The sequence below is a fragment of the Brevibacillus jepli genome (assembly GCF_047229145.1).
Classification (GTDB): Bacteria; Bacillota; Bacilli; order Brevibacillales; family Brevibacillaceae; genus Brevibacillus.
On record NZ_JBFEFW010000032.1, the window covers coordinates 1 to 56354 of the forward strand.

Here is a 56354-nt window from a genome sequence, read left to right on the forward strand (position 1 = left end):
GAGTGTGATCAAGGCAATGAAGGAGAGGAAGATTTTGTTGCGTAAGCTCATTTAAAGCTTCTCCCCGATAAATACGTAGCCTGTCCCCCATTGTGTTTTAATGAATTGCCGCTCTGTTTCCAGCTTTTCACGGAGGTTTTTGATATGGACGGTCACTGTATTGAGTGAGCCATAGCCATATCCCCAGACACGGTCATAAATTTGCTCTCGCGTAAAGACGATACCCGCATTTTCTGCGAGGAACGTGAGTAGTTGAAATTCTTTGGTAGAGAGCTCGATCTTTTGATTGCATACATAAACGGAATACGTTTCTTTATGAATTTCCAAGTCCTTGAATTTCAAAACGGTAATTGGAGAAGTGGCCGTTTCCTTTTCTGGCTGCTCTTCGGTATGCTTGCGAATGCGCTCGTAGCGACGAAGGTGGGCGCGAATACGAGCGAGCAGCTCTTCCGTATCAAAAGGCTTCGTGATGTAATCGTCTGCGCCAATTTCGAAGCCAACTACCTTATCTACAGCTTTTCCTTTTGCACTGAGAAACAGTATAGGCAAATCCCACTCACGGCGAATCTGCGAACAGAGCTCGTAGCCACTCATGTTGGGCATCATTATATCCAAAAGGATCAGGTTGGGTCGCTCTCCTTGACTGAGCAGTGCAAGTGCATCTTCGCCGCTCTCCGCTGAAGAGACGGTAAAGCCTTCATTCTCCAAAATGTCTTCTAGCAGTTCAATAATCTCCAGATTGTCATCGACAATTAAAATGTGATCTTTCACCGGAACAACCCCCAGTTACTTCTATTAATAAGGAAACACCATTCAAAGAATGTTCTTGTCTATCATAACATGGTTTGACCGAATCAGGGGAAGAAACCCCGTAAGTTATTAGGTTTCACTAATAAGTGAGGGTACCTCTTTAGACCAGGTACTAAACTTCGTCAGAAAAAGCCAGAGACGCTATGTCCCTGGCTTTTATTATTTTGCCGAACGACTATTTTTTAGCTGGTTTTTCCGGCAACGATGCAGCTTGCACCGCTTTTTCTTTTTTCGGAGTCTCTGCTTTTGCTAGAACAGGTACGCTGAGACGCTTGGCGCCTACATAACGCTTGCTCCAGTAGTATGGATCGTTCAACTTGGTGTTGACGACTCCACGACCAGATTCCGAGTGCACGAATGTGCCGTCTCCAATGTAGATACCCACGTGTGAAATGCTGCGACCGTTCGTATTGAAGAACACGAGATCGCCTGGCTGCAAATCTTTCTTGGCTACCTCTGTACCTAATTCGTACTGGGAAGCAGAATTGTGAGGTAGGTCTACACCTAACGCATCAAATACGTAGCGCGTGAAACCGGAGCAGTCAAAGCCCTTTTTGGACGTGCCGGAAGATTTGTAAGGGGTACCGTACAAGCCGCTGACTACTTCATTAAGAGATTTCTCCTCAGCAGCATGTGCAGCGCCTGCCCCCATAGCAAGCAATCCAGCCATAAATAAAGATAAAACCACCTTGCGCAAAAGAAACTGCTCCCTTCGTGAGCCTACGAGGTTAGCTGAAGGGTTCGGTCGAAAGGACGCCCTAGGCTGCTGTAAGTAGCAACCATTCACCCCAAAAACGTGGTTCCCCCGTTTCCGCCAAGCGGAATTCGGCTATTTTTCGATGTTTTTTTACACGCACTCTTACGAAGATTCTACGTCAGTCCCTTTTTTCCTTCTTTTTCATCTGTCAGTTCACATATTCGTCACAAAAATACCGTCAAATGCTGTAACGTTTTCGTTCGACAGTGCAAGTCCCCTTTCGACGCTAGCTTGTGCAGCCTTGCGGGACAGCTCGTCCGATTAGGGCAGGAAATTGTCTCCGTCCAAGGACGGAGGGAAAAACCAACCGCACGCCCGTTATGGGAAGCCTATGCCGAGGGCTACAATAAGGGCATAACGTTCCACAAGCACCACATGCAAAAACGAATGGAGGTAAGCGAGTAATGAGCGAACGGTCTGGCAAAGTTCTACTCGGGCTGGTTCTGCTGCTAGTCGGTGGGTTGGTTCTCCTGGATCTGGTGGGTATCGATATCGGAGACTTGATCGGGTTCATCATTCCCGGTGTGATCATGATATACGGTGCCAAAAAGATACTGGGACAAACCGGTTCACGCTTTTGGGGAGTCCTGGTCTTCCTATTCGGGCTCCTGATGTTGATTGGCAAGCTTGACCTGCTGTTTCACGCGCTTCTGGCCATTGGGGTGATTTATCTGGGATATCGCTTACTGCGTCCCAGCCATCAACCCAAACAAGCGCCACCTGTTTGGGAGCGTGAATGGGCCCAAAAAGTATTAAAGGAAGATACGCTGGACGCTTGGGAGAAAAACGTAAGAAGACGCCCACAATAACGCTGTGTCGCAAGAGTCTTTTGGATGAACAATATGATGTGATATGATGAGGAGGAAATAATAATGAGTATCTTTAAACGTTTGCGTGATCTGACAGTAGCTTCGGTGAATGATGCATTGGATTCGATGGAAGACCCAGTAGTAATGCTGAATCAATATATGCGTGACATGGAAGTAGAAATCGGACAAGTAGAAGTAGCCGTTGCCCGCCAGGTAGCACTGGAAAAGAAATTCCGTCAGCAATTGGATGAGGCGAACGCATTGATTGAAAAACGCGATCGTCAAGTTAAGCTGGCATTAACTGAAGGTGAAGACGAGCTGGCTCGTCGAGCACTCGCTGACAAGAAGCAGTACGAGGGTCGTGCAGCGGAATATGAAGCTCTCTACCTGTCTGCATCAGAGGCAGCTACGCAAATGCGTGAAAAGCTGGCTGAACTGAAGGAAGAGTTCTATAAAATGCGTGCGAAAAAGTTCACACTGATGGCACGTGCACAAGTGGCTCGTACACAAAAGCAAGTCAATCATGCAGTTGTCGGTATCGGTAATCAGTCTGCAGGCCGTGGCTTCGCTCGCATGGAAGAAAAAGTACTGCGCATGGAAGCTGAAGCGCAAATGAGCGGACAATGGAGCCAAACAAACCGCGCTTGGGAGAGTGCTTTGTCTGATCTGGAAAAGGACGATCTCGATGCAGAGCTTGCTAGCATTAAAGCATCCATTCAAGAGGTAAAAACACCAGTGGCGAAACCAGTACAATCCTAATTCGACAGGAACTGGGGGACTGGGTGTAGAATAGATTGTGTCAATTCGGCAGCCTGTTACCATCAGGCTGCTTTTCCCCTAGGAGGTACGATTCTGTTGGACTTCTTGGTCTTTTTGCGAAGGTTTATCGCTGAGCCTGGACGCGTCGGTAGTATCATCCCTAGCTCGCGTTTTTTATGTGAGCGTATGTTGAAAAGCGTCGATTGGGCTTCAACCGATGTGATCCTGGAGCTGGGACCTGGTACAGGGGCATTTACCCAAACGATTTATCAGAGCTTGCGTCCCAATACACATTACGTGCTTGTGGAACGAGATTCCCATTTTCGCTCTATGCTTCAATCACGTTTTCCCGATCTGCTTATCAGAGAGGAAGCGACTCAACTTAGGACTTACTTGGAGGAGTTGAACCTTGGGAATGCAGATGTCATTATTTCAGGTCTGCCATTCGCCAATTTCCCACCAGAGCTACGGGCAGCTATTCTGGAAGAAGTTCAGTCTGTACTGAAGCCAGGCGGCCTTTTTATTACATTCCAATATTCGCTACAACTCCAAGCTGAGTTGCAGGATCGTTTTCCCTGGGTGGAGACCGACTTTACCCTGCTGAACATTCCGCCTGCATTCATCTATACATGTCGCAATGGTCAAAATGAAAACGATCGGCATGGGGCGTGAGAGAGGAGACTTTTGTGAAACTGTCCCGTTTGCACAAAATGTTGGCTGGTATCCTGATTATTTTCACGGGTATTGGTCTTTTGTTAGACAGTGTGGGTATGATATCGTTCGGTCTGTTTGATTTGTGGCCGATGGTGCTTATTTATTTCGGTCTCCGTTTGTGGGGACAGAAAAAACGCATTGGCGGAGGGATTCTATTTTCCCTGGGAACCATCATTGCAATGGACATGTGGTTTGGCATCGGGGTTGATGATTTGTTCCAGATAGCAGTGCCAATCGTGTTTATTTATTTCGGCTTTCAGTTGATTCGTGGGAAGAACAGCACACGAAATCACCGTGTGAATCCACCGCCATTTGACGATATGGTAACGCCATCGGATATGGTGACGCCATCGGTTGCTGAGCCGATTGTGACGAGTGATCCGAAGTTTACGAGTGATGGGAAGGTTTCAGTTAGGTCCCGTCACTGGACGGACAGCTGGAACAAATGGAAGCATTTTGGTGGGAAAGCTCCTCATCACGAAGGAATGTCTTCTTCACATGACGACATGTTGCCAAAAGATTCCCGCAGCTCACTCATTGGAGACTATCATTTGACCTCGGGCCGTTTTGAACTGAATCACTTGCATGTTTGGCATGGAATCGGGGATGTTGTCATCGATCTTTCCCGGGCAATGCTGATGCGGGACGAGGCAATTCTTGTCGTAGAGGGCTGGGTAGGCGATGTGACAATATACGTGCCTGTAGACCTTCCCGTATCGGTTACGGCAGGGCTGAGCATTGGTGACCTGGAGGTGCTAAGCCACCGACAGGGGGGGATTAATCGTAGCGTAAAGATTCGTTCTGATCACTATGATAAAGCATTGCAAAAAGTAAACTTGCATATCTCGCTGCTTGTCGGCGATATAAAAGTCAAGTACATCTAGGAGGTACTGGCGAATGCGTCGACAGCGATTGGCAAGTATTCAGTGGCATTATGTGCGCTATGGCGTGTTATTGGCCGTCAGTGCAGTAACTGTCGCGTTTATTTGTTTCTTTTGGCTATACTTTTTATGGAGAGATCACCCCGGTATTCATCGGTGGTACAACAAGATGATTAGCGACCGCCAATTCGTTTGGTGGCTGGAAGAATATATGGGCATTAATCTGCCTAACGAGCCAGAGGGCTTGATTCAGCTGGCCGCTTTTGTAGTTTCTTTGCCGGCCGGTGTCTTAGTTGCATTAATCATTTCCTATATACTCGGCAACTTGTTGAAAAAGCGTCTCAACGTGCTTTGGGAAGCGGCGATGAAGCTAGGACGCGGGATGCTTTCGTATCGGGTTGCCGATTTGGGTGTCGATGAGATCGGCGAATTAGGCTGGCAGATTAATCGCTTGGCTTCGCAATGGGAAGAGCAAGTAGTATCTTTGCAACGGCTATCGAACCACAATGCGGCTTTGGCCGAACAATTAAAGCATGCGGCTGTAACAGAAGAGCGACAGAGACTGGCAAGAGAACTGCATGATGCCGTCAGTCAGCAATTATTTGCGATTGCGATGACGACCGCGGCGATGAAGCGGCTCGTCGAAAAAAATCCGCAACGTGCAGCACAACAGATTGAATTGGTCGAAGAAATGGCAGCAGCTGCACAAGCCGAGATGAGGGCATTGTTATTGCACCTTCGTCCAGCTACGTTACAAAACAAATCGTTGAAGGAAGCAATTCTGGAACTTTTAGATGAGCTGACGCGTAAAAATAGCATGCAGCTGACTTGGGAGATCGAAGACGTCGAAGGATTGCCGAGTGGAATCGAGGATCATTTGTTCCGCATTTTACAGGAGTCCTTGTCTAATACATTGCGTCATGCAAGAGCTACGCTGATTACAGTGAAGCTGTTTACGCTCCAGGAGCAGGTTCGCCTGCGGGTATCGGATGACGGCGTTGGTTTTGATCCGGATGGGGAAAAGTTAACGTCCTACGGCTTGCGCAGTATGAAAGAGCGCGTGACAGAGGTCGGAGGCTCCATGGAGATTTATTCGGCGATCGGGAAGGGGACGCAAATCGAGGTGCGTATTCCTCTGATGTCACAGACGGAACGGGAAGGGTGAGGGCTGAGTGATTCGGGTACTACTGGTTGATGATCACGAAATGGTTCGAATGGGGCTGGCTGCTTATTTGTCGACTGAGGATGATATTGAAGTCGTAGCAGAAGCAGGCAGTGGAGAAGAAGGGGTTCGCATGACGCAGGAGCTGCGCCCGGATGTCGTTCTGATGGATTTAGTTATGGAGGGCATCGGTGGTGTAGAAGCGACTCGCCGCATTCGTGACACTTGTCCATCCAGTAAGGTTATTGTCCTGACCAGCTTTATTGATGACGAAAAGGTATATCCAGTTATTGAAGCGGGGGCATTCAGCTACCTGTTGAAGACATCGCGTGCGGCCGAGATTGCAAAGGCAATCCGCTCTGCTGCAGCGGGAGAGCCTGTCTTGGAATCGAGAGTGGCAGGAAAAATCATGGCCCGTTTCCGTCACGGTCAAGAGTCTCACCCTCACGAGCAACTGACACCACGCGAGTTGGAGGTTTTGAAGCTGATCGGTCAGGGCAAGTCCAACCAGGAGATTGCGGATGAGCTGATCATTGGTATCAAAACGGTCAAGACGCATGTCAGCAACATTCTTGCCAAACTGAACGTTGAGGATCGCACGCAGGCGGCCATTTACGTGCATACGCATAGCTTGGGATAATGATAGGGGTTCACTTATAGATAGACGCGCCAAAAGCTCCTTGGTAAACTAGGGGCTCTTTCGCGTGTTTTTTTCGCGGATGTGGTAAAGATAGTAAGTAACTAATATCGTGTGAAAAACAGAGAGTTCAAAAAGTCGTCTTTTCATCACCAAGATAGTGACGAGAACCTGCTAACTTCGTGATCAAAAGACGACCTTTTGAATACCTTTAACGAAAGGAGGGACGGGCTATGAGGCACAAACCTCAAACACGCTCAAAAGTGCTTTCGGCTGACAATGGCGTAGATCTTATAGGCGATGTTCACGGCTGCTACGACGAGTTTATTGAATTACTCCAACGCTTGGGGTATCAGCAAAGTAAAGACGGTACGTATCGCCATCCCCAAGGCCGAAAGCTCCTTTCCCTCGGTGATATCACAAGTCGTGGACCTTACTCAATCAAGATGCTGCAATTTTTTCACCATCACGTCACGTTAGGCTTGGCAGAGATGGTAGATAGCAATCACGGGTGGAAGGTAGCCCGCTGGTTGGATGGCAGGCCTGTGACATTGGCTCACGGGGATGAAAAGGTAGAAGAGGAGCTCCGGCTTTATCAGCAAGAATATGGGCCGAAAAAGGCATCCTTGCTACGGGAGCAGAGCCGCAGATTGCTGTTTTCTTCTCCTTCACACATGATCATCAAACGGAATGAAAAAATAGTAGCGGTCGCCGTTCACGCGGGGATTCGAGATGATTACATAGGGATGGATTCACCTGCGGTCTATACGTTTTGCCGATATGGCGATGTCGCAGGGACGGGACCGGATGGGCGTCCGATTCGAAAAGAGTGGGCAAAAGAGCGAAAGGTTACTTCGCCCATTATCGTTTGGGGACATGAGCCGCATCCAGAACCCAAACGAAAAAATGGCACCATCAACATCGACCAAGGATGTGTGTTCGGCGGAATGCTAACCGCCTATCGCTATCCAGAGGACGAATTGGTGAGTGTGCCAGCAAAAAGAAACTATTCGGGTTTAACGGACACGCCGCTGACCCGCTTTAAGGCAGACGATTAAGCAAAAGACGCTACATTTTCAGCTTATCGAATAAGCGCTTCAGGATGACGGCCTGTGCCCAGAGTGGCAGAGGTTTGTCAGGTTGATTGCGCCATGCTTCGTCCGTTAATAAACCTTGATCATACAACCAGTTGATGGCGTCCTGTTTCCAATCAGGCGTGTTTCCTCCGCCGTTTCCAGGAGAGGTTGTGGGAGCAAGCGTTGGTGCAGCGGTAGGCTTTGGAGTTGAAGTAGGGGGAAGAGTAGGCGTAGTTGGAGGTTGGTAAGGAAGTTTAGCGTACGTGCAAAATGCCCGAACTACGGCTTCCGCGAGATCCCGCCAATCCTGCTGTAGTTTATTTGCATCCAAAGTATTGTCGGCAAAGCCATATTCGACGATCACCGTCTCTACGCTACCAGTCTCCCGGTGCATGAAGTAGTAATCGAGACGCGGATTATCAGGCAGTGTCCGCGTAAAAATTCGTCGATTCGGCATTCCTTGCGCTGCCAGGCCATCCTGGATCAAGCTGGGAAAGGTTGGGGCGCCATAGATGGAATAGATGACTTCCGAGCCTCGACCGCCACCTGAGTTAATATGGTTCGAGATGCAGTAGCGAGCGCCGCTGTTTCGAACCAGAGCCGTCCGGGCATCACTGGTAAGAGTCGCATCGGTAGTTCGAGTTATCGCGACAGGAATATTTAGAGCCAAGAAACGATTATATTGGTACAACGATATTTGTAGATTCATATTTTTCTCGGTAAACTGCGCGTTGTTTCCTCCGCCTGGATCGCTGCCACCGTGCCCAGCGTCCAGAATGACAATTGGAGCCATTTTGTTTCACCTCTTGCTCTTAGAATATGCTTGGAACAAAGATAATGTTGAGGGCAGTGTTCTCATTTTCCAAGTTTTCTAATCACAATTTACAGATAGCCCAACTATGGTACAATAAAAAAAGAGTTCATAATTACGTATAGAGGAAGGTAATGTATTGATGGCTTGGTACAACTGGGTAATTCCAATTGTTACATTGTTAATCGGTCTCGCTGGTGGATTTTATGGAGGGACTTATTTACTGAAAAAACAAATGTCCAACATGCAAATGGACGACAAGCAGCTGCAAGCCATGGCCCGTTCAATGGGAATGAATCTTAACCAAAAGCAGCTCAAACAGATGAGCCGTACGATGAAAAACATGAAAATGCCAAATAAATTCGGAAAGTAGCGTGAAAGGGAGTGTCGTGATGGGGCCTACCCGGCTGCGCTACACGATGATCGGTTTTATTGTCGGTGTATTTATCGTGTATTTGAAAGACCTGCCGCTTGCAGAGGGAACTCGGTTTGCGGCACCTTTTTACGGAGCGGGTATTGGACTGCTCATTGACGGCATTATTTTACGCGTGAAACAACGAAAAGGAAAGCAATAGTAGGGGAAGAGCCTGGCGAGTTGATGCCAGGCTTTTTTCTGTTTTACTCAGCAAAATACTGGACGATAAAATCACAAAATTTGCGAGCGGCCAAGGAGAGGTATCTTTTTTCATGCCGGATCATTTGAAAATGACGTTGGCAGATCGGGTGCTTGATCGGAAGCATGACAAGATCAGGATCTTCTTCTCTATTGATACAGCCATAGAGGGCAATGCCTAGACCAGCACGGACCAGTTTTTTGATAGAGCCTGGATCATCTACACGACAAGCGAATTTGGGGGTAATCCCTGCTTTTTGAAAGAACTGATCGTACAGCATTTGGATGGGAAAGTCCTCTCGGTAGCCGATAAATGACTCATCAGCCAGCTCGCTTAGTCGAATACTCGTTTGCGTGGCTAAGCGATGCGTACGAGGGACAGCTACATGAATGTCCTCTTTCAGTACGGGTGTGATCAAAAAATTCGCCTGCTTGATCGGCAAATGTGTGAAGCAAATATCCACTTCACCAGACTCCATGAGGGTTGCCATTTCTTCTATGGTCGCTTGGGTGATCTGAAAATGAACATCGGGATGAAGCGCGAGAAACTTACCTAACGGTTCTGATAAAAGATCCAAGGTCGATGTCGCCAGATGTATCCCGCCATGCTCCAGACCTGCCAGATCGGACACGACCCTTTGACCTTCGTCCAGCAGATTGAGTGCTTTTTCTACACGCTCCAAATACGCCTTCCCAAATGTATTCAGCCGAATGCGTCCCCGCTCGCGATCAAATAACGGAACCCCGACATCGTCCTCCAGCCGGGAAATGGTCTTACTGAGAGCCGGTTGGGCGATCCGCAGCTCTTGGGCGGCCTTCGTCATATGCTGCCACTTGGCGACTGTTCGGAAATAGTGCAGCTGCAACAATTCCATTCGATTCAACTCCATATACTCAGGTATATCAACTGTATATAATAAGATATATTTTCGTTTATTTTAAAATCATTATAAACTACAACAAGCAAGGCAAACAATCACCTTCCCGGGAAGAAATCGGTGATAACGAGAGGTGTCTTTCATACATGCAAACTCAAGCACAGCAACAATCTGCTGACAAAGTTCTTCGCATACTCGTGTTTACTCTAATGATTACGGTGATGAGTGCTACGATGTTTAATATCGTTTTGCCGCAAATCAGGGCAGATTTTGATTTATCCTTTAGCCAAGTAAGCTGGGTGACATCCGCTTTTTTGTTAATCTATGCCGTTGGAACCGTGATGTACGGAAAGCTAGCCGATTCTTACAAACTCAAAAATCTGCTTACGTTCGGACTGATTCTGTTTGCAATCGGCTCCCTTATCGGGTTTTTTGCTCACAATTATGCCATGGTGCTCTTGGGGAGAATTGTGCAGGCTGCAGGAGCTGCTGTTATTCCGGCTACCTCTTCAATCATACCGGTGCGTTATTTTCCACAGGAGAGAAGGGGGCGAGCTCTAGGGATATCGATGACCGGGCTGGCAATCGGCAGTGCATTAGGTCCCGTGCTTTCCTCCCTGTTGGTCAGTCTGCTCGACTGGAGATGGCTGTTCTGTATGCCGCTGTTCACTCTGTTCGCCTTGCCTTATTTCCGTAAGTATTTGGAGGAGGAGGAGAGAGCATCCGTCAAAATGGACTGGATCGGCGGTGGGCTGCTTGCAGTAACGATTGCGCTGCTTCTGCTTGCTATTTCGAATCAGAGCTTGCTGCTCGCACTGGGGTGCATCATCTCATTCCTTTTGTTCTTGGTGAGAATTCGTACGACGAGCGAACCGTTCATTCGCCCTGGCTTATTCCGGAGAAACGCTATTCGCTTGGACTGGTCATTGCCTTTTTGATGATCGGGAGTGGCTATTCGTTCGCTTTCCTTAGTCCGCAGTTGTTGGCCAATGTGAATCATCTGGCACCGGGGCTAATTGGCTTTGTCATGGTACCGGGAGCCATTGTGACCGCAATCTTGGGGAAAAAAGCCGGGATTCTAGCAGACAAGAAAGGGAATTCATATTTATTCTACACAGCGTCCGTGCTTCTTTTGAGCAGCTTCGCCCTTTTCTCGTCCTTTGCGGGAGTGTCTCCATTTCTCATTGCTATCTTTCTGATATTTGGCAATGTCGGGCTATCGTTTATGATGATTTCGATGTCAAACGCAATCTCGCAGACGCTGCCAAAAGAACAGATCGGTGTTGGTATGGGAATGCTGGCGATGCTGAACTTTATTGCAGGAGCACTAGCTGCTACCTTGTACGGCAAAACGATTGATGAAGGAGCTGCTATGAGCTGGAATCTGCTCAATAGTTATCCAGGCGCGTCCGTCTATAGCAATATTTACTCTGCTTTAGTGATCGTAATTCTGTGTCTCGCCTGCCTTTATTACAAGCAGTTCGGCCGCAGCTCGGTGAGAGGGTTGAATTAAATATTGACAACCGGATATAAACCGAATAAAATTTCAAACAATAACAAAAATAACGCGAAGAACGGGAACAGTAAGTGGTCTGATCTGTTTAGAGAGCTGCGGGATGGTGCAACGCAGTCAGAGAAGCCAGTGAAGCTCGCCCGGGAGCGGCAGGACTGAACAAGATGTAGCGCTGCATCAAGCAGTAAGTTCTGACGGTTAACCTCCGTGATCGGGTTGTGCTGATCGACTGGGATCAGTACGTGAGGTGGACTTCCGGTGAACAGCTGGGGTCAACGAGAGTGGTACCGCGATAGACATGGTCTGTCGTCTCTTCGATAGAGACGGCAGGCCTTTTTGTTTTGAACACGAGAAACTACAAACTACATACAACAAACGCGAAGAACGGGAGCTAGTAAAGCGAATTTCTTGTCCAGAGAGCTGCGGGTAGGTGCGACGCAGTCAAGAAATGCTTGAATCTCACCCGGGAGCGGCAAGGTTGAAAAACGACACAGTAGACCTTGACGGATCGTCCCACGTCATCGGGACAGCGAGGTGGGTTCCCTTTTTCAAAAGAGGAGTCAACGAGAGTGGTACCGCGGCAGCCAAAGGCCTGTCGTCTCTTGTAAAGGAGACGGTGGGCTTTTTTTATTGGAGAAAACAATTAAAAATTGAGGAGGCAATACCCATGACAAAAAGAATCCATATTTTTGATACGACACTGCGTGACGGAGAACAAGCACCAGGAGCATCTCTTTCTCCCGAGCAAAAAATCGTCATCGCGAAGCAATTGGCAGACCTCGGCGTGGATGTCATTGAGCCAGGCTTCCCAATCTCCAGCCCTGGAGACTTCATGGCAGTGCAGCGCATTTCACAAGAGGTGCACGGTGTGGAGATCTGTGGCTTTGCTCGTGCAGTGAAGGAAGACATCGACGCTGCCGTTCGAGCTACACAAGCAGCAGAGCGTCGCAGACTGCATATGTTCCTGTCATCCTCCAACATTCATCTGGACTTCCAGCTGCGCAAGTCGAGAGAGCAGGTGATTAAAATCGCCCGCGAGATGATTGCGTACGGCAAACAGTTTGTAGACCGGATTGAATTTTCTCCGATGGATGCGACGCGTACAGGCGATGAGTTCCTTTTTGAGATGATCGAGGCGGCAATTGAAGAAGGGGCGACAATTATCAACATCCCGGATACGGTCGGATATGCGCTACCGGAAGAGTACGGGGCCATGTTCACTCGCGTCATGAAAAACGTTCGTGGCAGTGACAAGGTAGAGTTTAGTGCACATTGCCATAATGACCTGGGGCTGGCAGTTGCAAACAGTCTTGCAGCGATTCGTGCTGGGGTTACGCAAGTGGAGGTCACAGTCAACGGTGTCGGTGAGCGTGCAGGCAATTGCTCCTTGGAAGAGCTGGTGATGGCAATTGAGACGCGCAAAGAAGCGCTGGATGCCGAGACAGGAATCAGACCGGAGCACATTTACACCACTTCGCAAAAGGTGAGCCGTGCCATGAGCTTCCCGATTGCATTCAACAAACCGATCGTTGGTCGCAATGCCTTTCAGCATGAAGCGGGTATCCATCAGGATGGCTTGTTGAAAGAGCGCAGTACGTACGAAATCATGGACCCAGAGAGTCTGGGCGTGCCGCGCAACATGATCATTCTCGGAAAACACTCCGGACGCCATGCTATCAAGCACCGGGTAAATGAGTTCGGGGTACAGCTGACCGATGAGCAGATGGAGACATTGTACGTCGAATTTAAAGAGCTGGCTGACAAGCAAAAGGTCGTACAGGATCATCAGCTGCTTGAGCTGGTGGGACATACCGTGAATGCGGTACTGGAGCCGTTCACCCTCGTAAATGCTCAGGTACTCACGGGTACTTCCGGACATCGCATGGCTTCCTGCACGATTACGAACAATGTGACGGGTGAAGAACAAGCATACTCTGGCACCGGAGAAGGACCTGTGGAGGCATTGGTGGCTGGCATCAAGCAGGCATTGCCGTTCGACGTGGAGTTTACGGACATGGAGCTGTATTCGTTGTCGTCAGGAGAGCATGCGACAGGAGAAGCGATCGTGACGGTTAGCGCCAACGGCAGTCATTTCAAAGGTGTTGCCGAGCATCGTGATGTACTGATGGCGGTCGCGCAGGCGTTTATGGCGGCGAGCAATCAGGCGGTGCGTGATCATCAGGCCAAAGCTGTAACCGCCGGAGCTAACTAAGAGCCAAACATAAAAAGTCAGCCTGTAGATGTTTGCAGGCTGACTCTTTATGTACTTATGGCTGTAGTGGAGAGAAGAATATTTCCAGACTAGGCTCAGTGCTCCGTCCCTCTGGGAGATTGGACTGCCCGCTCCGAAGGGATTAGCGGGGAAACGCAAAAGTGGTAGCCGCTACGTAGCATGGGCACGGTTGCGTTTCTGTTGCCCGCTAATCCCTTCTCCGCTGGGTAGGACTCCACAAGTCGCTACGTCTGGAAATATTCTTCTCTAGCGTAACTGATTACGTTCTTCAATCTTTTAAGGCTTTGAAAACACCGTGAGGATTAAAGGCTTGTAGAGGAAACAGGAGAAAAAAGCGAAGATCTTTGGGACGCCGACCGAGACGCAATGAAAAAAAGAGAAACAAGCCTTTAGCGTCCACCTCTGAGACACCTACTGAATGGACGACTTTGGACGCGGGTTTCGCTTTTTTTCATGGAGTCGGGCAGTCAATCCCCCAGGGGGTGGCCCAAGAAGCTGAGCGTTTTCTCCTGTTTCCTCCCCACCACAACAGCAACGTAATCAACCTGTAAAAATCAATTCATAAACCATCTTCACAATTAAGGTGATAGATACGACCAAGAACAACGGGCGGACATAGCGCACCCCGGTTTTAATGGCCATTTTGGCACCGAGATTTGCGCCCAACAGCATCGCGATCCCCATGATGAGACCAGTCATAAAGACGACCTTGCCCTCCATTGTGAAAACAAAAAGCGCAGAGATGTTACTGGCCAGATTCAATATTCGGCCATTTCCCGCCGCAATCACAAAATCATAGCCAAACAAAAGCACCATCAGAAAAACAAAGAACGAACCGGTCCCAGGCCCGAAAAATCCATCGTAAAATCCGATCAAAAAGGTAAATGGAATCCCGATGCCGAGGGTGAATTTGGTCAGACCCTTGTAGTTGGAATCTTGACCGAATCGTTTGTTAAAAAGGGTGTAAACAAAAATGAGTGCCATCATAATAACGACCAGAATCTTCAAGAACTCCTGGGGAACGAACAAAACCGTTTTCGCTCCGAAATAGGCGCCGATCAATGAGACGGGAAATAAAATCAGCATGAGCTTCTTGTCAAATTTACCGCTCTTGATAAAGGTGTAGGAGCTGGTGGCAGATGAAATGGTACCAGCCAATTTATTGGTGCCAAGAGCAAGGTACGGAGGCATCCCTAGACCGAGCAGGGCGGGGAGGGAGATGAGTCCGCCTCCACCGACGGTACTGTCGATGAATGCTGCAACAAATCCAAAGACGGCGAGAAGTACGATCGTTGATAAGTCCATTTCCACTAGTAATCACCTGATTTTCTTCGTTTGTAATAATCCAAGTCTAGCACTCTCCGTTTTGTTTGCAAGATGGAAATCTTTGAAATAATACATAGATTAATATACTTTGCATACCGATTTGTTGCAAAAGTGGCTGCCTTGAAGTATAATGAAGGCGTAAGCTTGACCTACATAATTTGAGGAGGAATGTTAAAATGGCACATCAACTTCCTGCATTGCCTTATGCACACAACGCTCTGGAACCACATATCGACGCACAAACCATGGAGATCCATCACGGACGCCACCATGCTACGTATGTTAATAACCTGAACGCAGCTCTGGAAGCACACGCTGACCTACAAGGTAAAAGCATTGAAGAGCTCATCAGCAATCTGGATGCTCTGCCTGAGTCCATCCGCACTGCTGTTCGCAACAACGGTGGAGGACATGCTAACCACACACTGTTCTGGGAAATCATGAGCCCGAATGGCGGCGGCGCACCAACTGGCGAACTGGCTGACGCAATCAACGCGGCTTTCGGAAGCTTTGACAACTTCAAAGCAGAATTCGCAAAAGCAGCTACTACTCGCTTTGGCTCCGGCTGGGCTTGGCTGACTGCAGAAGGCGGTAAAGTAGCGATCAGCTCTACTCCTAACCAAGACAGCCCGATCATGGAAGGTAAAACACCTATCCTCGGTCTGGACGTTTGGGAGCATGCTTACTACCTGAACTACCAAAACAAACGCCCTGACTACATCGGTGCGTTCTGGAACGTTGTAAACTGGGATGAAGTTAGCAAGCGTTTCGCAGCAGCGAAGTAATTGCACTTTTCCTTTCAAAGGCTTGTCGTTCTTATGGAGCGGCAAGCCTTTTTTGTTCAGAAGAAAGAAGCGGCATCGATTCAGTATACACTTGTAACCGGGATGAATATGAGATATGATACTTACTAAAAGTAACTGAGTTTAAAAAGTATAGAGGAGAGTGTGCTGCAAATGATGCCGTCTTTTTTCATCGCACATGGTGCCCCGTTGCTTGCCATAGAAAACAATGATTATACAGAAGCACTGAACCAATTGCCTAAGCTGCTCCCGCGAAAGCCGCGAGCGATTGTCATGTTTTCGGCCCACTGGGAAGCTTTTGAGCAAATGGTGGGAACGATGGATACCTTCCCGACGATTCACGATTTTGGCGGATTCCCCCAGGAGCTGTACGAGATTGAGTATCCAGCAAAAGGAGAGCGAGAAATTGCGGAGGAAACAGTCCGACTTCTTCAGGAAGCGGGTGTGCCAGTTGCTCTCAACACGACACGCGGACTTGATCATGGACATTGGGTCATCCTGCGCCATATGTATCCGGCTGCAGATATTCCTGTTGTTGCCTTATCGGTCAATCCGAACCTGACAGTGACTGAGCAATATCAGATCGGCAAAGCACTCAGTCCGCTCCGTGAAAAGGACGTTCTGATCCTCGGCAGTGGCGGAACCGTCCATAATTTTTCCTATATGAACCTGAGAGAGTCCGACAGTGCTGCTTTTGAGTGGGCCGTACAATTCGAAGACTGGCTGCAATCAACATTGACTGACTGGAATGTCGAGGATCTCGCCAACTATCGCGAGCTTGCTCCACATGCAGAAAAAGCTGTTCCTGCGTATGGAACCGAGCATTTTGTTCCGCTTGTGTACGTCATGGGAGCTGCCGACGATGAACGTACAGCGAAGCGCCTGCATATGAGCATCCGCTATGGCAGTCTCAGTCACACCATTTGGCAGTTTGGTGAGATGAAATAATGACAGTGCACATGGAGGATGTTTATCGGGAGTATAAATCATTACTGTTTTCCCTTGCGTACCGGATGACTGGCTCGGTAACGGAAGCGGAAGACATTGTTCAGGATACGTTTCTTGCGTTGGCAGGTACCGACTTCCAAGACATTCACCATGTAAAAAGCTATCTGTGCAAAGCTGTGACCAATCGCTGTTTGGATTTATTAAAATCAGCCCGTTGGAAGCGGGAGCAGTATGTAGGCGAATGGTTGCCGGAGCCGATCGTAGACGCTTCGGCAACGAATGATCCGTTGCACACTGTGATTGCCGAAGAATCGGTCTCGTATGGCTTGCTTGTTTTGCTCGAGAATTTGTCTCCGCCGGAGAGGGCTGTCTATGTACTGCGTACGGCTCTCGACTACGAATACAGTGAGATTGCTGCGATGCTGGAAAAGACGGAAGCGGGTTGTCGCAAGCTGCTTAGCCGCGCCGGACAAAAGCTGAAAGAAGCAGGGTATCAGGGGGAAGCTCCTCAGTCGAATCGTTCCACACGCTTGGTAGAGCAACTGATACATGCGATCTCTCAGTCAGATGCAAGGGCTTTGATAGGGTTGTTAACTAACGATTCCGTACTTGTTAGTGATGGGGGTGGAAAAGTCAGAGCTGCGATTCGTCCGATTTTCACGAACGAACGTATTGCTGCATTCTGGATGGGAGTATGGCCGAGGTGGGCTTCGCGTGCTACGATACAGATTCGCTCGATAAATGGTCAGGATGGAATTGCCGTCTTTTCCGAAGGCGAGCTGAAAATGATCATCCAGATCACGATGAATGAGGAAGAAGACCGCATCAAGCAAATGTACATGATGGTCAATCCAGAAAAGTTAGCGCATCTGCAAAAATAAGATGGATTCTTTGTCACAAGAACAAAACTTCACTCGTCTTTGAGGTTGAAAGCCAAATTCGAGTGGAGAGGAAAGATGAATCATGAAAGCTAGATTGAATCATCATCAAGTAAATCCCGAAGCGTATCAAACCATGCTCAAGCTGGAAAAATTCGTGAATGAAAGTGGCTTGGACAAAAAACTGATTGAGCTGATCAAAATTCGTGCTTCGCAAATCAACGGCTGCGCGTTTTGCTTGGATATGCATACACAGGATGCTCGCAAGCTTGGCGAGACAGAGCAACGTATTTATTTGCTCAGCGTTTGGAGAGAATCCGCGGTTTACACAGACGCAGAGCGGGCTGTCCTTGCCCTCACTGAGGCTGTCACTGTCATTACGGCTAACGGTGTTTCCGAAGAGCTCTACCAGCAGGTACGCGAGCATTTTGACGAGAACCAGTATGTCGCATTGATTATGGCGATCAATACCATCAACAGCTGGAACCGACTCGCGATTTCGGCAGGAATGAGCGCTCCGTACTCTCTGTAAGGAATAGGCTCGCCCAACAAAAAGACACGCCCTTTGACAAACGGAGCGTGTCTTTTTTCTGCTTTTGGCTTCTATACATCCATCTCGACTTTTCTGCCGGGATAGAACTGCTTCTCTTCGGAAAGTGGATTGCCTTTGGCGGTCAGCACAGTAGGCGTAATCCTGAAAATGGCGGTTGTACTGCCCATCGAAGAACGATACTTGATGACATGCTGCAAAGGCAGCGGCTCAGAATAGTAGCCGGGCACGTATTTGTCGATCATGGATTGCATCGCATCGCGCATCTCCTCAGGGTCAGCCACTCGCTCAATGGTCCCGGATAAAAACACGCTCATGTACGCTGTATCGATATGGGCAGGCACTGGAGAGGCGATTGTGCCGTACTCCTCGCACACACTGAAACATACGCGATTATTGCCATTGATCATCTCGATTTTTCTGCCAGAATCGGCGCCGTGAAAATAAATACAGCCATTCCACCAAGAAAAATTCAAAGGCAGGATGTACGGCTCGATTTCATTGGACAAGCCGAGATGGCCGACCTTTGCCACTTGCAAAAATTGGTCAATTTGCGCCTGATCGGTAATCGTACGCTTGGAATAACGAATTGGTATCATGTCGAGTCCCCCAGTCTGACTGTTTGCGGTTGAACAAAACGATCTTTGTTATTCTGATCGTAGTTGGTATTTGACTAGGTGAAAAGGTGCAATTTTCGCAAAAATGAACGGGTCAGATAGCAACAAAAATAACCGCCCTCTACTGACAGGGGCGGCAGTCTGATTGATTATGAGCGATTGGAATCCAATTTTTTGGTGAGCTGTTCTTCTCCTCGATGAATCCAGCCGACAAAGGAATCGCGGATAGTCAGATCAAAGTCGAGGTAGACCACGGCGACGAACATATAGTGACTTTTCCCTTGAAAACGGGAGCGGTAGCGCAGATCAATCCATTTAACCTCATAGCCAAAGGAGCGTTCCTTTGTTTCCACATGCACATGATGGGTAAAGGCGAGGAAGGATTGGACTTTGTAACTTTTTTTGGCTGCTGCAATCCGTTCATTTTCCGGTTTGATGGAGAAGGTGTCCAGGATGACGACGTCCCCCGAAATGACTTCACCTACATACCAATGCTGCTCTGTCTTGGCGACGAAGGTCCAATACGTCCACGAAAGAGTAGGGATGATGGTGTAAGTCCCAGCCTTGCCGATCCGCTTGCGAACCAGCTCGGTCGTTCGTTTTTGCGCCTGACAACGCCAGTAGTAGTATCCGGCGATGATCACGTATATCCACAGAAAGACGTGTCCAGGATGCGCGCCTGCCGCCCATAGCATAAAACCAAGAAGATGAGCGACGAAAATAAATGGATCAAAAATGAAAATGGCGTTGAGTGCCACCCATTTATCACGAAACGGGTAAAGGCCCTTAGTGCCATAGGAATTGAACAAGTCAACGAATACGTGTAAGCAAACGGCCAGGAATATCCAGCCGAGCAAATGCAGCCAATGGGGCTGTGGCATCATGGCCTGGATGAGAACGAAAATGGCTCCAGTCCATAAAAACAAAGCGGGAACCGAGTGAGAAACGCCTCGGTGGTTGCGTATATAGGCAGCGGTACCACGAAGGCGGACAAAACCATCCAAATCAGGCGCCTGCGAGCCAATGACCGTACCAATCATGACGGCCACTGCAAGTGACGGAGTAGAAGCTACAACAGGATCAAGGTAGGCGAGCCCGGCCAATCCAAAGCCCATGGCAAAATGTGTGGCTGTATCCATGGAATCGTTGTCTTCCTCCCTTCCACTTTTATTATTAATTATAGCGTTTGCCTAAGGTTATTTCCCGCCCCTTCTGAAAATATTTGTGAGCTTGTTCGCACTCCAGGGGAAGGGTATGATGAAAACGTTGAATCGTAAAAGGAGGAACATGTCGCATGCTAACGGTTTTCATTGAATACAAGCTGGATTCTGAAAAACGGAGTCACGCTCTGCGATTGCTCACCTCGATGGCTGAGCGAATGGAAGCGATGGGTGCACGTCAGTACCGCTCAATGGAGGGCTTGGATCAGCCTGGTCTGTTTGTCGAAGCATTTGATGTCGAGACCGTTCAGGAATATGAGCAAATCAAGGCTTACCGCTTGGCAGACGAAGACTTTTGCGACTGTATTTCCGGCGGAGCTGCGAAACTGCATGTGTGGGCGTTTCGTCCTGCTGAACTGGGATGAAAAGGAGAAGAATAAAGAGAAATGGCAAGAAAAAAAGAAAGCTTGAAATATACACTGCCTGAACAATTTCATGTGTTTGGCTTTGCCCAGGATTTGCTGGCCTGGTACGACTCTCAAAAGCGTGATTTGCCTTGGCGGATCAACAAAGACCCGTATCGAATATGGGTGTCGGAGATCATGCTTCAGCAAACGCGAGTAGAGACCGTTAAACCTTATTATGCGAATTTCATGGAAAAATTTCCGACAGTGGGTGATTTAGCGAAAGCGCCCGAGGAAGATGTCTTAAAAGCGTGGGAAGGACTCGGTTATTACTCCCGTGCCCGCAATCTTCAAGCCGCAGCTCGTGAGGTAACGGTTCGCTATGGAGGAGTTGTGCCGGATACTCCAGAGGAGATCGCTACACTAAAAGGTGTCGGTCCATATACAGCAGGTGCCATTCTTAGTATTGCTTATGAAAAGACAGAGCCAGCTGTAGATGGAAATGTCATGCGTGTCTTTTCCCGGCTGCTGTATTTGACTGACGACATCGCCAAGCCTGCTACAAGAATCAAAATCGAGCATCTCGTACGTCAGGTCATTCCTGCAGGAAGAGCGGGTGATTTCAACCAGGCTTTAATGGAGCTGGGAGCGATGGTCTGTGTCCCACGCACTCCGCAATGCTTGACCTGTCCGGTGTTTGATTACTGTATGGCGCGTCAGGAGGGAGTGGCCGAAGAGCTGCCAGTCAAGGGAAAAGCCAAACCGCCACGTCCTGTTGATTTGCAAGTAGGCATTATCATTCGCGATGGCAAAGTGTTGATCAACAAGCGGCCAGATCAAGGACTTCTCGCCGGCATGTGGGAATTCCCTACCGTTGAGACTGAACAGGAAAGAAATACCGCCAAGCAGGAGGCACTTGCCATCGGTTTGCGCGAACGATTCGGAATCGATGTAGAAGTCGTGCAGCCGCTAGGGACTGTTCAGCATGTTTTCTCACATTTACAGTGGAACATGCAAATATGGTCCTGTGACTGGATCGAAGGAGACGAGCTCCCTGCTCATGCAAGATACGCAGCTTGGGAGGAATTAGATGCATACACCATCCCGATGGCGCACCAAAAAATTCGCGAGCTGTTGGGACAAAAATAACGATTAGGCAAAGCTGTCGAGCATTTCTCGGCAGCTTTTATTATTTCATCAGACCGATGTGACGCAAGCCGTGAGATATCCCGCCATCATCGACATGTCGCGTGACGTAATTGGCATGCGGCAACAACGCTTCATGTGCATTGCCCATTGCGATCCCCATCCCGACGTAAGAGAGCATTTCTTTGTCATTCAGACCGTCTCCAAATGCAACTGCCTTGCTTGGCGCAAGCCCGATATGGGAGAGGAGAGCTTCAATACCGAGCGCTTTTGAACCGCCTTTCGCAAAAACATCCATACAATACTCATGCCAGCGTATAAACGAGAGAGCGGGAATCTCTTCTTTGTATTGTTGTTCGTGTGCATCTGGTGTAAACAACAGCGCTTGATAAATCTTTTCAGACTGGGCGAAATCCGCATTGTGATCGGGGGAATCAAGCTTCAATTGCTGAAAGGTCCAATCCAAAAAAGGATGCTGCTTATGGGTAGAAAAGCCTGCCGTACTGCCTTGAAACACGATCGGATGGTCGTGCTGGGCCGCAATTTGCTGCAATTGTTCGAGTGTTTTTGTCGGGATAGGGCGGTCATAAATGGTTTTTCCTTGATAGACGACATATGCGCCATTGCAACTGACATACGAGTCGATGCCGCACTGCTGGGCAAGCTCGTCAAAATAATAATTGGCTCTGCCTGTTGCTAAGACGACCTCGATCTTGTTTCTTTGCAGCTCTTGAATGGCTTCGAGTGTATCCGATGGTATGATTTTCTCTTCGTTGACGAGTGTTCCATCAATGTCTAAAAAGACGATTTGATACTCCATGATTTCACTCCCCACTTTTCTCTTTTGCATTCATTATAAAGCTTCGAGAGGGGGGAAGAGCAGTGAAAAGTAAAAAGATCATGCCCCCGCAGACATGATCTTTCTTGTTCACCTGTTTCTTTTTATCGAATCAAAAACTCTGGAAATTGTGTCACGATTTGATGCTTTTGCTCTTCCATGCGTTTCAGCGCTTGCTGTTGCATGTATTTCGCTTCGATTTGCTTCGGTGTCAATTTCCGTTTCTCAATAATGATTGTGAAGAAAATCATTGGAATGTACATGAGTGTATCCCTCCCATCCCGTTAGTTTGGTGCAGTCAGCTGCCATCTATCGATTTGACTCCTGTAAACCTCATCATCTGACGCCGTTGTTTGTTTTTCATAGTAAATTCCTCCTGTAGCCAAGTAGTAGTTTCTCGTCATTAAATGCGACTCACAAATTGTGCTGCTTGAAAAGCGTGTGCTTCAGCTCGTTCTTCGAGATAGCGACAGCGAGCAGATTCCGCGAAAAGTTTCTCCGCTTGTTCCTTATTGCGTTCAATCTTGACTGTGAAAAGCAAGAAGTTCAGTACCATTACCAATCACCCCCTTTCAAGGTGGAAAATGTTAATTGTTGAGAAAGAAAAAGACCACGGGCGAAAGCCTGCGGTCTTCTGGCAAAAAAACGGACATGCCGTTTTAAAGGGCATAGAAAGACCACAAGCAACAACGCCTGTGGTCGGTATTAGACGAAATGGAAATGTTGAAGATACGAATGCTACTACAATTCGTCGACCCAGGAGGCGCTGCTATATTCAGTTGGTACAACCATAAGACGATCATTAAGTACAAGATTCGGGTTCATTGCAATCATCATCATGGTGCTGCCTCCTTTCGTTTCGTAGTAGTGTGTGGAACGTACTCTTAGAATATGGCATTTTTTTCTGGTTGTAAAGCAATTTTTTACCTATTTTCTGAAAAAAGTATATTCTGAATATAATAAAAAATAATAAATAATAAACGTTTGTGCAGTTTCGATAACAAATAAAGGTTTACTCTCAAGCATATAGCGGGTATTAATATAGGACAACTACGACACGCAGAAAGGGGATGCTTGCGAATGAAAACACCCAGACTCACTGTGAAGTCCAAGCTAATCGCTACATTTTCCACGATATTAGTGATCCCGATGCTTTTGCTTGGGTTGCTCTCGTATCAGAGTGCCAAGTCCGAGCTGTCAGATGAGCTGCTAATTACTGCTTCTGAAAATGTTCGCTTGGTAGACGAGCTTTTGAATCACACATTGCTGGAGCAATCAAGGAATGTGGAATGGATCGCTGCTGATATTGTACGCAAAGATATCACGGAAGAGACCAGGCTGGAAACAAAAAAGCAATTACAGCGCTTTCTCACTATGAACCCGGAAATCAGTGAAGCGTATATCGGTGCGGAGGATGGCGCAATGCTGACCGCGAGTGATTCCAAGCTTCCGGACGGATATGACCCACGAAAAAGGGATTGGTACATAGCAGCCATGAAGCAGCCTGGGAAGAATATCATTGTGGACCCGTACATTGATGCCATTACCGGCAAAATTGTGGTTGGGATGGCAATGGCATTGCCTGATATGTCCGGAGTTTTTGGGATTGATATTCAACTGACAACGTTGGACGCAACGGTCAAGCAAGCGAAGATCGGTACCCAAGGATATATGGTCATTATCGATAAAAATCGCAAAATGCTGGTTAATCCGAATGGAGAATCGGGCGTTGAAGTTAAAGAGCCATGGGCAGATGTCGTATATGCAGAAGAATCAGGACGTTTACAGTTTAATCACGGAGGAAATCCCGTCCAAGCAGTGTTTACTACAAATGAAAATACGGGCTGGAAGCTGGTAGGTGTGATGTATGAGAGTGAGGCAGCGGAAGCAGCGAGTCCGATTTTTTATACGATGCTTGTCATCATGATTGGTGCGCTGGTGGTAGCTGGCGGAGTCATTTACCTGATTTTGCGCTCCTTACTCCGACCTTTGCGACTGTTGACAGAAGCAGCCGAAAAAATGAGCCAAGGTGACGTGACACAGCGAGTAGATGTGCGAAGTGACGATGAGTTGGGTACGTTGGGCAAAGCCTTCAACCATATGGCGGAATCTCTTCGTTCCTTGCTCTATTCTGTCAATGATTCCGTCCAGCAGCTGGCTTCATCGGCAGAACAGCTCTCAGCCAGTGCGGATCAGACGAGTAAAGCGACAGAACAGATCGCAGAGACCATACAAGAAATGGCGGAGGGAACAGAGCAGCAGGTCTCCCACGCGCAGGAGGGTGCCGCAGCGGTCGAACAAATGTCAGCAAGAATCGATCAGATCGCGGAGTATACGCAAAATGTATTCACCGCAGCACAGCAATCGTCGGGCTTGGCATCGACAGGAAACAATTCCATCCGATCCGCCGTCCAGCAAATGAACGCATCCAGCGAGTCGATTCTTAGTTTGGCAGAAGTAGTGGACAATCTGGATGCCCGCTCTCAAGAGATCGGAAACATTGTCGATGTGATTACGGCGATCGCCAACCAAACCAATTTACTTGCACTAAACGCAGCTATCGAAGCGGCCCGAGCAGGGGAATATGGTCGCGGCTTTGCGGTGGTGGCTGATGAAGTGCGAAAGCTGGCAGAGCAATCCGCAAGCTCAGCGCAGCAAATTAGTCAGCTGATTACTTCGATTCAAGCAGAGACAGCCAATGCTGTACTTGTCATGGACAAGAGCAAGCGAGAAGTAACAGAAGGCATAGAAAAAGTGAATGAAGCTGGACAGTCCTTCGAACAAATTCAAGCAGCCGTAGATGATGTTGCCGAAAAAATCGGCAAGGTATCTGATGCGACTCATGATTTTTCCACAAGGGCACAGCAAGTAGTAGAAATCATTAGCCATATTTCCGAAGTGACACAGCAAGCGGCCGATGGAACACAGAGTGTATCCGCAGCAGCAGAAGAACAGCTGGCCTCCATGGAAGAGATCGCCTCTTCAGCCGTTTCTCTCGAACAGCTAGCAGAGGAATTGCAAAACCAGATCGGCAAATTCCGTATGTAAAAAGAAGCCCGGCGCCGTGCATGAAGACACGAGCAGCCGGGTTTTTCCATTTAATCGTAAATAGGTGTCGAGGAATGATCCCATCCCCCGCTGTCTCCATTCACAGGCCCACGGGATTCAAGCTCGTGAATGACTTTGACGTGAAGGGAGGCTCCTTCTGTACTGAGGTAAGCAGCCAGCTGTGAAAAAGCGTGATGATAATAGAGCAGCTCATTCATTTCCCAATCGTCCAGTGGCACCATGGTTAATTCGGATAATTCCCGACCTATGTACACCCTGCCATTCCTCCTTTGTGATGGTGGTTTCCCCGATACCGCGAGTTTAGTATGGCTATAGATAAGGGGAACGAGTCATCCATAGATTTTTTCCTCAGGTAGAAAAAGCGCAAGGGGAGTTGTATAATGAATAAGTGATTTTTACTTATTAGTACCTGCTATTAATAGTTGGTCAGGTTGGGAGGTAATCATTTTATGAATACAACGAAAAAAGTAGCGCTGGTTACTGGCGGAACGCGAGGGATCGGAAAAGCGATTGCGCTTCAATTGGCGGAACAGGGCTATGACCTGGTGCTGAACTATTTGCGTAACCGTACAGCGGCAAGAGAAGCGGCAGCAGAACTGGAAGCAAAGGGTGCTCGTGTCCATCTGATCAAAGCCAATGTAGGCGATGTAGCAAAAATCAAAGATTTGTTCGCAGAAATTGACCAGGAATTCGGTCGTCTGGACGTGTTTGTAAACAATGCAGCATCTGGTGTATTGCGTCCATTGATGGAGCTGGAAGAAAGCCATTGGGACTGGACTATGGAAATTAACAGCAAAGCGCTGTTGTTCTGTGCGCAAGAAGCGGCAAAACTAATGATCAAAGGTGGCAACGGCGGAAAAATCGTGAGCCTGTCCAGCCTTGGATCGATTCGTGTTCTGGACAACTATACAGCTGTTGGCGTGTCGAAGGCAGCAGTAGAAGCCATTACACGTTATTTGGCAGTAGAGCTCGCACCGCATAATATTGTGGTTAACGCAGTTTCTGGCGGAGCAGTTGATACGGACGCCCTCAAGCATTTCCCGAATCGTGAAGAATTGCTCGGCAGCTCCGCAGAGCGTACGCCAGCAGGACGTATCGTGGAGCCGGAAGATTTGGCTAACGCTGTGATGTTCCTGATCTCCGACAAAGCGTCAATGGTTCGTGGACAAACGCTGATTGTAGACGGCGGTATTTCTCTTTTGACATAATCATTTCATGTAAATGGAGTATGGAGTTGGAGACTTTGTGGTGCTGCGACACAAGACAAAGTTGTCCATGTGTTGTACAATAGAGGAAGAAGGTTACGAAGGAGGCAACACATGCTGATTCGTCCGTTTCGACTCGGTGACTATTCGGCTATCACACGTATTTGGCAGGAGACGGGGTTGGACCAATCGGACAAGGAGTCATTGAACGATTTGGCCCAGCATTTGGCTTGGGACAGCGATCTGGTAATGGTTGCGGAAAAAGAAGGTAGTGTCGTTGGCGTCGTGGTTGGTACGATCGACGGAGCGCGTGCCTATTTTTACCGATTGGCTGTACTTCCAGAGATGCAAGGCTCAGGTATTGGTCGCGAACTCGTTGAAGCTATTGAAAAGCGCTTCAAGCAACGAGGTGTCAATAACGTCTTGATCATGGTTAATCAATCAAATCCGGAAGTCCTTCCGTTTTACCTTTCACTTGGCTATGAAGTACAAAAATATGTTACACTTTCCAAAAAGCTCTCTTCTTAAAGGAGGCTTGTCCCCATTCAAATAGAGAAGAGAAGAAAGGGGAGAGTCATGTCACCAACTCCGGGCTCCAATATCCGCATAGAAAGTTATAAACATGACCATTCGTTGCACCGCATATGGGACAAATCTACGTTGATTCATACCAGTGATGCGGTGGTGATTGGGGGAAATGATCGGGTCAAGGTGACAGAAGCAGACGGGCGGGAATGGCGTACGCGAGAACCGGCCATTTGTACATTTGGTAGAGGCCAGTGGTTCAATACCATTGCCATGATTCGTGATGACGGTATTTATTATTATTGCAACATTGGTTCGCCCTTTAGCATGAAGGGACAATTGCTAAGCTACATAGACTATGATCTCGACGTAAAAGTGTTTCCCGATATGACGTACTCCATTCTCGACGAAGAGGAGTTTCTGTTGCATAGCAAACAGATGAACTACCCACCGTTTGTTGTAGAGAGAGTGCAGACAGCATTGCGAGAGGTGCTGGATTGGGTAAGTGCACGCCGTGGGCCTTTTCAAAACGGCTTCGTCCAACGTTGGTACGAGCGTTATCTTTTAGTGAGAGATGATGAGGAATAATCCCTTTCCCGAATGACCGGGGGAGGGATTTCCTTGTTTGCAAAGGAGGTATGATGCTTGAGCATACGCCGTTACTTGGCATATGTTTTGCCCTATTGGAAACAAATCCTGGGCACCATATTCATTGGCATTATAAAATTTGCGATTCCACTCGCTCTGCCGCTTCTCATCAAATACGTCATTGATGATCTGCTGCCGAGCCCGATTCCTCAAGAGGAAAAGCTCACACAGCTATTTTGGCTGATGCTCGGAGCCTTTTTGTTATTTACAGTCGTTCGCGCTCCTGTGGAATACATCCGGCAATACTATGCACAGTGGGTATCCAGTCGCATCCTGTTTGACATTCGCAATCAATTGTTTTCTCATTTGCAGCGACTGTCGATGCGTTACTACAACAATACCAAGACGGGTGAGGTCATTTCCCGCGTCATTAACGACGTGGAATCAACCAAAAGCTTCGTAGAAACAGGATTGATGAATCTTTGGCTGGACCTGATTACGATCATCCTGACGCTGGGGATCATGCTCTACATGGATGTGGAGCTGACGATTGTGTCGATTGTTGTTTTCCCGTTGTACAGTATTTCCGTCAAATTTTTCTACAAGCGCTTGCGTCAATTGACCAAGGATCGTTCTGCGGCATTGGCGCGTTTGCAAGGATATTTGTACGAACGTGTGAATGGAATGTCGCTTATCCGCAGCTTTGCCTTGGAGAAGCAGGAGAGCAAAGAGTTCGCTAAGGAGAACAATCAGTTTTTGGATAAAGCGCTGGCGCAAACTCGCTGGAATGCGCGAACCTTCGCGGTAGTCAATACGATTACCGATATTGCACCGCTTTTGGTTATTGCCTACGCAGGCTACCAAGTGATTGGCGGGAGTATGACCGTTGGGACACTGGTTGCATTTTACGTGTATTTGGAACGCCTGTACACGCCGCTGCGGCGATTGGTTAATTCCAGTACGGTCCTTACCCAGGCAATTGCCTCGATGGACCGCATGTTTGAATTTATCGATGAAGCGTACGACATCGTTGACAAGCCAAACGCAGGAGAGCTGCCTGTAGACCCTGTAACCAAACGAATTCGCGGGGAAATCCGTTTTGAGAACGTATCCTTCCGCTATCGGGAGGAAGGCCCTCTCGTATTGAACAATGTGAATCTCTGCATCTCTTCTGGAGAAACGGTTGCGATTGTCGGGATGTCAGGCGGAGGAAAATCTTCGCTGATCAGCTTGCTACCCCGTTTTTGGGACGTAACAGAAGGGAAAATTACGATTGATGGCATCGATATCCGCGATGTGAAACAACAAAATTTGCGTCATCACATCGGGATGGTTCAACAAGATAATATTTTGTTTAGTGAATCGGCAAAAGTGAATATTTTAATGGGCAATCCTGACGCAGATAACAATGCTGTGCAAGAAGCTGCGAAGGCGGCAAATGCCCATGACTTTATTGCCGAATTGCCAAATGGATACGATACGGAGCTGGGAGAGCGCGGCGTAAAGCTCTCAGGAGGGCAAAAGCAGCGAATTGCAATTGCGCGTGTTTTCCTGCGTGATCCGGGTATTCTGATTCTGGATGAGGCGACGTCTGCACTCGACCTGGAGTCCGAGCACACCATTCAGGAATCGTTGTCCAGATTGACAAAAGGAAGAACCACTCTCATCGTGGCGCATCGACTGTCGACGATTACGCATGCAGACAAAATCATCGTGATGAAAGAGGGTCAGATCGTCGAAGAAGGGACGCATGAACAATTACTGGAGAGCAGGGGTGTATACTATGGCCTGTGGAGTGTGCAAGATTTAGGGAATGCATCTGATCCGCAACCGGATTGAGTGGATGGAACTGGAGGAAATCCGATGGAGATATGGCGTCGTAACTTATATGTGCTTTGCGGATCATTGTTCTTCGTCATGGTGGCGATGAGTATGATCATGCCTTTTTTACCGCTTTACATTCAGCAGGATTTCGGAATTGAAGACCCTCATGAGGTCACGGCTTGGGCGGGAATTATATTTGGGGCCAACTTTTTGACGGCTGGCCTTGTCTCGCCCATCTGGGGCAACCTGGCGGATAAGCACGGGCGCAAGATCATGATTTTGCGCTCGGGATTTTTCATGTCCATTACCATGGCGCTGACCGGTTTTGCCGGGAGTCTGTGGCAGCTTTTGGCTCTTCGTCTGCTCAATGGACTCGTAGGCGGAATCATTCCCGCCAGTACCGCATTAGTAGCGTCATCTGTACCAAAAGAACGAATTGGCTGGGCAACGGGGTTGCTACAGTCTTTTATTACGGCCGGAACCATTATGGGACCGCTATTTGGCGGCGTTCTCGCGGAGAAGATCGGCTTTCGGATGATTTTCGTTATTACCGGTTGCGTATTATTACTGGCTACCTTGGTCATTACGTTTATGGTGAAAGAGAATTTTGTTCCACCTGAAAAAAAGGAACGGTCGAGTCTACGGGAAGATTTTCAGATGATCTTCTCTTCCAAAGAACTCCCGGCGCTCTTTTTTGTAACCGTAATGATCCAGTTTGCGCTGTTCAGCATTATCCCAGTGCTGCCGATCTACATTTCACAATTAGTTGGATCAGAAGGGGCAAGGGTAGCGCTGTGGGCAGGTATAGTCCAGGCATGCATGGGGGTAGCAAATGTTTTTGCCTCACCGCAGCTGGGGCGTCTAGGAGATCGGTTCGGTTCGCAAAAGGTGCTGCTGTTCTCGCTATTGGCTGCTGCCATCATCTTTATTCCACAAGGGCTAGTGCATACGGTATGGCAATTGGTCGCGCTCCGGTTCTTGTTAGGCTTGTCGCTGGGAGGCTTGCTTCCATCTGTCAATGCTTTGCTGCGACGAGCGACACCGGTCCATATGGTCAGCCGAGTATATGGTTATAACAACAGCTTCGTCAGTATCGGCAGCATGCTCGGCCCGATGATTGGCGGCTTTTTGGCAGGCTATGTGAGCATTAGCGGCGTGTTTTACATGACGAGTGCTTTCCTGTTTATTAACGCAGGCTGGGTGTACTACAGCTTTTTCCGAAACAAATCTGTACAAGAGACAGATGCTGGAATAGAATAAAAGGTAATTTTCGCGAAAAGAGGTGCACCTCCATTGTGATGGCGAGTCGGTGTGAATAACTTCATATTCCATCAGGACGTATAGGCTGGTCCTGAACCGACAGGAGGGTGTGCATCGTGTGGCATCGACGCTTTATTTGCCTCTGGGCGGGTCAGACATTGGCCAACCTTGGGGATGTATTTTATATTGTCGCGTTTATTTCGATCATCTACGCTGCAACTGGCTCCGTCATGTACACGGCGTTTATACCGGTTGTCATCGTAGCTTCGCAGTCTGTGAGTAGCTTGTTGGCTCCACTGGTTTTTCAGCGATTGTCGTTGACGGGCATGCTCGTGCTGTCGCAAGGCTTGAAGACGATACTTTTGGCTGCAGCCTCATTAGCTGTCAGCAGCGGTGTAGGAGAGCAGGGAGAGTGGATCTGGCTATTGTTCGGATTGGGGTCAACCATCGCCTTTATGGATGGCTGGGCAAACCCTGCGCGCAATGCCATGGTGCCGCAGTTGGTCGGACGAGAAGACCTCATGCGAGCGAATGGTTTGCTTGCCACCTCGGATCAAACCGTTCATTTTGCTGGCTGGGCCGCAGGGGGATTACTCGTTTCTTGGCTGGGAGCAGGTGTTGTTCTGTGGGGAACGGTTGGTGCCTATGTTGTGGCAACGATCGCGATGACAGGCATTGCACCGGCAAGCGAAAAGCTGCGTGAAGAACAGTCAGCTAAGGCGACAACAAACTGGCTCACTGGATGGAAAACAATTCGCGATGTACCTGTACTGCGACTGCTGGTCACGATGGATGTCTTGATCGGCTTGTCCGGGGGAGTGTGGATCGCTGCGATTATGCTGCCGTTTGTCATCGATGTACTTGGACAGGGCGAAGAATGGTGGGGCTACATCAATGCCGGTTACATGCTTGGAGCCATTGCAGGTGGGACGCTGCTATTGATGTATGCGGAGCGGATGCGTCGCCATTTATTTCGCTGGATCATTTGCGGTACGATTGGCGTCGGATTCTTTACCTTTTGTTTTGGCAGCAGTACGAACGCTCTTGTAGCACTGTTGTTTTCCTTTGCACTGGGCCCGTTTTTGGAAATGGTGCATGTAAGCAAGCAGACGCTTTTGCAGCAAGAGACTGAAGAATCAGCATTACCTTATGTCATGTCAGCAAAGGGGACGATTGATTTACTCGTCTTTGGCGCTTCTGCCTTGGTGATGGGGGTTATCGCTGAATGGCAGGGAGTCCGGGCTGTTTATTATGTATCTGCTGGATTGTTACTTATCGCTTTCCTTTTTGCGTTGCGCTTGCAAAAAAAGCAGACGGAACATGCTGGTGGGGTTTCTGTAAATTAAATCACGAACAGGCTGTCTTATCCGTAGACTTTTCTACTGGTAAGGCAGCCTTTTTTGATTGGAGGTGGTGGTCCGACAGTTAAAGACTCATACCAGCATCCGGTTGCGAGAGAAGACGATCCAACCGATTTACGACCAAAGGCATGACGAGAGAGGCTTCGATGCAGTCGCGGATGATTACGATCCAGTGACAGAAGCGGTGCTCGCCCATGATTTTCTGATTTTCTCTACGCCGATCTATTGGTACGGCATGTCGGGGCATATGAAAAACTATGTGGATCGCTGGTCGCAGAGCTTGCGTGACAAGCGTTATTCCTTCAAAGAATCTCTCGGGCAAAAGCAGGCATACGTCATTACGACTGGCGGAGACCAGCCCAGATTGAAGGGGCTGCCACTAATCCAGCAGTTTCAGTATGTTTTTTCTTTTGTCGGAATGCCATTTGCGGGCTATATGATCGGGGAAGGTAACAAACCCGGTGATGTATTGTCAGATCAACGGGCAGTAGAAGAAGCAAAGATTTTTAATGTGTGGCTGAAGGCCAAACAATAGCGTATGAGGGGAGGCTATCAAAGTTCGGTTATGGTACCGGAATGGAACAGACTTTTTCGAACGCCTTGTGCATCATAGGTATAATGCGTATAGACCAGCATCCTATTAAAATCAGCAACTTGGCTGACCGTGTAGACTTCTTCCAACCAATACATAAAGTATACGCAAGGAGCTATCTCAATGTAGTTGAATGTATAGTAACCATTAAATCCTTTATGCGGTCCAGCAATTCCTTCATCATGCCGATGAGTAGCGTCAAAGAAATGAATGATAAATACATTGCCATCTTCATAATCATAGCGAAAGGTCTTACCAGCGTATACAGGGAGTCGATGACTGTATTGTACATATCGAAAATTTGGATGCATAGCATACTCCTCCTTTTGTAAGCAATATATGTCATGCATAGGTGATTGCTCTGCGTGGAATTCAAAAAACAGCGGCCAGTCTAAGACGTTCTTTTCAGGTCTTAGCTAGCCGCTGTTTCATTTATGTAGGGTCAGTCTAAACTAGAAGCCTATTTTCCACCGAGGTGACGCAGGATCGCCATCAAATCGAGCTCCTCATTCATTTAATAAAAGCTCTGTTAGTAATTTGTCAAATTTGTTTTAAACACCCCAAAGGTTGTCCATATAGTCGGTGCGTTTTGTGCTTCTTCTTGTAGCCCAGCTACCTATGTGTTATTGGACATTTCCAAAAACAGGGTAAAAAGCACTAGGTTGAAAATGAAAAAAGGACTTTCTGCTTATTTATGGTAATGGAAACAACTACTACCATTAATTCATCTATCAAAAATGGTCTATTTTGGTATAGGAGATAGAACATTGGATATATCTGCGGAGGGAGTAGTCTAGGTGAGTAATCGGGTTTTAACCTATGGAAATATTCAAGTGACACCTTACAAATTCACGCATTTGCAATCACTAAAAGTGGTTAAAAAGATGAACGAACACGCGAAGGTAACAATCACGGGCATTATTCCAGATGAGCTGAAAGACAGCTATGTGAATCTAACAAATGAACAAACGCATATCAAAATAGCGTTGACGGACGAGAAGGGGCAGCCGAAGCCATGGTTTCAAGGCATCGTGACGAATGTAAACATCCAATCTGTCAGGGGCATTTATTACCTAACAGTGAAGGCTGTTTCACATAGCTACTTATTGGATGTCAAACCGAGAAAACGCTCATTCCAAAATCCAGTGATGACTTATGCGGCACTAGTCAAAATGGTGCTGTCCGCATATGGGAAAGCCGATTTTATTGATTCGGTCACGAACGGCAAGGCGATCAATACGTTTGTGATGCAATATGAAGAAACCGACTGGCAATTTCTCAAGCGGATGGCTTCGCGATTCTATACGGGCTTGGTGCCTGCAACGGCTTTTGATCTACCCAAATTTTATTTCGGTCTGCCCAAAGGGAAGGACAAAGGCAAGCTAGAGGTCGCGCATTATACGGTACAAAAGAGGGTGGGGGAATATCAGAGCGCTGCGGAAAACCGAGTGCCAGGAATTGATGATCAAGATTTTACGGTATATGAAGTGGAAAGCCCGCAGATCCTCGAAGTCGGTGATGAAGTGAGCTTCAAGTCCAAGAAGCTTGTCGTCGGAGAAGCCGTCACTGAAATGAAGGAAGGAATACTGACGCATACCTACAAGCTCTTTCCACATAAGGGACTCTCGCGCAAGAAAATGTATAACAATGCGATCATCGGTGCCTCTATCCAAGGGCGCGTTCTTCAGATTCAAAAAGATAATATCAGAGCCAAGCTAGACATGGATGATCAACAGGATGAGAGTACCGCTTACTGGTTCCCTTATTCGACGATCTATACGTCCGAGAACAATACAGGTTGGTATGTCATGCCGGAAATAGGCGACCAGATACGAATCTACTTCCCGAGCAAAAAGGAAGAGGACGGTATTGCCATCAGCTCGGTGCTCCGAGATAACCCAGATGCCAAATCTCCGGCTCCTCAAAAGTCCTCCGCTCCAAGTAGTTCAAGACCGAGCGCGGGCGCGGGTCCCGATCGGATGAAAGATCCGGCTGTGAAGACCTTCCGCACGAAATACGGCAAGGAGATCATGCTGGCGCCAGATAAGATCGTGATATCAGCAGGCGGTATGTCTATCACAATCAGCGATGATACCGGAATCGAGATCGTGAGTGATAAAAATGTGAGCATTAGTGCTAGTCAAGAGGCGTATCTGAGCGGGCAAACGCTACGCGTCAAAGCCGATAAGATCGAGCTGATTGGAAAAGGAAACACCATTTCATTAAATGAAAAGATCGAGATCAAGGGATCAGAGATAAAAATGAACTAATGGGAGGAACACACGGTCATGATGAAAGAAGAAGCACTCCAGCATCTGCACGACCAGGTGTTTTTGCCTGCTTTGGCAGAACGGGTAGCGGCAGTCGAGCTATTTTTCCATCAACATCAAGCCCAGCTCGTCGATGAGTTTGTGGAGTCGTTTCGACAGATCGCAAGTCGGATCAAAGTCATGCAGGATCGTGAGGAGCTAGCACCTGTTGGATTTATTCATTACTCCATGCTGAGGACATCTATTCTGGAGGGTACTTATACCTACCTCATCGAGGCTTATACAGATCAGTGGTATTGGGAGCCTGTCGAATGCTATGCCAGATACGACGCCAATTGGGCTTTTCAAGAGATTTCATCGTTGATTCGTCTTCTAGATGAGCAGCGTAAAAAGTACATCGGTGTTCTACACACAGCGGATGTAGAGCATATGGTATGGAAGCGTTTGGATTGTTTTAGTCAAATGGTGACGGATCTGATCCGGATAGCGATCCAAGAAGCCATAAAACTCCCAGAGTATTCGGAGATAAGTAAGGCGAAATGTTTGCGCATCAGAGTCGGGGAGTTTAAAGACTTTAGCGAAGATGTGTATATCGATGAGGGTTCCACACGAGATCAAATCAAGGGGGTGGGATGACATGAGAGATTACTACCAACTCATGGATGACAGTCGAATCGCTCAAAAGGTGAAACCGCAGGGTCTACGAAAGGAAGACAGCTTCGCACAGCTCCCGCCTGTCTCGATTTTAGATGTCGCTGAACATAGCTTCAATGAGTACACAGACTGGCTGGAAAAGCCTGTGCCTATGATGTCACAACAGATGAAGTCGATTATCGAGAAATACAATCCGAGAATTCAGTGGAAATGTGTCCATTTGATAGACAAGCGATCTGGCTCACAAAATGTGTACTGGGTCATGCAAATACCTACCTTGAATTGTCTTTCACAGGATAGCGAGTTTTATCTAAATGGAACCGTAAAGAGACTTGTGTTAGACCACGAAAAGGTCAAGGCGCATCATTTTTTTGCCATTGAAGGAATTTTGGAGCCGTATATCGTGGTGAGTCTCGATGCAGCAGAAAGCTTACTGCGTAGAAGCTATACGGGCTTCGTTTTGCAAAAAGTAGAGCAGGCGTAACGGAGGGAGTCATGACCGTCTACTGGGATGAGAAGATCTTGGATGTCTGGAATGACATCCAGAAACGACGTGAAATCAAGGAAGTAGAAGAGAAGATGGCACAAATGTCACCTGAAGAATGGCTGGCAGGAGTGCAGCTTGGTGTCATTGAGTACGAAGGGCAAACGATTTATTGTGAAGAGAAGCTATTTTTCGACGAGCAGATGGCGATTCATCTCCCAACGTCTATGTGGCTGATTCCTAGAGGGATCGAATCAAAAGGAAATACAACTCACCAGCATGATCAGATGACTTACAAAAATGAAAAAGGCACAGTCATGTTTGGTCTGACACATATGACGCACCTCATACAGATGTGCGATGTAGAGCAATTTTTGAGTAAAATGACGATTCAGTTGAAAAAAAAGCAAGCGGGCTTGCAAGTCGTACATAACGAAGTGATTGAGCTCAGTGAAGTGAAGGTGGCGAGTAGCGAATTCGTCATACCGCTAAAGGACGGGAAGTATTATCAAATCTTGTTTGTTACTGCACTAGAGGAGAGATTGCTGCTCGGTAGCTTCCATTTCGCAGCTGACGAAGTGATTGTATGGCAGCCATTAGCTAGAGCCTTGATTCGAACGATGCGACTGGTATGAGTGATTGCAACGTTATGTAACGAAAGGGGAGTAGGGAGATGCTTTTGCCTTTGCTTCAACTTCTGGCTCCGAAGGCACACGGTGAGTATTCCTATGTTGTACGTGGGGCAACCGTAAAATGCAGTGAGGGAACAGACACCAGCTTTTTAAATTTGCCGCAATGCCACGGAGTATACGCGCGTGGTAAACCGGTCATGAATATTGCCGATAACGTTGTCGGTGCCAATATTGGATGTTTTGGTATTTGCAGGGACACAGGAACCGTATGTACACCAATGATAGCTAACAAGTGGACGGATGGAAAGCACGATGTACTCGTAGAAAACGAGCCAGCATTACTCAGTAAGTCGGAGCTGATTTGTACTGTCAAAGGGATTATTACGATTGAAAAGGATGGGCAGGATTGAGTGTTATTTTCATGCGGGTGTCTTGGTGTAAACCATGATTGTTTCTTTTGAAGGAGAGGAGTTTATGCAGGGAACTGATGGAGTCATGACCTACCAGGATATACAGATTGTCTGGTCCTATGGAACGATCCGACTTGATCAGTTGGAATTTGTCCATCAAACTGGCGAACACGCAAAATTACGCTTTACAGGTATTGTTCCCGAAGAAAAAGAAGATGAGATTATAAATAGAGCGGGCAGCCATGACGTAATTGAGCTGTGTCAGAAGGTAGGAAAGCAGAAGAAGTCGATATTTATCGGACGACTCCATCATGTGGAGATCAAGGTTGTCCGTGATGTCCACTATTTGACGGTGGAAGCTGTATCGCATACCTATGCCATGGATATGAGCGTGAAGATGTGTTCTTTTCAAGACGAGAGCCGAATGTACTCAAGTATTGTAGATGAGCTTGTGTCGAAGTATCCTGGTGGAGATATGATCGATAACGCCTTTGATGATCTCAAACAGGGCAAATACATCATGCAGTACGAAGAGACGGACTGGGTGTTTTTAAAACGAATTGCCTCTCACGTAGGGGCTGTCCTCGTACCAGATGTGAGTGCGAATAAGGTGCGCTTCTGGGTCGGTCTACCAGAGGGAAGAAAGCAGATCAAGCTGAAAGACAGGCCATACGAGGTTAACCAGTCCATCGCACCATATAGAACCTACACGTTTGAACACGACGATATTTTAGAGCTTGGGGATGAAGTGTTGCGAGAGGGGCAGACCTTCGCTATTACCAAGCGAATAGCAAGCATGGCAGATGGTCTATTCAGATGGACGTATGTTTGCGCAGCTCGCAAAAGTGTGAAACAAAAGAAGATCTATAACAAAGCCATCATCGGTGCCGCTATCGACGGAAAGATCATTCAAATCGGACGAAACCAAGTCAAAATCCATCTTTCTATCGATAAAACGCAAGATAAGAGCAAGGCACAGTGGTTCCCGTATGGGGCGGAAGGTAACCAAATCCTATACCTCATGCCGGAGATCGGCTCTAAAGTAAAATTGTATTTCCCAGGTGCCGATGAGGACGATGCGATGGTCATCAACTCCGTCCGTCATGCGCCACAGGGAAGCTTTGTCGAGAAGAACGATAAGCGAATGGTGGACCCGGGAGTCAAATCGTTTGGCATCCCACAAGGAAAAGAATTCACCATGGGAGACACCGAACTGAGGATGACCGCCAAAGAAGGTGCGTTGGAAATCTCGATGAGTAGCCTCTGGGGTGTGAGCCTGAACAGTACCACGAATGTAAACATTCAAGCGTCAGGAGAGCTGAATGTAAATGGTGCTGCTGTCTACATGGTGGGTTCGGAAGGGATGTACCTCGATACAGCTACGGATACGATCGCATTAGTAGAAGAGAACGACACGAGTAGCGATCAGATTCTTCTGGATGCGGAGAAGAGTCAAACGTTTAAACCGATATTAAGTCCATTTGAACAAGATTTGCAGACGTTAGGCGAGGCTGTAACGATAGCTAAACGGCTCATCGAACATGAAGTAGCGGAAGTCAAAGGGGGGTTTGAAGTTATTGGTGATAGCCTTTCAAACCTATGGAACACAGGGGTAGATGCTGTTGATGTACTGTATACAGGCGGTCAACTGTTATTCGCTGACGAAGGTGAGAAGGTTACGAGCATCAGGGGGAATGAAGTTAGCTCGCTAACTGAAGACAACAATCTGGCTAGAGGAACAGCAGAACTCGCGGGTGATGCATCAGATTACGCTAGCGCTGTATACCACGGCGAGAAGTCGATTGCGGATATCGGGTCAGATCTATGGACAGCCGGTGGAAAAGCCGTAGATGGGTTCACGGATAACTACTTAGCTCCAATTGGGACGAATCTCGTACACAAGTTTGAGGATGCGGTTGGAGGACCACAAGCTAAGCTGAAACGAACGTTAGATGAGAGCTATCAAAGGGGTCGAGTCGCAGGACAGGTGACGACGATTGCTGGAGAGGTAGCCGTGAATGTGTTTACAGCAGGAGTTGGTGGAGCTGCGATAAAAGTATCGACGATGACGGCGAAGCTAGCACCAGATGGGGATCGTACGCCAGATGGTAACGGCAGCGATGGAAGCGACGGAAATGGTATTCCTTTCTTCGGGTTTTTTGATTCTATTAAAAAAGATATGGAAACGCTGGATGGAAAGTTCAAAACGAAGGCGAAGACTGTTGAAGAATCGTTGAAAGAAATGCATGATATGATTAATAGTCTTTTAGCTAGAATGAAAGATATGTCGGGTAAAAGGCCATTCCTTCGTCAGGAAGCGAATACGGGTACGTGGTTCATATCGTGGGAACGAGTGGACGGTGGTGGCGGGGACAGCAATAATAACAATAATAATGATGATAACAATAATAACCGAGATGCTGAGAGGACGGGAAATGTTAATCTAACAGAACCTTCTCTACCTAAAGGTGGGAAACCTAAAGGAAACTATACAAAAGGTGACTCACACGGTATTAAGAAAGAGAGCGAAACAGCCGATCTAATGGCAGATCAAGGATATGACATTGAAATGCTGGATGAAGTAAGCGGTGGTAATGGATACGGAATAAAAGAGTCGTCAAATCCAGATTTCGTTATTGAAGGTAAAGTATTTGACTGTTATGCACCAACAATAGAAACAAATGTTGATAACATTCTTAGAAACATAACAAAAAAGACTAAAACACAAGCAGAAAGAATAGTTCTTAATGTAGATCAGTTCCCCTCTGAAAAAGTGACCGAAATTATTCAAGGGATTTTAAGAAAAGCTAATCCAAATGGTGATTTAAAGAACTTAAAAGAACTATTTATTGTGAAAGACGGGGAAATTACACGGGGATTTGGGGGATAGAAATGAATGGACTATGAATTGTTTTTACGATCTAATTTAGGTAATAATTCATTAGGAGAGATGATAGAAAGATTTACCACCGAGTTTGCGAACAAGAAGGCGTCTTTTAGCTGTAAAGATGATGAAATAGTCATTGGGTCTGAGTTATTTTCATTGGCTCTTGAAATTGAAGATATTTCTGATATCGTTTTTGTTAGAAATCATTATAACTTAGATGTTAATGTATGCATCAGAATTCAATTGTTTGGTAATACGTTTTATCAAGGATTAGAGCTTTTGTTTAAAATTATGGGAAGGCTTATAAGACATATTGATGGAAATCTATTATTTCTAGAAGATGGTTCAGCTCAGTTGCTTAGACTTGAGAATGGTCAGCTAATTGTCAATAACGCTTTAGATCAGTATCAGACAAAATATTTAACTACAAGTTTACTTAGTTTACTTGACTGTCCTTACATTGAAAAAGAATTGTCAAACTAAGATGTAAATATGAATCAATCCGTGTGGCTGGGTCTGCCAAGAATTTTGTGTAAGCTCATATACAACCCCAACAACAAGATCGTACAATACAACCAACAATGCCACAATGCGAGCTAGCCGCCCGTGTTGTGGTCTTTTTCATTCGCTGATATAAATGGTGGCGGCTGTTCAATAAGCCCCTACCCAGTGCGAGGCCACTGAAAAAGGTTAGTGGGCAACACGATATTGCAGATTTGGAAAACGCTGTAAATCAATTGAAAGCAGTTGATGCTGCAGGTGGGGACTATGATGATATTGTTGAAATACTAGAAGATCTAGGAAAACTAGCTGCTTCAAGAAGATGAGAGTTATTGGGGGGATAAAAAATGGAAAATACTCAAATTGCAAAAGAAATTAGAGCTGCAATAAAAATTGTTCAACTAGATACGTTAAGAAACTTACTTGAGAAAAATTCAGAAATGTTAGAATGGATGACACCCTTTGGTACATGGTTGCATGTAGCATCAGCTCACGGGCATTTAGAAATAGTAGAATATCTTATTAATGCTGGGATAGATATTAATGCACAGGGTGGAACTTTTTCTACAAATTCCCTTGAAAGAGCAGCTGCAAAAGGACATTTAGATATTGCACAATATCTTATTAACCATAATGTTGAGATTGATACTAGTGAACCAGAGAGAAATCCTCTGTTTGCTGCAATATATGGTGGGCATTTTGAGATTGTTAGATTGTTAGTTGAGAATAATATAGACATATCTATAAAGTATTCTGGTGAAAACATGAAAGATATGGATGCTTATGCATTCGCCATTGAGAGAGGAGAAACAGGGATTGCAAAATATTTAAAGCAAAAACTGGATGATCAAGATACAGTACACAAACCATAGTAAGAGTCTGTTAATATTTTTGTGTAGGTCCATTTACAATCCCAACAACAAGATCCTATACAACCAACAAACCAAACACTAAACAATTCAAACACTTGATAAACTTCCAAAAGCTCATTCCAACTTGTTTTATGAGTAGGAATGAGCTTTTTTTTGCATGCCCAAAATCAAGGGAGGAAAAGGAAAATGGCAAAACGTGAACAGGTAGTTGCAGAAGAGTTAAGAACCAGCAACTAGCACAGGAAGCAGATAAAGAAGTGAGGTCTATGCCCAGGCTCGCGCAGCATACGAACAGCTTATGGATGAAATTCGTGGTTACTGTCAGCAAGCAAGGGAATTACGAAAAGAAGTTCCAACGGCATTTACCGCCAGTGGAAGAGGGGGTGGACAGCTTGAAAGCTGTCGCAGTGTCAACTCCACTTGTGTTAAGCGTCCGGTAACGACGACACATAAGAAACCCCCACTTCAACCGGTAGGTAAGTGGCGGGAGTATTCATTTTCCCTCGAGATGACGCAGGATCGCCATCAAATCCAGCTCGCCCAAGCCTTCTTCCAATGCATGACGATAGGTAGCATTTACGGATTCAGCCAATGGGGTAGAGACGCCTGCTTCATTCGCAAGGCGAAGGTCCTTGGCCATATGCTTTAGGGCAAAGGCAGCCGGATAGTCGTCAGCGAGGATGGAAGCCGCTTTTCCGCGAATGAGTGGTGTTCCTACGGCGCTCTCGGAAATGATGTCCAGCATTTGCTCCGTACCAATGCCGAGGGATCGTGCGAATAGTAATGTTTCAGACACACCTTGTACTGTAATGCCGAGCAGCAGGTTGATCGCCAGCTTCGCAGATGTACCCGCTCCGTTTGGTCCCAAATAAAACGCGGCTTTGCCCAGCTTGTCCAGCATAGGCTTGGCTACCTCAAAATCAGCCTGCTCTCCGCCTACCATGATGACGAGCTTGCCTTCTTTGGCAGGCCCTACGCTACCGGACACAGGTGCATCGAGAAAGCGCAGTCCAGCTTCCTGGGCTTGCTCTGCGATATAACGGGATGTATCCGGTGAAATCGTGCTCATATCTACTGCAAGCTTGCCTTGAATGGACAGGCTCAAGAGACCGTCTGTGCCAGTATAGATTGCTTTTACTGCATCATCATCGCTTACCATCGTGAACAGTACATCGCATTGTGCTACCAAATCTGACAGAGTGGCTGTCTCCTTCGCTCCGAGAGCCACTAATGGCGCGGCTTTTCCCGGTGTACGATTCCAAACCCGCACGTCGTAGCCAGCAGCCAGCAGATTGCTAGCCATTGGAATGCCCATATTCCCCAAACCAATCCAACCGATGATCATTATTTTCGTTCTCCCATCCGCAATTATTGTTTGATTTGATTTTGCACGAGTGTCTTCAATGCAGCGTGCTTGGATTCAGTCATGACAAACAGCTCGTCAAAGCCAGCAGGAAGTGTTTTGTCGAGAACCCGCAAGCCTTCTTCGGTGATGCCGCCTTTGGTTGCGACTCGCTCAATTAATTGGTCAAAGCGAAGCTGTTCATTTTTGAGTAAGAGAGCTGTTCCCAGCATCGTTTCTACCAGCATGCTTCTCGCTGTATCCAGATCGAGCTCAGGCGTCTTGCGAACCGCCGCCTGTGCGAATGAATCCAAAATGCCTGCCAAGAGCCCCGGTGCGCTGCTGGTGAGGATCGTTGCTGTTTCGATCTCGCCCTCCGTTACTTCCTGCGGTTGGCTAATGGCAGACAGGAGGGTGAGGAGCTCTTCGCGATCCTCCATACCTGCTCGGCTGCTGCATGTAAACAAGGATACACCTTGCAGCTCTTGCGAAGTGACAGTAGGAATGACTTTGCTTACGGCACCAGTATGGACCGTTTCCAAATCAGCAATGCTGACACCTGCTGCCACAGACACGATATGTACGCTTGCAGGGATAGACAGCACCCGAAGAACAGGCAGGATATCCAGTGGTTTTGTGCAGATAAAGACCAGATCTGCCTTGTCGCAAACCTCTTGCGCACTCTCCGCTATGCAAATGCCATGTGATGCGCGCAGATTTTGTGCCTTTTCTCGTGTTCGATTGAATACCGTTATATGTTCTGGCTGGAGGACTCCGCTTTTACAGAGTGATTTCACCAGCATTTGTCCCATACTGCCTAATCCAATGATTCCGATTCGCATGTGCAAAACCCCCCGTCCTATTGTAACGTAGCGAAACGAAAAAAGGTACAGCCTCCCATGTAGGATAGCTGTACCTTTCATATTTTAAACGTAAATTAGTCGTCAGAGCTTCTGAAGATCATGATGTATTTCGCCAGCTCCAGAACAGAGATCAGAGCCGCAGCTACATAGGTCAGAGCGGCTGCGCCCAACACTTTGCTTGCGCCTCGCTCTTCTTCATTGCGGATGAAGCCCATTTTGAGCATCAGTTGTTTTGCACGGCTGCTCGCATTAAACTCGACTGGCAGCGTGACGAGCTGGAAGGCAACTGCCCCGGAGAAGAAGATAATCCCGACGAGCAAGAGTCCTGCCATTTTAAAGAAGAAACCAGCCAACAGCAACAGTGGTGCAACACCGGACACGAGGTTGACTACTGGGAAAATACGATGGCGTGCTACCAGCATTGGGTACGAGACCTTGTGCTGAATCGCATGTCCGACCTCGTGACAAGCAACGGACAGAGAAGCAATCGAGTTGCCGAAATATACAGGATCAGACAAGCGCACGACACGAGCTGTTGGGTCGTAGTGGTCTGTCAATGTGCCAGGGATATGTTGAACAGGAACGTTAGTCAAGCCATTGGCATCCAGCATGCGGCGGGCTGCCTCTGCACCGGTAAGACCGGAAGAGGTAGGAACTTCGGCATATTTGTTAAAAGTCCCTTTCACTCGAAACTGTGCCCAGAGCGACAGTCCGAATGCAATCAGAATCAGGAAATCCATAGGATGGAAAAACATTCAACACTCACTCCTCGTAGTAATCTATGAAAACAAAACTTTGCTAAACCATTCATGCGACCTTACTACTTTCATTCTGTCCCATATTCATGTATACGAATAAGTACCATGACAGTTGCACTATTTTATTGTACAATCTCTGACCTTTATTGACAATGTTGCTGCATGCGAAAAAAACAGACACATTCCCCGTCATTCGGAGTGGAATGTGTCTGTTTTCATGTTTATCTGTCGTGATTTTGCGTTTTGTGATGTTCGGTTTTTCGCGGGTTTTGAAAACCAGTCACTTCTAGCATTTTACTGCTCATTTTGGAATCCAACGTCTTTTCAGGAGCCTGCGGATATGATTTTTCACCTTTGGACACCAGAATATCCTCCTCGAAAGCATAATCGTGAACAGGCTTATTATTTCCTCGGGAGGATGTGAATGGACGTGGGAATGGTTTACAGTTGCGAGAATGCACGGTCTACAGCAGCGATGGTGTCTTGAATATCTTCTTCCGTATGAGCTGTGGTAACAAACCAGGCTTCATATTTGGACGGAGCCAGGCATACACCTTCATTCAGCATCAGCTGGAAGAAGCGGGCAAATATTTCTCCGTTCGCTTTCTGAGCTGCATCATAATCGTGAACAGGCTCGTCTGTGAAGTAAACAGCCAATGCCCCTTTTACGCGGTTGAGCTGAATGGTTACACCGTGTTTGCTTGCCGCTTCGCTGATTCCGTTTGCAAGCATTCCGCCCAGTCGTTCGAATTCGTCGTATACGCCTGGTTGCTTCAATACTTCAAGGCAGGCAATTCCGGCGCGGATAGAGGCAGGATTACCAGCCATTGTTCCTGCTTGATACGCAGGTCCGAGTGGTGCGACTTGCTCCATGATTTCACGGCGACCGCCATAGGCACCGATTGGCAGACCGCCACCGATGATTTTGCCCAGTGCAGTCAGGTCAGGCTCGACTCCGAGCAGGTTTTGTGCTCCACCATAGCAGAAGCGGAAGGCTGTGATGACTTCATCATAGACGACGAGTGCGCCTGCTTCGTGGGTGATACGGTTTACCTCTTCCAGGAATCCTGGCTCAGGTGACACGATACCGAAGTTGCCGACAATCGGTTCAACGAGAACGCAAGCCGTTTCACTTCCCCATTTGCTCATGGCTTTGGCGAATGCTTCGCTATCATTGAAAGGTACGGTAATCACTTCGCTGGCGATGCTTTGTGGAATACCCGCACTGTCCGGAATCCCCAAGGTAGACGGCCCGGAGCCTGCAGCAACGAGCACCAAGTCAGAGTGACCGTGGTAGCAGCCCGCGAATTTGATGATTTTTACACGAGCGGTATAGGCGCGAGCTACACGGATGCATGTCATGACTGCTTCTGTACCGGAATTGTTAAAACGAATGCGTTCCATCGATGGGATCGCTTCGCGGATCATGTTCGCAAAGGTGATTTCCCATGGAGTAGGAGTACCATATAAGGTTCCGTTGGCAGCGGCTTCGCAAATCGCTTTGGTCACATGTGGATGTGCATGGCCGGTAATGATTGGTCCGTATGCTGCCAAATAATCAATATATCGATTGCCGTCCACGTCCCAGAAATACGCGCCCTGGGCACGTTCCATCGTTACTGGCGCTCCCCCGCCTACAGCCTTGAAAGAACGGGAAGGGCTGTTTACCCCGCCTAGAATGACGTCGAGTGCTTGCTCGTGCAGTTGCGCGGATCGTTCACGTTTCATGCATAGTCCCTCTTTTCTTAACAACCTCTTTTGGAAAAAGTCCTTCATTATCTTACCACAGCTTTTCCACAACTGGATATGAACGGAGAGCTATAGATGATGAAAAGGAAAAATGATACAATTTTCAAGCAAATCACTCCATAGAAAAAGGCGGGAGTCATCATGAAACTTGAGTGCATCTCCATGAAGGGTAGCGGCAAAAGCAATGAGGACGCCTATTTGATTCAGCAGGCAAGGCATGTGTATGCGGTCATCGATGGCATTACGTCGTTGATCCCGTATGAGAACCCAGCAGGACAGACAGGCGGAGCTATCGCGGCTGAGCTCGTCAAGAAGCAGCTTGAGTCAATGCCAGAGGATGCAGCTTTGCACGATTATTTGGAGACGATAAACGTGGCGCTGCGGGAGCACATGCTTAAAAGTGGTATCCAGCTTGAGCAGAAGGAAGCTTTGTGGGGGGCTGCCTGTGCAGTTGTCCGTGTAGGAGATGCCCATATCGATTACGCGCAGTTGGGAGATTGCATGATATTTGCCGTTTATGAGGATGATACGGTACGTCCACTGACGCACACGCAGGTCAGTCATTTGGAGCAGGCCGCATTGGGGAAGTGGGAAGAAGGAATTAACGACGGCTTGTGTACCCGAGCCGAGCTGCACGAACGATGTATGCACATCCTGATTCATAACCGCTATCAGGCGAATGGACCAGGAGGCTACGGTGTGTTGAACGGCGATCCAGCCTGCCGGAATTTTATGGAGTATGGACGAATAAATCGAGTAGACATGAAGGCACTGGTGCTTGTGACGGACGGTCTTTTTATGCCGCGAGCTTTAGGGGGAGCACAGCCGAAGTGGGAAGAGACGGTGCTGCCGATTGTACATAAAGGGCTGCAACGTTATACAGACGAGCTCGTCGCTCTGGAAAACAGTGATCCCGAATGCATTCGCTATGTCCGCTTCAAAAAGTCCGACGACAAAACGGGAATGATCCTTACTCTTCATTAACAGTTTGGTGCAGTTTGCCTTTTGCACAATTCGATTGGCTCATATACACTACAAATGGAAATCAAGCGAAGAAAAAAGGACGGTATTCCATGATTCAGGTAAATCATTTACAAAAGGATTTCCGCATCCATCAGTCCAGACCGGGCCTTGGTGGTGCTTTTCGTGATTTGTTCAGCCGGGAGTACAAGACGGTAAACGCCGTGGATGGCCTTTCCTTTACAGTAGAGGAAGGAGAAATGTTCGCGCTGATTGGGGAAAATGGTGCCGGAAAATCGACCACGATCAAGATGCTGACAGGCATTTTGACCCCGAGCGACGGCGAAATCGTCATTAATGGCTATGTGCCTTTCAAGCAGCGGGAGGAGTACGTTCGCTCCATCGGAGTTGTTTTCGGACAGCGCTCTCAGCTTTGGTGGGATCTATCTCCGCTAGAGTCTTTCCGTCTGTTGAAAAGTGTTTATAAGGTAGACGATGTAGAGGGAGAAAAGTGGCTGGAGCGCTTGATCGAGGAGCTGGAAATTTCTCCGTTCGTCAGCCAGCCGGTACGCAAGCTAAGTCTCGGACAGCGGATGCGCTGTGAGGTAGCCGCTTCTTTAATCCATAAGCCGCGCCTGCTGTTCCTCGATGAACCGACAGTTGGACTCGATGTACTCGTTAAGCAAAAAATCCGTGAGTTTCTGCGCAATCTGAACGAAACGGAAAATATGACGATCTTGTTGACCACTCACGATGTGTCTGACATCGAAGCACTCTGTAAACGCGTGCTTGTCATGGACAAAGGTAAGCTGATCTTCGATGGCTTATTGAGTAACCTCAAGGAAAAATGGGGAAATGGCACAAAGGTGTCATTCCAGATGAAAAAGCGCACTCCAGCGGCGGCCCTCCGTCAGGCATTGGGCGAGATGCCTTGTGAGATTGAGCAAATCAATGATTTTACTCTCAGTGTAAAAGTAGCGCGGAGTCAGGAAATGCTCCCATTTGTTCTGTCAACAGTCATGTCCTCCTTTGAAGTCAGCGACGTAAAAATCGAGGAGACGAGTACAGAGGATATCGTTCGCAACATTTATTCCTCCGATCAAGAGGTAGCCAGCCATGCGTAAGCTCTATATGGAACTCATCCGTATGAGGTTTTTGACGATGCTTGCCTATCGTGTCAACTACTACAGCGGGATTATTATCTACGCGATCAACATCGGGGCGTACTACTTTTTGTGGGGAGCGATCTACGGGGGACAGCAGCAGCTGGGCGGGCTTACGGTCGAGCAGATGACTTCCTACGTTGCAATTGCCTGGATGTCGCGGGCGTTTTATTTTAACAACATCGATACAGAGATAGCGCAGGACGTCCGGGAAGGCAAGGTCGCGATCGAAATGATACGCCCTTATAATTACTTGTCCGTGAAAACGGCGCAGGCGTTCGGGGAAGGGATCTTTCGTTTTCTCTTTTTCGCGGGTCCGGGGATTTTCCTCATTAGCTTGATTATTCCGTTCAGCTTCCCAGCGACAGCGACTGGATGGGGATTGTATTTGATCAGCTTGATGTGTGCGTTTTTGATCAATACACAAATCAACCTGGTGACAGGCTTGTTGACTTTCTTCCTGTTCCGCAACGATGGAATGATGCGAGCCAAGCGGGTCGTAGTAGATCTGTTGTCTGGTCTCGTGCTGCCGATCAGCTTTTTCCCGGGCTGGGCGCAAACGGTCATGGGCTACCTTCCTTTTCAGGCTGTCAACTATTATCCGAGCCTGATTTTCACAGGTGCCATCACCACTGAACGCTCGTGGGAATTAATCGGTTTTCAGGTCATTTGGATGTTTGTCATACTGGTTCCCATCTTGGTGATGTGGCGTCTCGCCCGTAACAAGCTGGTCGTGCAAGGAGGGTAGAGCATGCATAACATGAGACATATTTTCGGGATTTTTGCCGACTACCTGAGCCAGTACTTCAAGACGAGGCTTGCCTATCGAACGGATTTTATCGGAGATTTTGTGTCTAATCTCATTTCTGAGTTGATCAATCTCGTCTTTATCATTGTCGTATTCACGCATGTCCCGCTTATGGGGGATTGGACGCGTGACGAGATTATCTTTATTTATGGTTTCTTTTTGGTTCCGTACGCATTGTTCTCAATGTTCTTCGGTTTTTGGGACTTCAATGAGCGTTATATCATTCGCGGTGAGATGGATCGCATCTTGACGAGACCGATCCACAATTTGGCACAGGTGTGTCTCGAGTCGATTGCGCCGGATCGAATCTTTGGGGTTATTACCGGGATCATCATCATGGGATATGCAGCGATTCAGCTTGATTTGACGTTTTATTGGTATGACGTGTTCATCTTTATCGGGCTCTCAATTAGCGGGGCACTGATTTACGGTGGCGTGTATACTGCGATTGCTGCGGTTAGCTTCTTTTCCGACTCGCGGACAGGGATTGCCCCGATGATTTACAACATCCAGCAATATGGGCGCTATCCGGTAGACGTGTACAACAAGGCTATTCGCTTTGTGCTCACCTACGTGCTGCCGTTTGCTTTTGTAGGGGTCTATCCTGCGGCTTACTTTTTGCGCAAGGAAGTTTGGTACACCTATGCGGCAATGACTCCGGTAGTGGCTGTCATTTTCTTCGGGATTGGGCTGTTAGTCTGGAACTGGGGTGTCACGAAGTATCGGGGAGCGGGTTCTTGATGATTTATAATCTGAAGTCGTTGTGGTAATATTGGATGTAACGAGATGTAGAAGCATAAAGTAAAAAAGGACCGTCCCGGCTGCAACCGGAACGGTCGGTACAATAGGCGCTTCCCGTAAAGGGGTGCGGCTCAATTCTTGGTTGTGAAATAGACCGCTGAGTGTGGACTCAAGGGCGGTCTATTTCTTTTTGGTCAAGGTAACGACCAAGCCGATTAAAGCGACCAGGAACAACCCAAACTGGAAAAGCAGTGAGAGTTTCGTTCGTTACCATAGGCCTCACCCCCTTCCATACGGGGATGAGCCGCGACCACCCTTGAGGAGCCGATTCTATTGTACAAGCGAATTATAGTATGAAGCGCTCTCAGGTCAGGAAGAGTCTTTTTTTAATCATTATTCCAACTAAACAAATCGGATAAATAAACAAAAAGTGTCGCTTTGGCAGTTTCCTCTATTGTCAAATCAAAAAACAGCAGTATAATATGCTGTATACAACTACACATTCCTTCGGGGCAGGGTGAAATTCCCGACCGGCGGTGATCATGCCTTGTGCATGTTAAGCCCGCGAGCCTCCCGAGCTGCAACTAGCGACGGAGTGCAGGATCTGGTGTGATTCCAGAGCCGACAGTACAGTCTGGATGGGAGAAGGATGACGACAGTACGTTAACACACGTGCTTGTTTGCCTGTGCAAACGGGATGAGAACGTAGAGGCTAGACCTCTTGTTTCTTGTACCTTTTATTTGCGCATGGTTTTGTCATACGCCTGCATATGCCCTGTGGAACATATATCCACAGGGTTTGTTGTGTTTGCGTGAGTAAAAGGCTTCAAGACGTGTGGATTCACAACGACTGTTGCCATTCCTCAAGAAGGAGTAGAAAAATGAGGAGATGGTAAACATGAAAGAAACAGCGCTGCATTCTTCGCGCACACGTGCAACCCAAAAGCTGGTGACGATTCCGATGCTTTCGGCCGTTGCATTTATTCTGCAGTATCTTGAGATTCCCGTTCCGCTGATGCCAAGCTTTTTGAAGCTCGACTTCAGTACACTCCCGGCATTGATCGGGGGACTCATGTACGGACCGGTAGCTGGAATCATTATTGAGGTACTGAAAAATACACTGCACATGCTCTTTAAAAATACAGACGGTCTGTTAATCGGCGAGCTCGCAAACGTCGTAGCAGGTGGAAGCTTTATTTTTGCGGCTGTTTACATGCAGCGACTGGGACAAGGTAAAAAGGGCTTCCTGACTGGCCTTGCTTTGGGAACGCTTTTGATGACGCTTGTCATGGCTGTGGCAAATGCTTATGTGCTGTTGCCTGCGTACGCTGTGCTGTATCAAATGCCGATTGAACAGCTCTTGACCATGTTTAATGCGACAAGTATTTGGTCATTGGTTTTGTACGGAATCGTGCCATTCAATCTCTTCAAAGGTGTTATGATTTCAGTGGTTGCGTATCCGATCTACGTGAAGCTCGGCTCCAGAATCGCTGTACGTACCAACAATTGACAACCTCGATGTGACTCGCTAATATGTTTAGTTAATAGAGAGTCATAAAAGGCTATGAAAGGACCCGCAGTTATTTCCCTCGTGACAGAGAGTCGGCCCTTGTCTGGAAGGCTGATACGCAAGGATAATTGCACCCCATCCTGAAGCCGCTGGTGAAGAACTTAGCCGGATGCCCGCCGTTATCGGGTTTTTGAGAGGACTATGGCGTATGCTATGGTCAATCAGGGTGGTACCGCGGAAGTTGATCCTCCGTCCCTTTTTTGGGATGGGGGATTTTTTGCATTTTACGTAAGATAAAAAGGAGCGTAGACGGATGAAAGAGGACAAAGCGTTTGTAAAAGAAATTACACCGCAATCGGAGGATTTTTCGCGTTGGTACATCGATGCCATTAAAAAGGCAGATTTGATGGACTACACACCGGTACGCGGCTGCATCGTGTTCAAGCCGGATGGCTTCGAGCTATGGGAGCGAATTCAAGAGGCGATGAATAAACGCTTCAAGGAGACGGGGCATCGCAATGCCTATTTCCCGATGCTGATTCCCGAGTCCTTCTTTCAAAAAGAAAAGGAGCATATCGAGGGCTTCAATCCAGAGCTGCCTTGGGTAACAGAGGCTGGGGGCGAGCCGCTAGAGGAAAAACTCGCGCTACGTCCAACCTCCGAGACAATTATCGGACATATGTACAGCCAATGGATTCAGAGCTATCGTGATCTACCTGTACTGATCAACCAATGGGCAAACGTGTTTCGCTGGGAGAAGCGGACGATGCCTTTCTTGCGTACATCTGAATTCCTCTGGCAGGAAGGCCACACGGCACATGCGACAGAGGAGGAAGCTCGCCAGGAAACGATGCAAATGCTCGAGATTTACCGAGAGGTCGTCGAGCAGGAGCTGGCGATTCCAGTCTGGAAGGGACAAAAAACACCGAGTGAACGCTTCGCCGGTGCTGTCGATACGTACTCCATTGAAGCGATGATGAAGGATGGCAAAGCAGTGCAAGCGGGCACCTCGCACTATTTGGGAGATAAATTCGCGCGCGGCTTCGAGATCAAGTTCTTGGATCGCGACAATCAGTTTAAGTACGCTCACACCACATCATGGGGTACCTCCACGCGATTGATCGGGTCGATGATCATGGTGCATGGCGATGACCGAGGTCTCGTGCTGCCGCCTCGCATGGCTGCGACGCAGGTTATTATGATCCCCGTCGGTCCGATGAAGCTGCGCTACAAAGTGATGGAGGCGTTCGATCCACTTTTCGATGAGATCAAGGCGGCGGGCGTACGTGTCCGTGCTGACGTTCGTGAAGAGACACCAGGCTGGAAGTTCAATGAATGGGAAATGCGCGGTGTGCCTCTGCGTCTGGAGCTCGGCCCGCGTGACGTGGAGAATGGTCAAGTCATTCTGGCTCGACGTGATACAGGGGAGAAAGTGACGGTTTCGCTTGAAGGAATTGCGCAGACGGTGGTTCAACTGCTGGAGGAGATTCAGCAAAATATGTTCCAAAAAGCTTTGGCTTTCCGTGATGAGAACTCCCATTTAGAAATCGACACACTGGAGCAACTGTCTTCTCATATCGCAAAATGCGAGAGCGAGAACAAGACAAGCGGCTGGGTGCTAGGTGGCTGGTGTGGAGACGATGCATGCGAGTCCAAAGTGAAGGAAGAAACCAAGTTCACTTCTCGCAACATTCCGTTTGAGCCTCCTGTACAAAAGAAAACCTGCATTTGCTGCGGCAAAGAATCACAGCATAGCGTCTGGTTCGGACGTTCGTATTAATGAGAGAAGGGTGTATCCAGGCTTCGGCGCAAGGACACACCCTTTTTCTTTGCCATGCTAGCTGTGACCTCATCTCCTGTGATCACGACGGGAAAATACGTGTCTAATCCCCATTCGCGAAGGGAGATGTCAGCGCTTTTGCGACCTTTGCCTGTCACGATCCCCATCTGGATACCTGTGGCGTTGTCGTACGCATGGGAGTCCTCCTTTGATTGGAAATAGCAAGAAAACCATCGGAGGTGATGGTTTTCTTGGTGACTTATTCATCTGAATCGTCAAAAGGATCTTCTGAATCATCAGTAGGGTCAGCTGGGGTTAAAGGGAACAGGATGTCGAAAAATTTGAATTTTCGGCGTCCAGATTCCTTTTTGAACCCTTTGTACTTTTGCAGCAGCTCAGAGATGTCTTCAACGAATTGATTGCGTTCATCTTGACTCAAATAAAATTCAGTCAAATTATAAGCGAACGTATTTTGGTATTCCTTACGAACATCCTGGTCGCTGGCGACGAAGCGGTTGAGCGTCCGCATGAGGTCTTTTTCCGTCGTACGAAACGGCGTAAACATGACATCACTTAATTGCTGTGCGTTTTCTTCAATCATTAATTGAAGCTTTACCTGAATAACCTTGGCAACTGGCTCATAATATTTTTCCACGATGGAGCCTTTTACCCGTGTATCTACTTGTTCGAGCAACCCAACACGCACGAGCTCCTTTACATGATAGTGCAGCCGTGCAGCATTTTCGCCTAGTTCCGTAGCGATTTGTTTAGCCGTTCTGGGCTCCAAATCTTCAAAGAGTTCCAAAATTTTAACCCGTTCCGCTATAGCAAGCGATTTAAGCGCTTCTGGATCTGTTACTTCAAAAAACTCTTTCATGAGAATTCACCATCCAACTGACTAGGCCAAATTTTATATTTTATCTATTAATTCTATCCTTTTCTGAATCAAAGCGCAACTTGTATGCGGATGAAGTGGCTACTAGATTGTGGTAAAATGAGACCAGCGAAAACAGGATATTATCGAGAGGAGGAAAAAGCTTGACCGCAGTAGGACAAGCAGCACCTGCGTTTACCTTGCAGGCGAGCGATAATCAGACGATCTCTCTTTCTCAATTTCATGGGAAAAATGTAGTGCTATATTTTTATCCGAAGGACCAGACACCGACATGCACGACAGAAGCATGCGACTTTCGTGACTTCCATTCGGGCTTTGCAGAACTGAATACGGTAGTTCTCGGGATCAGTCCGGATTCTGTAAAATCGCATGACAAATTCATTGCGAAGCACGAATTGCCGTTTCCTCTTCTGGCAGATCCGGAGCACGAGATAGCAGAGTCTTACGGTGTGTGGGTGTTAAAGAAAATGTACGGACGAGAGTACATGGGCATTGAGCGCACTACCTTCGTCATTGACAAAGAAGGAAACATCGCAAAAGTATGGCCAAAAGTAAAGGTCAAAGGACACGTGCAGGAAGTGCTCCAATTTATTAAGGAAGAGCTTCAATCCTAACGTTTATTTCGCATGGGGCGAATGGAGGAATATACAGATGAGCGTATCCACGGAATATGTCGTGCAAAGCTTTTGCCAATTGGCGAACATCCCAAGTCCATCCGGCAATACCGAAAAAGTAATGGCTTGGGTTGCACAAGAGCTTGAAAAGCTTGGCGTTTCCTATAAACGGACAAACAAAGGGGCAATCGTTGCAACGGTAGCGGGTGCCAATGACGAAAACGCAAGACTCTTGACAGCTCACGTTGATACGTTGGGCGCGATGGTAAAAGAGATTAAGGGCAACGGTCGCTTGAAGCTGACCTTGATTGGAGGATTTGCTTTCAATGCGATTGAAGGAGAGCACTGCGTTGTAGAGACAAGCAGCGGTCGTCTTGTAACCGGTACCATTTTGTCCACCAAAGCTTCCGTGCATGTCTATAGCTCTGAAGCGGGGAAAACCGAGCGTAGTGAGGCGAATATGGAAGTCCGCTTGGATGAAAAGGTAACGAACAAGGAGCAAGTACTGGAGCTTGGGATTTCTGTGGGAGATTTCGTCTCCTTTGATCCGCGGGTCACTGTAACCGATAGTGGCTTCATCAAGTCCCGTCATATTGACGACAAGGCAAGTGTAGCTGTACTGCTGGGTGTCCTTAAGGAATTGAGTGAATCTGGCTTGAAGCTGCCTTATACCACGCACTTTTTTATCAGCAATAATGAAGAGATCGGCTACGGTGGCAATTCCAGCATCCCTGACAACGTTGTCGAGTATCTGGCTGTTGACATGGGAGCGATCGGTGACGGACAGACGACAGATGAGTATTGCGTATCCATTTGTGCGAAGGATTCTTCTGGACCATATCACTACGGATTACGCAGCCATCTTACCAAGCTCGCACAAGCGAATGGATTGAATTACCAGGTAGATATTTATCCGTATTATGGTTCGGACGCAAGTGCGGCACTCAGAGCGGGGTATGATGTTGTACATGGCTTGATTGGACCGGGAGTAGATGCTTCTCACTCACATGAACGTACACATAAAGAAGCGCTCGACAACACAGCAAAGCTCGTTATGGCATACCTTCAATCAGAAGAAATGCAAGCATAGGAGGACCATATGGGCAATATGTATCAATGGGCTGACTATTACGATCTCACACAACGTGGTCTTGCGGGTGATGTTGAGTTCTATATGGAACAAGCCAAGCTGGCAGGAGGGAGGGTACTTGATCTCGCTTGCGGTACCGGAAGAATTAGCATTCCAATGGCGCAGGCAGGAATCGATGTTACCGGAATAGACCTTTCCCAGGAAATGCTGGCAAGGGCCCAGGAAAAAGCACAGGAGCAAGGTGTGACATCCGGCTTGAAGCTTTTGCAGGGCGATATGCGCGCCTTTGATCTGCAAGAGTCTTTTTCGCTGATTATGATTCCTTTTCGTTCGTTTTTGCACCTGTTGCATATTCAAGAACAAATGAAGGCATTGACGTGCATTCGCAAGCATTTGGCTCCCGGTGGGAAGTTCATCATGAACGTGTTTGTGCCCAAGATCAATCATTTTTACGAGGAAAATGAAAAGATGTCCTTGCGCGGCACCTATCCGCTCCCGTCCGGGGAAGAGGTTGCGATGTGGGATTACACCCGCTATGACCATTTTCAGCAACTGGCAGAAGTGACACGCATATACGAGCGTTGGGATACTAATGGTGTCATGAGTGAACGAGTGCAGGGGCGG

General features: G+C 47.6%; 62 protein-coding genes, 2 pseudogenes, 2 riboswitches and 2 other annotated features (1 of these 68 running past the window's edge). Of the genes and pseudogenes, 43 read left to right on the forward strand and 21 right to left on the reverse strand.

Going from position 1 to position 56354, the window contains the following annotated elements:
• Positions 1–51: 51 nt before the first annotated feature.
• Positions 52–771, reverse strand: a complete 720-nt coding sequence (locus AB1L17_RS25720; RefSeq protein ID WP_412844481.1) for a response regulator transcription factor — start codon at positions 769–771, stop codon at positions 52–54.
• Positions 772–985: 214 nt separating this feature from the next.
• Entirely contained in the window at positions 986–1507 is a 522-nt protein-coding gene (locus AB1L17_RS25725) for a C40 family peptidase (protein WP_412844482.1), read from the reverse strand.
• Positions 1508–1511: 4 nt separating this feature from the next.
• A riboswitch (cyclic di-AMP (ydaO/yuaA leader) is annotated at positions 1512–1651 on the reverse strand.
• 320 nt (positions 1652–1971) lie between these two features.
• Between AB1L17_RS25725 and AB1L17_RS25730 the strand changes: the two genes are divergently transcribed.
• The 7 genes from AB1L17_RS25730 to prpE all read left to right on the forward strand — a co-directional run bounded on the left by AB1L17_RS25730 (position 1972) and on the right by prpE (position 7587).
• Complete coding sequence (locus AB1L17_RS25730; RefSeq protein WP_412844483.1) at positions 1972–2376, forward strand: LiaF transmembrane domain-containing protein; 405 nt, start codon at positions 1972–1974, stop codon at positions 2374–2376.
• A 63-nt stretch (positions 2377–2439) separates the two neighbouring features.
• The gene (locus tag AB1L17_RS25735; protein ID WP_412844484.1) at positions 2440–3135 is read left to right on the forward strand and encodes a PspA/IM30 family protein; all 696 of its coding nucleotides are present in this window, start codon (positions 2440–2442) and stop codon (positions 3133–3135) included.
• Between the two features lie 93 nt (positions 3136–3228).
• On the forward strand, positions 3229–3807 hold the full coding sequence (locus AB1L17_RS25740) for a class I SAM-dependent methyltransferase (protein WP_412844549.1): 579 nt from the start codon (positions 3229–3231) through the stop codon (positions 3805–3807).
• Positions 3808–3821: 14 nt separating this feature from the next.
• The gene (gene liaF, locus AB1L17_RS25745) at positions 3822–4733 is read left to right on the forward strand and encodes a cell wall-active antibiotics response protein LiaF (protein ID WP_412844485.1); all 912 of its coding nucleotides are present in this window, start codon (positions 3822–3824) and stop codon (positions 4731–4733) included.
• A 13-nt stretch (positions 4734–4746) separates the two neighbouring features.
• Positions 4747–5895, forward strand: coding sequence for a sensor histidine kinase (locus AB1L17_RS25750; RefSeq protein WP_412844486.1), 1149 nt, complete (start codon positions 4747–4749; stop codon positions 5893–5895).
• A 7-nt stretch (positions 5896–5902) separates the two neighbouring features.
• A complete protein-coding gene (locus tag AB1L17_RS25755) occupies positions 5903–6532 on the forward strand; it encodes a response regulator (RefSeq protein ID WP_412844487.1) in 630 nt (209 codons plus the stop codon).
• Between the two features lie 230 nt (positions 6533–6762).
• On the forward strand, positions 6763–7587 hold the full coding sequence (gene prpE, locus AB1L17_RS25760) for a bis(5'-nucleosyl)-tetraphosphatase PrpE (RefSeq protein WP_412844488.1): 825 nt from the start codon (positions 6763–6765) through the stop codon (positions 7585–7587).
• A 10-nt stretch (positions 7588–7597) separates the two neighbouring features.
• Here prpE and AB1L17_RS25765 read toward each other — a convergent pair whose 3' ends face one another.
• On the reverse strand, positions 7598–8398 hold the full coding sequence (locus tag AB1L17_RS25765) for an N-acetylmuramoyl-L-alanine amidase family protein (RefSeq protein WP_412844489.1): 801 nt from the start codon (positions 8396–8398) through the stop codon (positions 7598–7600).
• Between the two features lie 160 nt (positions 8399–8558).
• On the opposite strand from AB1L17_RS25765, the gene AB1L17_RS25770 reads away from it, so the two are divergent.
• On the forward strand, positions 8559–8789 hold the full coding sequence (locus AB1L17_RS25770) for a YneF family protein (protein ID WP_012684742.1): 231 nt from the start codon (positions 8559–8561) through the stop codon (positions 8787–8789).
• A gap of 19 nt (positions 8790–8808) precedes the next feature.
• The gene (locus tag AB1L17_RS25775; RefSeq protein ID WP_412844490.1) at positions 8809–8991 is read left to right on the forward strand and encodes a hypothetical protein; all 183 of its coding nucleotides are present in this window, start codon (positions 8809–8811) and stop codon (positions 8989–8991) included.
• Positions 8992–9034: 43 nt separating this feature from the next.
• Here AB1L17_RS25775 and AB1L17_RS25780 read toward each other — a convergent pair whose 3' ends face one another.
• Positions 9035–9904, reverse strand: coding sequence for a LysR family transcriptional regulator (locus tag AB1L17_RS25780; RefSeq protein ID WP_412844491.1), 870 nt, complete (start codon positions 9902–9904; stop codon positions 9035–9037).
• A gap of 149 nt (positions 9905–10053) precedes the next feature.
• Between AB1L17_RS25780 and AB1L17_RS25785 the strand changes: the two are divergent.
• Positions 10054–11420: pseudogene (locus tag AB1L17_RS25785) on the forward strand (MFS transporter).
• Between the two features lie 48 nt (positions 11421–11468).
• Positions 11469–11737 (forward strand) — a binding site (T-box leader).
• A 54-nt stretch (positions 11738–11791) separates the two neighbouring features.
• Positions 11792–12026: a binding site (T-box leader), on the forward strand.
• 61 nt (positions 12027–12087) lie between these two features.
• Positions 12088–13632: a 2-isopropylmalate synthase gene (locus tag AB1L17_RS25790; RefSeq protein ID WP_412844492.1), complete on the forward strand. Its 1545-nt coding sequence runs from the start codon at positions 12088–12090 to the stop codon at positions 13630–13632.
• A 561-nt stretch (positions 13633–14193) separates the two neighbouring features.
• On the opposite strand, the gene AB1L17_RS25795 is transcribed toward AB1L17_RS25790, so the two are convergent.
• A complete protein-coding gene (locus AB1L17_RS25795; protein WP_412844493.1) occupies positions 14194–14964 on the reverse strand; it encodes a sulfite exporter TauE/SafE family protein in 771 nt (256 codons plus the stop codon).
• Positions 14965–15155: 191 nt separating this feature from the next.
• Here AB1L17_RS25795 and AB1L17_RS25800 point away from each other — a divergent pair, with 191 nt between their 5' ends.
• The 4 genes from AB1L17_RS25800 to AB1L17_RS25815 all read left to right on the forward strand — a co-directional run bounded on the left by AB1L17_RS25800 (position 15156) and on the right by AB1L17_RS25815 (position 18140).
• Positions 15156–15764, forward strand: a complete 609-nt coding sequence (locus tag AB1L17_RS25800; protein WP_012684750.1) for a superoxide dismutase — start codon at positions 15156–15158, stop codon at positions 15762–15764.
• A gap of 171 nt (positions 15765–15935) precedes the next feature.
• Positions 15936–16730: a dioxygenase family protein gene (locus tag AB1L17_RS25805; protein ID WP_412844494.1), complete on the forward strand. Its 795-nt coding sequence runs from the start codon at positions 15936–15938 to the stop codon at positions 16728–16730.
• Positions 16730–17611, forward strand: a complete 882-nt coding sequence (locus AB1L17_RS25810; protein ID WP_412844495.1) for an RNA polymerase sigma-70 factor — start codon at positions 16730–16732, stop codon at positions 17609–17611. The genes AB1L17_RS25805 and AB1L17_RS25810 overlap by 1 nt, the downstream gene beginning before the upstream one ends.
• Before the next feature lie 82 nt (positions 17612–17693).
• Positions 17694–18140: a carboxymuconolactone decarboxylase family protein gene (locus tag AB1L17_RS25815; protein ID WP_412844496.1), complete on the forward strand. Its 447-nt coding sequence runs from the start codon at positions 17694–17696 to the stop codon at positions 18138–18140.
• Positions 18141–18211: 71 nt separating this feature from the next.
• Here the strand turns inward: AB1L17_RS25815 and AB1L17_RS25820 are convergent, their stop codons facing one another.
• Both AB1L17_RS25820 and AB1L17_RS25825 read right to left on the reverse strand, forming a co-directional pair.
• Positions 18212–18757 (reverse strand): pyridoxamine 5'-phosphate oxidase family protein, encoded by a 546-nt coding sequence (locus AB1L17_RS25820; protein WP_412844497.1) that lies wholly within the window; start codon positions 18755–18757, stop codon positions 18212–18214.
• A gap of 167 nt (positions 18758–18924) precedes the next feature.
• Positions 18925–19914 carry a metal-dependent hydrolase gene (locus tag AB1L17_RS25825; protein WP_412844498.1) on the reverse strand — a complete coding sequence of 330 codons (990 nt, stop codon included), beginning with the start codon at positions 19912–19914 and terminating at the stop codon, positions 18925–18927.
• A gap of 155 nt (positions 19915–20069) precedes the next feature.
• Here AB1L17_RS25825 and AB1L17_RS25830 point away from each other — a divergent pair, with 155 nt between their 5' ends.
• Both AB1L17_RS25830 and mutY read left to right on the forward strand, forming a co-directional pair.
• Positions 20070–20360 (forward strand): hypothetical protein, encoded by a 291-nt coding sequence (locus AB1L17_RS25830; protein WP_412844499.1) that lies wholly within the window; start codon positions 20070–20072, stop codon positions 20358–20360.
• Between the two features lie 21 nt (positions 20361–20381).
• On the forward strand, positions 20382–21488 hold the full coding sequence (gene mutY / locus AB1L17_RS25835) for an A/G-specific adenine glycosylase (protein WP_412844500.1): 1107 nt from the start codon (positions 20382–20384) through the stop codon (positions 21486–21488).
• Positions 21489–21528: 40 nt separating this feature from the next.
• Here mutY and AB1L17_RS25840 read toward each other — a convergent pair whose 3' ends face one another.
• The 3 genes from AB1L17_RS25840 to AB1L17_RS25850 form a co-directional block, all read right to left on the reverse strand.
• A complete protein-coding gene (locus AB1L17_RS25840) occupies positions 21529–22305 on the reverse strand; it encodes a Cof-type HAD-IIB family hydrolase (protein WP_412844501.1) in 777 nt (258 codons plus the stop codon).
• A gap of 122 nt (positions 22306–22427) precedes the next feature.
• Positions 22428–22586, reverse strand: a complete 159-nt coding sequence (locus AB1L17_RS25845; RefSeq protein ID WP_106654267.1) for a YrzI family protein — start codon at positions 22584–22586, stop codon at positions 22428–22430.
• Positions 22587–22726: 140 nt separating this feature from the next.
• The gene (locus tag AB1L17_RS25850; protein WP_412844502.1) at positions 22727–22879 is read right to left on the reverse strand and encodes a hypothetical protein; all 153 of its coding nucleotides are present in this window, start codon (positions 22877–22879) and stop codon (positions 22727–22729) included.
• A 524-nt stretch (positions 22880–23403) separates the two neighbouring features.
• Here AB1L17_RS25850 and AB1L17_RS25855 point away from each other — a divergent pair.
• Entirely contained in the window at positions 23404–25371 is a 1968-nt protein-coding gene (locus AB1L17_RS25855) for a methyl-accepting chemotaxis protein (RefSeq protein ID WP_412844503.1), read from the forward strand.
• 50 nt (positions 25372–25421) lie between these two features.
• Here the strand turns inward: AB1L17_RS25855 and AB1L17_RS25860 are convergent, their stop codons facing one another.
• Complete coding sequence (locus AB1L17_RS25860; RefSeq protein WP_412844504.1) at positions 25422–25646, reverse strand: mother cell protein YfhS; 225 nt, start codon at positions 25644–25646, stop codon at positions 25422–25424.
• Between the two features lie 195 nt (positions 25647–25841).
• Here AB1L17_RS25860 and fabL point away from each other — a divergent pair, with 195 nt between their 5' ends.
• From fabL to AB1L17_RS25895, 7 genes are all read left to right on the forward strand, one after another.
• On the forward strand, positions 25842–26600 hold the full coding sequence (fabL, locus tag AB1L17_RS25865; RefSeq protein WP_412844505.1) for an enoyl-[acyl-carrier-protein] reductase FabL: 759 nt from the start codon (positions 25842–25844) through the stop codon (positions 26598–26600).
• A 111-nt stretch (positions 26601–26711) separates the two neighbouring features.
• A complete protein-coding gene (locus AB1L17_RS25870) occupies positions 26712–27125 on the forward strand; it encodes a GNAT family N-acetyltransferase (protein WP_412844506.1) in 414 nt (137 codons plus the stop codon).
• Positions 27126–27173: 48 nt separating this feature from the next.
• Complete coding sequence (locus AB1L17_RS25875) at positions 27174–27710, forward strand: DUF402 domain-containing protein (RefSeq protein ID WP_007729805.1); 537 nt, start codon at positions 27174–27176, stop codon at positions 27708–27710.
• A gap of 57 nt (positions 27711–27767) precedes the next feature.
• Positions 27768–29549 carry an ABC transporter ATP-binding protein gene (locus AB1L17_RS25880; RefSeq protein WP_412844507.1) on the forward strand — a complete coding sequence of 594 codons (1782 nt, stop codon included), beginning with the start codon at positions 27768–27770 and terminating at the stop codon, positions 29547–29549.
• A 24-nt stretch (positions 29550–29573) separates the two neighbouring features.
• On the forward strand, positions 29574–30794 hold the full coding sequence (locus AB1L17_RS25885; protein WP_412844508.1) for an MFS transporter: 1221 nt from the start codon (positions 29574–29576) through the stop codon (positions 30792–30794).
• Between the two features lie 116 nt (positions 30795–30910).
• The gene (locus AB1L17_RS25890; RefSeq protein ID WP_412844509.1) at positions 30911–32140 is read left to right on the forward strand and encodes an MFS transporter; all 1230 of its coding nucleotides are present in this window, start codon (positions 30911–30913) and stop codon (positions 32138–32140) included.
• A 67-nt stretch (positions 32141–32207) separates the two neighbouring features.
• On the forward strand, positions 32208–32690 hold the full coding sequence (locus AB1L17_RS25895; protein WP_412844510.1) for a flavodoxin family protein: 483 nt from the start codon (positions 32208–32210) through the stop codon (positions 32688–32690).
• A gap of 17 nt (positions 32691–32707) precedes the next feature.
• On the opposite strand, the gene AB1L17_RS25900 is transcribed toward AB1L17_RS25895, so the two are convergent.
• Together AB1L17_RS25900 and AB1L17_RS25905 are read right to left on the reverse strand one after the other, a co-directional pair.
• Positions 32708–33058, reverse strand: coding sequence for a MoaF-related domain-containing protein (locus tag AB1L17_RS25900; protein ID WP_412844511.1), 351 nt, complete (start codon positions 33056–33058; stop codon positions 32708–32710).
• Between the two features lie 218 nt (positions 33059–33276).
• A pseudogene (locus tag AB1L17_RS25905) lies at positions 33277–33348 on the reverse strand (YoaP domain-containing protein); the annotation flags it as partial.
• Between the two features lie 196 nt (positions 33349–33544).
• On the opposite strand from AB1L17_RS25905, the gene AB1L17_RS25910 reads away from it, so the two are divergent.
• The 9 genes from AB1L17_RS25910 (at position 33545) to AB1L17_RS25950 (ending at position 41897) form a co-directional block, all read left to right on the forward strand.
• Positions 33545–35017: a contractile injection system protein, VgrG/Pvc8 family gene (locus tag AB1L17_RS25910; RefSeq protein WP_412844512.1), complete on the forward strand. Its 1473-nt coding sequence runs from the start codon at positions 33545–33547 to the stop codon at positions 35015–35017.
• 18 nt (positions 35018–35035) lie between these two features.
• Positions 35036–35653, forward strand: coding sequence for a hypothetical protein (locus tag AB1L17_RS25915; RefSeq protein WP_412844513.1), 618 nt, complete (start codon positions 35036–35038; stop codon positions 35651–35653).
• Position 35654: 1 nt separating this feature from the next.
• The gene (locus AB1L17_RS25920; RefSeq protein WP_412844514.1) at positions 35655–36155 is read left to right on the forward strand and encodes an imm11 family protein; all 501 of its coding nucleotides are present in this window, start codon (positions 35655–35657) and stop codon (positions 36153–36155) included.
• An 11-nt stretch (positions 36156–36166) separates the two neighbouring features.
• Positions 36167–36790: a hypothetical protein gene (locus AB1L17_RS25925; RefSeq protein ID WP_412844515.1), complete on the forward strand. Its 624-nt coding sequence runs from the start codon at positions 36167–36169 to the stop codon at positions 36788–36790.
• A gap of 38 nt (positions 36791–36828) precedes the next feature.
• Positions 36829–37197 (forward strand): DUF4280 domain-containing protein, encoded by a 369-nt coding sequence (locus AB1L17_RS25930; RefSeq protein WP_412844516.1) that lies wholly within the window; start codon positions 36829–36831, stop codon positions 37195–37197.
• Between the two features lie 64 nt (positions 37198–37261).
• On the forward strand, positions 37262–40087 hold the full coding sequence (locus AB1L17_RS25935) for a CdiA C-terminal domain-containing protein (RefSeq protein ID WP_412844517.1): 2826 nt from the start codon (positions 37262–37264) through the stop codon (positions 40085–40087).
• A gap of 6 nt (positions 40088–40093) precedes the next feature.
• A complete protein-coding gene (locus tag AB1L17_RS25940) occupies positions 40094–40567 on the forward strand; it encodes a hypothetical protein (RefSeq protein WP_412844518.1) in 474 nt (157 codons plus the stop codon).
• 365 nt (positions 40568–40932) lie between these two features.
• The gene (locus AB1L17_RS25945) at positions 40933–41457 is read left to right on the forward strand and encodes an ankyrin repeat domain-containing protein (RefSeq protein WP_412844519.1); all 525 of its coding nucleotides are present in this window, start codon (positions 40933–40935) and stop codon (positions 41455–41457) included.
• Positions 41458–41723: 266 nt separating this feature from the next.
• On the forward strand, positions 41724–41897 hold the full coding sequence (locus tag AB1L17_RS25950) for a hypothetical protein (RefSeq protein ID WP_412844520.1): 174 nt from the start codon (positions 41724–41726) through the stop codon (positions 41895–41897).
• 53 nt (positions 41898–41950) lie between these two features.
• Here the strand turns inward: AB1L17_RS25950 and AB1L17_RS25955 are convergent, their stop codons facing one another.
• The 5 genes from AB1L17_RS25955 to AB1L17_RS25975 all read right to left on the reverse strand — a co-directional run bounded on the left by AB1L17_RS25955 (position 41951) and on the right by AB1L17_RS25975 (position 46148).
• Positions 41951–42802, reverse strand: a complete 852-nt coding sequence (locus tag AB1L17_RS25955) for an NAD(P)-dependent oxidoreductase (RefSeq protein ID WP_412844521.1) — start codon at positions 42800–42802, stop codon at positions 41951–41953.
• 23 nt (positions 42803–42825) lie between these two features.
• Positions 42826–43641 (reverse strand): pyrroline-5-carboxylate reductase family protein, encoded by an 816-nt coding sequence (locus AB1L17_RS25960; protein WP_412844522.1) that lies wholly within the window; start codon positions 43639–43641, stop codon positions 42826–42828.
• A gap of 95 nt (positions 43642–43736) precedes the next feature.
• The gene (locus AB1L17_RS25965; RefSeq protein ID WP_412844523.1) at positions 43737–44417 is read right to left on the reverse strand and encodes a zinc metallopeptidase; all 681 of its coding nucleotides are present in this window, start codon (positions 44415–44417) and stop codon (positions 43737–43739) included.
• Positions 44418–44641: 224 nt separating this feature from the next.
• Complete coding sequence (locus tag AB1L17_RS25970) at positions 44642–44782, reverse strand: hypothetical protein (RefSeq protein WP_007729817.1); 141 nt, start codon at positions 44780–44782, stop codon at positions 44642–44644.
• Between the two features lie 79 nt (positions 44783–44861).
• A complete protein-coding gene (locus AB1L17_RS25975; protein WP_412844524.1) occupies positions 44862–46148 on the reverse strand; it encodes a glutamate-1-semialdehyde 2,1-aminomutase in 1287 nt (428 codons plus the stop codon).
• 162 nt (positions 46149–46310) lie between these two features.
• Between AB1L17_RS25975 and AB1L17_RS25980 the strand changes: the two genes are divergently transcribed.
• From AB1L17_RS25980 to AB1L17_RS25995, 4 genes are all read left to right on the forward strand, one after another.
• Positions 46311–47153, forward strand: coding sequence for a protein phosphatase 2C domain-containing protein (locus AB1L17_RS25980; protein WP_412844525.1), 843 nt, complete (start codon positions 46311–46313; stop codon positions 47151–47153).
• 89 nt (positions 47154–47242) lie between these two features.
• Positions 47243–48253 carry an ABC transporter ATP-binding protein gene (locus AB1L17_RS25985; protein WP_412844526.1) on the forward strand — a complete coding sequence of 337 codons (1011 nt, stop codon included), beginning with the start codon at positions 47243–47245 and terminating at the stop codon, positions 48251–48253.
• On the forward strand, positions 48246–49040 hold the full coding sequence (locus tag AB1L17_RS25990; RefSeq protein WP_007729824.1) for an ABC transporter permease: 795 nt from the start codon (positions 48246–48248) through the stop codon (positions 49038–49040). The genes AB1L17_RS25985 and AB1L17_RS25990 overlap by 8 nt, the downstream gene beginning before the upstream one ends.
• A gap of 3 nt (positions 49041–49043) precedes the next feature.
• Complete coding sequence (locus tag AB1L17_RS25995) at positions 49044–49841, forward strand: ABC transporter permease (RefSeq protein WP_412844527.1); 798 nt, start codon at positions 49044–49046, stop codon at positions 49839–49841.
• A 180-nt stretch (positions 49842–50021) separates the two neighbouring features.
• Here the strand turns inward: AB1L17_RS25995 and AB1L17_RS26000 are convergent, their stop codons facing one another.
• Positions 50022–50093, reverse strand: coding sequence for a putative holin-like toxin (locus AB1L17_RS26000; protein ID WP_242466657.1), 72 nt, complete (start codon positions 50091–50093; stop codon positions 50022–50024).
• Between the two features lie 247 nt (positions 50094–50340).
• Positions 50341–50495: riboswitch (FMN riboswitch) on the forward strand.
• 244 nt (positions 50496–50739) lie between these two features.
• On the opposite strand from AB1L17_RS26000, the gene AB1L17_RS26005 reads away from it, so the two are divergent.
• Positions 50740–51351, forward strand: coding sequence for an ECF transporter S component (locus AB1L17_RS26005; RefSeq protein WP_412844528.1), 612 nt, complete (start codon positions 50740–50742; stop codon positions 51349–51351).
• Positions 51352–51664: 313 nt separating this feature from the next.
• Entirely contained in the window at positions 51665–53131 is a 1467-nt protein-coding gene (gene proS, locus AB1L17_RS26010; protein ID WP_412844529.1) for a proline--tRNA ligase, read from the forward strand.
• Here proS and AB1L17_RS26015 read toward each other — a convergent pair.
• Both AB1L17_RS26015 and AB1L17_RS26020 read right to left on the reverse strand, forming a co-directional pair.
• Entirely contained in the window at positions 53128–53394 is a 267-nt protein-coding gene (locus AB1L17_RS26015; protein WP_412844550.1) for an HAD family hydrolase, read from the reverse strand. The two genes, proS and AB1L17_RS26015, sit on opposite strands and share 4 nt — an antisense overlap.
• A complete protein-coding gene (locus tag AB1L17_RS26020; RefSeq protein WP_412844530.1) occupies positions 53391–54008 on the reverse strand; it encodes a helix-turn-helix domain-containing protein in 618 nt (205 codons plus the stop codon). The genes AB1L17_RS26015 and AB1L17_RS26020 overlap by 4 nt, the downstream gene beginning before the upstream one ends.
• A gap of 161 nt (positions 54009–54169) precedes the next feature.
• On the opposite strand from AB1L17_RS26020, the gene bcp reads away from it, so the two are divergent.
• The 3 genes in view from bcp to AB1L17_RS26035 are tightly spaced (at most 37 nt apart) and all read left to right on the forward strand, a layout consistent with a single transcriptional unit that may run on beyond the window.
• Positions 54170–54640, forward strand: coding sequence for a thioredoxin-dependent thiol peroxidase (gene bcp, locus AB1L17_RS26025; protein ID WP_412844531.1), 471 nt, complete (start codon positions 54170–54172; stop codon positions 54638–54640).
• 37 nt (positions 54641–54677) lie between these two features.
• Positions 54678–55730 (forward strand): M42 family metallopeptidase, encoded by a 1053-nt coding sequence (locus tag AB1L17_RS26030; protein WP_412844532.1) that lies wholly within the window; start codon positions 54678–54680, stop codon positions 55728–55730.
• A 9-nt stretch (positions 55731–55739) separates the two neighbouring features.
• Positions 55740–56354, forward strand: the 5' portion of a protein-coding gene (locus AB1L17_RS26035) for a class I SAM-dependent methyltransferase (protein ID WP_412844533.1). The gene runs 147 nt beyond the window's last position; only the first 615 of its 762 coding nucleotides appear in the window; the start codon lies at positions 55740–55742; its stop codon lies off the right edge, out of view.

Excerpts from the sequence above, each read along its gene's own strand:
- AB1L17_RS25825 (WP_412844498.1), bottom strand. The coding sequence starts at position 19,914 with ATGGATACAGCCACACATTTTGCCATGGGCTTTGGATTGGCCGGGCTC.
- AB1L17_RS25845 (WP_106654267.1), bottom strand. The coding sequence starts at position 22,586 with ATGTACATTCCAATGATTTTCTTCACAATCATTATTGAGAAACGGAAA.
- AB1L17_RS25995 (WP_412844527.1), top strand. The coding sequence starts at position 49,044 with ATGCATAACATGAGACATATTTTCGGGATTTTTGCCGACTACCTGAGC.
- AB1L17_RS25870 (WP_412844506.1), top strand. The coding sequence starts at position 26,712 with ATGCTGATTCGTCCGTTTCGACTCGGTGACTATTCGGCTATCACACGT.
- AB1L17_RS25790 (WP_412844492.1), top strand. The coding sequence starts at position 12,088 with ATGACAAAAAGAATCCATATTTTTGATACGACACTGCGTGACGGAGAA.
- AB1L17_RS25875 (WP_007729805.1), top strand. The coding sequence starts at position 27,174 with ATGTCACCAACTCCGGGCTCCAATATCCGCATAGAAAGTTATAAACAT.
- AB1L17_RS25840 (WP_412844501.1), bottom strand. The coding sequence starts at position 22,305 with ATGGAGTATCAAATCGTCTTTTTAGACATTGATGGAACACTCGTCAAC.
- AB1L17_RS25965 (WP_412844523.1), bottom strand. The coding sequence starts at position 44,417 with ATGTTTTTCCATCCTATGGATTTCCTGATTCTGATTGCATTCGGACTG.
- AB1L17_RS25750 (WP_412844486.1), top strand. The coding sequence starts at position 4,747 with ATGCGTCGACAGCGATTGGCAAGTATTCAGTGGCATTATGTGCGCTAT.
- fabL (WP_412844505.1), top strand. The coding sequence starts at position 25,842 with ATGAATACAACGAAAAAAGTAGCGCTGGTTACTGGCGGAACGCGAGGG.
- AB1L17_RS25920 (WP_412844514.1), top strand. The coding sequence starts at position 35,655 with ATGAGAGATTACTACCAACTCATGGATGACAGTCGAATCGCTCAAAAG.
- AB1L17_RS25830 (WP_412844499.1), top strand. The coding sequence starts at position 20,070 with ATGCTAACGGTTTTCATTGAATACAAGCTGGATTCTGAAAAACGGAGT.
- AB1L17_RS25735 (WP_412844484.1), top strand. The coding sequence starts at position 2,440 with ATGAGTATCTTTAAACGTTTGCGTGATCTGACAGTAGCTTCGGTGAAT.
- AB1L17_RS26005 (WP_412844528.1), top strand. The coding sequence starts at position 50,740 with ATGAAAGAAACAGCGCTGCATTCTTCGCGCACACGTGCAACCCAAAAG.
- AB1L17_RS25985 (WP_412844526.1), top strand. The coding sequence starts at position 47,243 with ATGATTCAGGTAAATCATTTACAAAAGGATTTCCGCATCCATCAGTCC.
- proS (WP_412844529.1), top strand. The coding sequence starts at position 51,665 with ATGAAAGAGGACAAAGCGTTTGTAAAAGAAATTACACCGCAATCGGAG.
- AB1L17_RS25775 (WP_412844490.1), top strand. The coding sequence starts at position 8,809 with ATGGGGCCTACCCGGCTGCGCTACACGATGATCGGTTTTATTGTCGGT.
- mutY (WP_412844500.1), top strand. The coding sequence starts at position 20,382 with ATGGCAAGAAAAAAAGAAAGCTTGAAATATACACTGCCTGAACAATTT.
- AB1L17_RS25980 (WP_412844525.1), top strand. The coding sequence starts at position 46,311 with ATGAAACTTGAGTGCATCTCCATGAAGGGTAGCGGCAAAAGCAATGAG.
- AB1L17_RS25900 (WP_412844511.1), bottom strand. The coding sequence starts at position 33,058 with ATGCATCCAAATTTTCGATATGTACAATACAGTCATCGACTCCCTGTA.
- AB1L17_RS25915 (WP_412844513.1), top strand. The coding sequence starts at position 35,036 with ATGATGAAAGAAGAAGCACTCCAGCATCTGCACGACCAGGTGTTTTTG.
- prpE (WP_412844488.1), top strand. The coding sequence starts at position 6,763 with ATGAGGCACAAACCTCAAACACGCTCAAAAGTGCTTTCGGCTGACAAT.
- AB1L17_RS25820 (WP_412844497.1), bottom strand. The coding sequence starts at position 18,757 with ATGATACCAATTCGTTATTCCAAGCGTACGATTACCGATCAGGCGCAA.
- AB1L17_RS25930 (WP_412844516.1), top strand. The coding sequence starts at position 36,829 with ATGCTTTTGCCTTTGCTTCAACTTCTGGCTCCGAAGGCACACGGTGAG.
- AB1L17_RS25770 (WP_012684742.1), top strand. The coding sequence starts at position 8,559 with ATGGCTTGGTACAACTGGGTAATTCCAATTGTTACATTGTTAATCGGT.
- AB1L17_RS25925 (WP_412844515.1), top strand. The coding sequence starts at position 36,167 with ATGACCGTCTACTGGGATGAGAAGATCTTGGATGTCTGGAATGACATC.
- AB1L17_RS25800 (WP_012684750.1), top strand. The coding sequence starts at position 15,156 with ATGGCACATCAACTTCCTGCATTGCCTTATGCACACAACGCTCTGGAA.
- AB1L17_RS25990 (WP_007729824.1), top strand. The coding sequence starts at position 48,246 with ATGCGTAAGCTCTATATGGAACTCATCCGTATGAGGTTTTTGACGATG.
- AB1L17_RS25730 (WP_412844483.1), top strand. The coding sequence starts at position 1,972 with ATGAGCGAACGGTCTGGCAAAGTTCTACTCGGGCTGGTTCTGCTGCTA.
- AB1L17_RS25815 (WP_412844496.1), top strand. The coding sequence starts at position 17,694 with ATGAAAGCTAGATTGAATCATCATCAAGTAAATCCCGAAGCGTATCAA.
- AB1L17_RS26020 (WP_412844530.1), bottom strand. The coding sequence starts at position 54,008 with ATGAAAGAGTTTTTTGAAGTAACAGATCCAGAAGCGCTTAAATCGCTT.
- AB1L17_RS25885 (WP_412844508.1), top strand. The coding sequence starts at position 29,574 with ATGGAGATATGGCGTCGTAACTTATATGTGCTTTGCGGATCATTGTTC.
- AB1L17_RS25850 (WP_412844502.1), bottom strand. The coding sequence starts at position 22,879 with ATGGTACTGAACTTCTTGCTTTTCACAGTCAAGATTGAACGCAATAAG.
- AB1L17_RS25780 (WP_412844491.1), bottom strand. The coding sequence starts at position 9,904 with ATGGAATTGTTGCAGCTGCACTATTTCCGAACAGTCGCCAAGTGGCAG.
- AB1L17_RS25960 (WP_412844522.1), bottom strand. The coding sequence starts at position 43,641 with ATGCGAATCGGAATCATTGGATTAGGCAGTATGGGACAAATGCTGGTG.
- AB1L17_RS25945 (WP_412844519.1), top strand. The coding sequence starts at position 40,933 with ATGGAAAATACTCAAATTGCAAAAGAAATTAGAGCTGCAATAAAAATT.
- AB1L17_RS26030 (WP_412844532.1), top strand. The coding sequence starts at position 54,678 with ATGAGCGTATCCACGGAATATGTCGTGCAAAGCTTTTGCCAATTGGCG.
- AB1L17_RS25975 (WP_412844524.1), bottom strand. The coding sequence starts at position 46,148 with ATGAAACGTGAACGATCCGCGCAACTGCACGAGCAAGCACTCGACGTC.
- AB1L17_RS25935 (WP_412844517.1), top strand. The coding sequence starts at position 37,262 with ATGCAGGGAACTGATGGAGTCATGACCTACCAGGATATACAGATTGTC.
- AB1L17_RS25765 (WP_412844489.1), bottom strand. The coding sequence starts at position 8,398 with ATGGCTCCAATTGTCATTCTGGACGCTGGGCACGGTGGCAGCGATCCA.
- AB1L17_RS25955 (WP_412844521.1), bottom strand. The coding sequence starts at position 42,802 with ATGATCATCGGTTGGATTGGTTTGGGGAATATGGGCATTCCAATGGCT.
- AB1L17_RS25950 (WP_412844520.1), top strand. The coding sequence starts at position 41,724 with ATGCCCAGGCTCGCGCAGCATACGAACAGCTTATGGATGAAATTCGTG.
- AB1L17_RS25940 (WP_412844518.1), top strand. The coding sequence starts at position 40,094 with ATGGACTATGAATTGTTTTTACGATCTAATTTAGGTAATAATTCATTA.
- AB1L17_RS25805 (WP_412844494.1), top strand. The coding sequence starts at position 15,936 with ATGATGCCGTCTTTTTTCATCGCACATGGTGCCCCGTTGCTTGCCATA.
- AB1L17_RS25810 (WP_412844495.1), top strand. The coding sequence starts at position 16,730 with ATGACAGTGCACATGGAGGATGTTTATCGGGAGTATAAATCATTACTG.
- AB1L17_RS25855 (WP_412844503.1), top strand. The coding sequence starts at position 23,404 with ATGAAAACACCCAGACTCACTGTGAAGTCCAAGCTAATCGCTACATTT.